Origin of the sequence: Cupriavidus mimosae (assembly GCF_023952485.1) — a bacterium.
Taxonomy (GTDB): domain Bacteria; phylum Pseudomonadota; class Gammaproteobacteria; order Burkholderiales; family Burkholderiaceae; genus Cupriavidus; species Cupriavidus taiwanensis_C.
In genome coordinates, this window is the sequence record NZ_JALHRY010000022.1 from 1 (window position 1) to 57671 (window position 57671).

Below are 57671 nucleotides of genomic sequence, written 5' to 3' on the forward strand. Positions count from 1 at the left end.
TGCGCCGAGCGCGTCGGCGGCGCTGCCGATGGTGGCGCCGACCGCCTCATACGCGCCGTCGGGCTGGCTGGCGCCCAGGCCGGCGCCGGCCTGAATCACCACCTTGTGGCCCTGGGCGACGTATTTCTTGACGGTCTCCGGAGTGGCGGCGACGCGAGTCTCGCCGTGGAGTGTTTCCCGTGGAATACCAATTTGCATATTCGATTCCCTTGTGTCAGGCCAGCGTCAGCCCGCCGTCGACAAGCAGCGTCTCACCAACCATATAGGAGGCCAACGGCGAGGCCAGGAAAACGGCGACTCCGGCGATCTCGTGTGGCAAGCCCATGCGGCCCAGGGGCACGCGCGAAAGCGTTGCATCGAGCCGCGCCGGCGAAGCCGTGGTGACCTTGGTGAGCTTGGTATCGACCAGTCCCGGGGCAATGCCGTTGACGCGAATACCTTCGGCTGCCCAGGCTTCGCCCAGCGTGCGGGTCAGACCCACCACGCCTGACTTGGATGCGGCGTAGGCCGGGTTTCCGCGCACGGACCGGAAGCCCGCGATCGAGCTCAGCGTAACCAGGGAACCCTGGCTCTCGCGGAGCATTGGCCGGAACTTTACCGCGCACGCCATCACGCTGGACAGGTTAACGCTCAGGACCCGGTCAAAGGCTTCCATTTCGAACTCGGCCCGCTTGTACAGGATGGTGCCCTGTGACAGCACCAGCGCATCCAGGCGCTGGAAGGCAGGCTGCACAGCGTGGATGGCGGCCTGGTCGGAGACATCTACCTGCGCATAATGCAAACCGGAGAGATCAGAGCCGTCGTCGGCGCTGTAGTCCGCCGCGCGGGCACGCGTGCCCCAGGCGTGGACCTCTGCGCCGAGTTGCCGGAATGCCTGGGCAATGCCGTTGCCGATGCCGCTGGAGCCTCCCACCACCAGCACCGTCTTGCCGGTGAAGTCCAGGAATCCGGCAAGGCCGGGCTGCGCGATAGGGGTCGGTGTTGAATTCGCCATGATGCTGTGATGTTGGAAGAAGTGCCGGTCAGCGCGAATGCATTTGCAGATGCTTCCAGGCCATTGCCGCGACCGGCCTGGCCAGCTTCCCGGTTTCGAGCGCACGCGTGGAAGTCGCGGTGCCATCCGACGCCCGCTTCATGATGCCTTGCAGGATGCCCGCGGTGCGAAACATGCTAAAGGCGAGGTAGAAGTGCCAGCCCTGCGCAATCTTGCGTCCGGTACGTTGCTCATAGGCACGCCGATAGGCCGCCTCGTCCGGGATACCCAGGCTGGCGGCGTGGACGCCTGCCATGCCCCGGAGCGGGCCCGGTTCGATATGCCAGCTCATGCAGTGATAGCTGAAGTCCGCCATCGGATGGCCGAGGGTCGAGAGTTCCCAGTCGAGCAGCGCAAGGACACGAGGCTCGGTCGGATGGAAGATGAGGTTGTCGAGCCGGTAATCACCGTGAACGATGCAGACCTGCTCCTCCGCTTCGTGCGGGATGTGCTGGGGCAGGCATGACATCAGCGCATCCATCGCCGGGATGGATTCGGTCTGGGAAGACTTGTACTGCCTGCTCCACCGCTCGATCTGTCGCGAAAAATAGTTGCCTTGCTTGCCGTAGTCGCCAAGGCCGACAGCGTTGTAGTCGACGCTGTGCAGCGCAGCGATGACCCGGTTCATCTCGTCGTAGATGGCCGCGCGCTCGTGCGGGGCCATGCCGGGCAGCGACGGGTCCCACAGCACGCGTCCTTCGACATGCTCCATGATGTAGAAGGCGCGGCCGATCACGGTCTCGTCCTCGCACATGGCATAAGTCCTCGCCACCGGCACATCGGTGCCGGCAAGGGCGGCCATGACACGGAACTCACGCTCGATGGCATGCGCCGACGGCAGCAGCCTTGCCCGCGGCCCGGGCTTGGCGCGCATGACGTAGGCCTGGCCCGGCGTGACCAGCTTGAAGGTGGGATTGGACTGGCCGCCGTTGAACTGCTCGATGGTCAGCGGGCCGGCGAAGCCCTCCACCTGCCGGGCCATCCACGCCTGTAGCGCAGCGGGATCGAACCCGATGGCTTCCGTCACCGGCCGCGTGCCGGCGAACGCGGAAAAGTCCATGCTCATTTGGGCCGTCTTGTTCATCGGGCCGCCAGCATCGCCGACAGCGATGCCTCCTTCTTCTGCGCGCGCTCCAGCGCACCATAGGCGTAATACATCACGACGCACATAAGCGACCACGTGAGGCACGCGAGAATATAGAAAATGGCGTGTTCGTCGTCGCCGGGAATCTTGTAGAAGTCGTAGATGGTGGCGATGGCCTGCGATGTCAGCAGGACCACCAGTACGCCGAATGCATGCAGGCCCTCGCCGGCGCTCAGCAATCTCCAGGTGAAATAGGCCAGATACACCGAGAATGCGGACCACATCGCTACGTAGAAGTACGGCCTGGGCTGCGCCATGAAGTCGGCCGACACCAGCACCGCCGTTGCCGCCATGGCGGCGGCAAAGAACAGGACATCCGACAGGATCGACGGCTTGTAGCGATGCGTGACGGCCATCAGGCCGGCGGTGGCGATCACCGGGATACCGAAGCCCCGTGAGAACGCATCCAGGAAGAACGAAATGCGATAGGAGATCTGCACACCGCCCAGAAAATAGAGCAGGGCGTTCGATGCCGAGAACGTCACGACCAGCCACTCGAAACCGAGAAGGTAGTTGCGTTTGCCAAGGAACTTCAGGCCAAAGATCGACGATGTCGCCATCAGTGTGGCCAGCGAGAAACAGAGAATGAACAAGCTTAGTTCCATCACGACTCCAGAAATACGTTATCCAGCGGGAAATCCATCACTTCTTCTGCGGAGCAAGGCTCGCGAGGTAGGTCGCCATCGCCTTGCGGTCCTGCGCTGACGCTGCCGTGGCTATGCGCTTCATCATTCCCGTGGGATCGCTGCGAGCGCCATTGGCAAACGCGTCGAACTGCGCAAGCAGGTAGTCATAGCCTTGCCCGGCGAGGCGCGGGAATTGCTCGCGTCCCATCAGTTGCCCACCGTGGCAAGCGGCGCAATTGCCCTGTGCCACCAGTTGCCTGCCCTTTTCCCGCAAGACGGCATCCGGCGTGAAGGTCCGGTTGTCGACGGCAGGTTGCCGGGCAAAGTGATCGGCCAGGTTGTTGATCTCGGTCTCGCTCATGGTCATGGCCAGCGGCCCCATGATCGGCTCAGGCCGCTCGCCGCTGGCGAACTTGTGGAGCTGGGCCGCCAGGTATGGCGCCGGTTGCCCTGCCAGGCTTGGATAGCCCTGATGCGCAGAATTGCCCCTGACGCCGTGGCACGCGATGCAGGCGTCGGTCACGTGTGGCCAAGGTCCGTTATTGGTCTCGTAGGCCGCCGCGGACGCCGAGATGTAGCGATCAAGCCGATAGAGTCCGAGCAGGTCGGGCCCGAACCAGGCCAGCAACCCGGCAACGATGGCGCCGGCGGCGCCCAGCAATATCCGTTTCTTCATCTCTGCCTCCTAAGCGCGACGCAGCGCGTTGAGCGCCTGGAGCGCGGCCTGGTGACCCGATCGCACGGCGCCGTCCATGTAGCCGGCCCAGATCTCGGCCGTCTCGGTGCCGGACCAGATCAGCTTCCCGCACGGTGGGCGCAAGGCCGCGCCGTGGGCGCTCCAGAAGCCCGGCGGGATCGCGGAGACGCAGGTGATCGTCCATGGATCGGCGCGGCCCCAGTCGTGATCGTGGTAAGACACCGGGGACAGGGCTTCGCGGCCAAAGGCACGGGCGTACAGCGCCGTCAGGAATTGCTGCGCGGCCTTGTGTTCCGACGGGACCTGCGCGTTCGAGATAAAGGCGTTGATGACGCCGATCTCTCCCTCGGGCGGCGAGTTGTCGAAAGCCCACAGGATGGGCCCGTTCACCTGGAAGATGTGTCCGTTCAAACCCTTGTCGCGCCAGAACGGCCGGGAATAGACCATGGCCGTCTTCCGCGCCGGCGAGTGCGCGGGCCAGGCCCGTTGCAGCGCGGCACGCGTTGCCGGCAGCGGCGGATCGAACTGAATCTGCTGGCACAAGGGTGGGCTCAGGGCCATGATGACCTGCCGGGCGCGCACCTCGCCATGGTCCGTGTGCAGCGTGACGACGTCGCGGTCCCAGCCCGAAATCCGTCGGACCGGGCTCGACATGCGCACCTTCCTGCCCAATGCCTGTGCCATCCTGGTGCTAAGGATTTGCGAGCCGCCGACGAAGCGCGTTTCCTGCGCGCTATGCTTGATGCTGTCGAGCTGCATGTAATCGCAGGCGGCCGAATTGATCATCGAGAGGAAATGCAGCATTCCCATCTTGGCCGGCATCACGCCGCCGGAGAGCGCGATGCTCGCATTCCATCCAGTGCGATCCTCCGGCTTGATGTTCTGCTTGGCCAGCCACTCGCCGACCGAGAGCTGGTCCAGCTCGGCCGCCTTCGGTGACTTCCACGGCGCGCCGGCGGGGACTTCGCGCGAGAGCTTGCTAAGCTTGTTCCCGATCGCCTCGTCGCTGCCGAACGTGCCCTTGAGGTCCATCTCCAGGCGGCCGTCGCCACCGAGGATGACGGTGTTGCCCTTGTAGTAGCTCGGAAATGTGCCGACATCCAGTTCACGCGCAAGATCGGCCACGGCGGTCTGGCCGGGGCCGATCCACTGGCCGCCAACCTCGGACACCTGGCCCGAACCCACGTCGTAGTTTAGGGTGCGCCCGCCAACACGGCTGCGCGCCTCGAGCACGACGAACGACTCGCAGCCGGCATGGCCAAGGTCCCGCGCTGCCGTCAGTCCCGCCAGGCCCGCGCCGACAATGGCCACATCGACGACGTCTCCCGGCTTGCCGGCATGTGCCAGCCCTGGGCTCAGTCCGATACTGCCTGCGGCAGTCGAAACACCTGCCAGCTTGAGCAGTTGCCTGCGCTGCGTATTGATTGAATGCTTCACCATGGTGTTTCGCTGTTTCCAGTGCCTCATTGCGGGTCGAGCGTGAACCTGCGCGCGTCCTTCCCGCCTCTCATGCTTCTGTGCCTGACAGCCCAGACCAGCCCGCGCAGTGCCTGTTGATCAGCCTTTTTCACGGCGGCCGTGCATTGCTCCAGGACTTCCGCTTCCGGGAACAACATGAGCTCTGCCGCGCTCCCGAGGACCAGCGCGATCTCGAATGGCGAGCCCGCCGCGAGCGCGTGCCGCAGCAGGCTCGACAGCCGGCGTTAGATGCCGGCGCCGTTGGCGCCATCCATGCGAATGCGTGCGACCGAGGCGCGGATCCGGTGGAGCAGTTCGCTGGAGCCGGGCTGCCGCCCCCATGCGGCTGCGCTTGCGCTGGAACATGTGGTCATGATTGCTTCTCACTGCAAAGAGCTGCTTGGTCTGGTGCGCCCGGGCCGACCGTGGTGACGGCCGGCGTGCGGCGCCTGCCCGGACGCTTACTCGTGCGCCCAGCCGTTCTGGTAAAGCCTTCCAGCCAGCACGCCCAGGCGCGAGGCGAGGACGTAGTTCTCGCCATCCTCGATCAGCGCGGAGCGCACATCGCGGAAGAGCTTCTCGATCGGGAACTCGCGCGTGGTGCCGTTGGCGCCGAAGAGCTGGAAGGCCTCGTGCGTGATCTTCATCGCCTCTTCGGTCACGCTGACCTTGGCCTGCGCGGTCGCGTATGGATGGCTCTGCGGCGACAGGCGCGCGAACGCCAGGCTGCGGCGCGCGATGGCCCGCGCCATCTCCAGCCGGCGCAGCATCTCGCCCACGCGCAGATGCGTCATCTGGTGGTCCATCAGCAGCGCCCCACCCTGCTTGCGCTCGTGGCAATAGGCCAGCGCCAGTTCGAAGGCCGCGCGCGCCACGCCGACGAAGACCTGGCACATATGGGTGCCCGCGAACGACCAGGTCGAGGCCAGGTTGCCAAGGTAGTCTTCCTGCAGCGCAATGGCGAAGCGCTTCGGCACCCTGACGTTGTCGAAATAGATCTCGCCTTGCGGCAGCGAACGCTGGCCGATCTTGTCCAGCGGCTTGCCGCGCGAAATTCCCGGCAGGTCGAGCGGCAGGATCAGGCCGATGCCGTTGGTGAACCCGCCCTGCTCCCCAGTGCCATGGAAGCCGTCGCCGTAGTCTGCCGCCATGTAGGCCAGCGCGACCTGCGCCACCGATCCGTTCGACACCCAGGCCGAGCTCTGGCCGTTGATGATGATCTCATCGGCACCGACCTTTGCGGTGACGTTGCCCACCGGCTGCTTGCCGCCGGCGCTCAGTTCCTCGCGGTACAGGATCGCGGCATCGGAACCGCGGTCGGGCTGTGTATTCATCCAGCAGCCGATCTTGCCCGCACACATCTCGACCAGTTCCTGGTTGCCGAGCGATTGCGCCATCGTCAGCGGCATGGTCGCGGCGCCCAGCGAGACGGCCAGGCCGGCATCGCCCCACCCGAGCTCCTCACCGATCAGCGATTCGATGCGAACGGCAACCTCAGGCGGAAACTGCGCGATCAGCCGCGGGTCGAGCCCCAGCTTCGCGCTTTCCATCATTGCCGCCCAGTATGGCGATCCGGGAGCGATGACCTCCTCCGGCGTCATGCGGTCAAGCTCCTTGCCAACCGGCCGCAGGACATCGCGCGCAAAGCGATGGACGGTCTGCTGGATCGCGTTTTCCTCTTCGCTCAACGGCGTCTCGAAACCGGTCAGGCCGACTGCCGGCAACGCCGCGGTCTTGTTCAGTCGAATCATCTCTGTCTCCTTTCTTCGTGGACACAAGCGACCCGCATGATTTCCGGACCGGCCGCTCATCTTTTAGAACATGATACAAAACATAGGTCATGTTGCCAAACATGAGGACATAAAAAAAGGCAGGGTAATCCCTGTCTTCTCCGCATCCTGCAACGATGGAGTGATCGCTAGCTGGCCTCTTCGGTCGATCTCTCCCCCAGCACGATATGATTGACCGTCGCACGAAATACCTCATCGAGCCCGCCCGGGTAGGCGCGCTTGCGGCGCCCGGCGCCAAGCTGCAACGCGAGACCATCGGCCAGCGCGATCAGCAGCGAGGCTGCGTGCAGGCTATCGGCGGTCTTTAGCTGTGGATTCACGGCACGCACCAGTTCCGCAATGCCGCGGGTAAGCGTGTCATACCACTCGTCGAACATGCGCGCGCACTCGGGATCGGTGGAGGCGAGCGAAACGAAATGCCACCACAACGCCGAATCCTTGACGTTCCTCGCGTCGGCAAGTGCCTTTTCCAGCAGCGCGTCGAGCGCCTCGCGCGGCGACAGGCGGCTGTCCAGCGCGCGCTTCAGGTCTTCGAGATAGGCGTCGATGATCGGCGCCATGATGGCGCGCAGCACCGCCTGCCTGGTCGGAAAGTAGTACTGGAGATTGCTGATGCTGATACCCGCGCCAAGGGCCACGGCGCGCAGCGAGAATTCCAGGCTGCCGCCTTCCAGCAAAAGCTTCCTGGCCACGCGGAGGATGGCATTGCGCGTGCGCAGGCCCTGGGCCCGCAGCCCTTCGGGATCTGCTCCGGCGGACGCTGCCGTCGCTGTGCGCCGCTTCCTGGTGGTGCGCTGTTCCGTAGGCACTGTCATCTCTTCTGCCTTGAATCAGGGCCTTTCGGCACTGGGAAAGGATCGCGCCAGCGGGTCGCTGGGCGGGCGTCATTATAGCTGACGCCCGTCGGGGCGCATGGCGCCAGAGGCTCTTCGGCGGCGCTTCCCTCCCTTGAAGATAGCAGTGAAATGGCATGCCGCCGCACCCTACCGGAGCGCGGCTTCCCTCACCTTGCGGTTCACCCGGTCGTCCAGCATATTGGCTACGCCCAGCGCGGAATTGACAGCGCACCACTGCAGCGGTTCGGGCAGCGTTGACGGCGTCTTGTGGCGCAGCGCCGCAAGCAGCGTATTCTCCGTGCCGCAAATCCGCTCGGCCAGCAGCAGTCCCATCAGCGACTGGGTGCCGACGCCGTGCCCTGAACAGCCGGCGGCATAGAGAATGTTGCGCTGTTCGCCGGCTTCGCCGACCACGGGCAGCGCGTCGTAGGCGAAACTGATATAGCCGCTCCAGCATGACCGGATGGCAAGGTCTCCCAGCATCGGAAGCCGCTGGTGCAGCCCGTTCGCCAGCGCCCGATAGGCTGCCTCGTCCGGCACATTCGGCGTCTGCCTGCCGTAGACGTAGTGCAGCCGCTTCGTCGTTGTCACAAGCGTGTTGCGCGCGGTCAGGCGATGGCTTTCCATGGTCCAGTGCGCCGTCACGATACCCTCGCGCCGTGGCCAGCCGAGCGACGCCAGTTGTGCCGCGGACAGCGGCTCGGTCTCGAGCGCCGACACCCGCAGCGGCATCACCTTGTTGCCCAGCAGGCCCAGCTGCGGCGTATAGGCATTGGTGGCAAGAACCAGGAATGGCGCAAGCGCGCGGCCCCGTTCGGTCTGCACCGTGACGGTGGGGCCGTCGGCCCAGGACAGCACCTTCGTGTTCTCGCAGATCCTCACCCCGGCACGCAGCGCCGCGCGGCGCAGTCCCATCACGTACTTGCCCGGATCGAGCGTGCCACCGCCTGGCAGGTAGCAACCGAACAGGAATGCCGGCGGTATGCCGCGCGCGCGCATCGCGGCGTAGTCAAGGAACTCCCCAGGCGAGCCGAGTGCCACGCCGGTCCGCAGGCTCTTGCGCAGCTTCTTCTCCTGCGAAGGATGAACCCCCGCACGGATGATGCCCGAGGCGTTGTAGTCGCAATCGATCCCGAGTTCGGCAAGCCTTCGCTCCACGTAATCCACGCCGTCATCGTAGAAGCGGACGATCTGCTTCGCCTGCGCGTGTCCCATGCGCCTGAGGAACAGATCGTACTCAAGCCCTTGCCCGCCCGCGAGATAGCCGGCGTTGCGACCACTCGCGCCAAAGCCGGCAAAGTCGCGCTCAAGGACGATCACCTTTGCGCCGCGCGCAGCCAGCTCCAGCGCGGTGGACAGCCCGGCAAAGCCGGCGCCGACAACGATCACGTCCGCGGCCGCCTCGCCCTCCAGTTCCGGCTGCAGGTCATCCGGCGCCTCCACCCAGCCGCCGAGCGGGCGATACACCGGCCGGCCCTGCCTGTCGAACCCAGTCATGCCTGTCTCCTTCAATCCTTGCTCAGGATATGGACGGCGAGCGCCGCTTCTTCGACGCCCTGCAAGCCCCCGCCGTTCTCCTGGATCGCGTGACGCGCGCCCTGCACCTGCCGCACGCCGGCTTCCCCGCGCAACTGGGTGACCAGTTCATAGAGCTGGCCAATGCCGGTCGCGCCCAAGGGATGGCCCTTGGATTCGAGCCCGCCCGAGGTGTTGATGGGGATCCGTCCGCCCAGCGTGAACTCGCCGCGCTCGGCAGCCGGCCCGCCCTCGCCGATTGGCACCAGGCCGAGGTTCTCGGCCTGGATGATTTCACCCATCGCCGAGGCGTCGTGGACTTCCGCGACGTGCATGTCCTGCGGGCCCAGGCCGGCCTGTTCATACGCCTGGCGCGCGGCCAGGTAGCCGATGTTGCGTTCCGGCGCATCGATGGGCCGGTGCGTGAAGCTGCGAATCACGCTCGCCGCGACCCGGATGCATCGGCCGCGGTCCGCGCCGATGCGCCGCAGGCCTGCCTCGGTGCAAACAATGGCGGCCGCCGCGCCGTCCGAGACCGGCGCGCACATCGGCAGCGTGATCGGATACGTGATCGGAGGCGCGGCAAGCACCTCGTCGATCGTGAACGGCCGGCGGAACTGCGAGTGCGGGTTATGCACCGAATGCCCGTGGTTCTTCGCCGACACAGCCGCGATCTGGCGCTGTGTGGTGCCGTAGGTCTTCATGTGATACCGGCACAGCGCGGCATAGATCTTCATGAAACGGCTGTAGGGCTTGTCGGACTCCGATCCGGGCGGTGGCTCGATCCCTTCGCCCAGCGTTGCCAGCGTCGCGAAGTTCTCTTCGACGCGTGACACGTCCCACCCCCCTTCGAACAGCGCAAATGACCTGGCCTTGTCCGGAACGTTCATCTTCTCGGCGCCGATGGCCAGCGCCACGTCGCACGCCCCGGCCCTGAGGTGCTGCACCGCCAGGTGAACGGCGGTGCTGCCCGAGGCGCAGGCGTTCTCGACGTTGAACACCGGAATGCCCTCGATCCCGGTCTTACTGAAGACGACTTGTCCAGGAACCGACAACTGGCCCTGCAGCGCGCCGTTGGTGATGCCGGAGTAGAACGCCGCGCCGATGGCGCCGGCGGTGCAGCCGGCGTCCGCCAGCGCGCCGCGCAGCGCCTCGCCGGCAAGGTCCTCGATGCTGCGCTCGGGATGCCGGCCGAATACGGTCATGGCGATGCCGGCGATGTAGATATTGCTCATAGCTTGTCGTTCCCCGAAAACCCGATCAGATCTTGCGTTGCAGGCCTTGCCAGTATTGCTCGCGCAGGTCTTTCTTCAGGACTTTGCCGACCGGGCTGCGCGGCAGCGCGGCGACGAAGTCCACGCTCTTGGGCGCCTTCACCGAGCCTAGCTTCTGCTTGCACAGGCCGACCAGTTCGTCCGCACTGACGTTGTGGCCCGCGTTCAGCTCCACCACCGCCTTCACCGCCTCGCCCCAGGTGTCGTCGGGCACGCCGATCACCGCGCAGTCCTGCACCGCCGGATGCGCCCAGATGACCTGCTCGACTTCGCTCGGATAGACATTGAAGCCGCCGCTGATGATCATGTCCTTCTTGCGGTCGGTGATATGCAGATAGCCGTCCGCGTCGAGATGGCCGATGTCGCCGGTGTGCAGCCAGCCGTGGACAATGGTCTCGGCCGTCTTGTCGGGCGCCTTGTAGTAACCCTTCATGACGAGGTCCCCGCGCACGCAGATCTCGCCGCTCTCGCCCTGGGGCAGCACCTCGCCACGGTCGTTCAGGATCTCGACGCGAATCAGCGGGTTCGGCCGGCCAACCGAGGACAGCCGCTCGTCCGATGCCAGCCGTCCGCCGACGAAATGCTCGGCCGGCGTCAGGTAGGAGATCGACGCCGGCGCCTCGGTCTGGCCATAGCCGCCCGCCATGACCGGGCCAAACACTTCGATCGCGCGCTTCAGCTTCTCGACCGACATCGGCGCGGCGCCATAAAGGAAGCACTTGAGCGAGGAGAAGTCCTGCTTCGAGATGCCGGGGATGTCGAGCAGACGATAGATGACAGTGGGCGGCAGGAAGAACTCCGTCACCCGGTGCCGCGCAATCGCGCCCAGCACGGCCGCGGGATCGGGCTTGGGCAGGACCACCACGGTGCCGCCCCGCGCGGTGCAAGGCAGCGACAGCATCCCGGCCGTATGCGTCATCGGCGCCGCGGCGAGGTTCACGGGGCGCTCCTCGCCCTGGTAGGGGAACGCCGTCATGAACTGCGCGAAATAGGTCTGGTAGGCGCGGTGCGTGTTCATCACGCCCTTGGGCCGGCCCGTGGTGCCGCCCGTGGCCGACAGGGTCACGACATCGTCCATGTCGTAGTCGACCACCGGTGCGCTCGACGGCTGGCCCGCGCTCCACGTCGCAAGCGACGGCGCCCAAGGCAGGTCGGCGTCGATGCACACCCAGAGCTTCACCTTCGGCAGCCCGCCACGCAACGCATCGATCACCGGTGCGAACGCCTGCTGGAAGAACAGCACCTCGCAGTCGAAGGCATCGAGGATGAACTGGTTCTCGTCGGGCGCATTGCGCCCGTTGACGGGGATATACGCCATCCCCGCGCGCCATAGCCCCAGCGCACAGCCCCAGGCCGTGACATCGTTGTCCGCCCAGACCGCGCCCTTGGTCTCCCTGGCGAGCCCTTCAGCGAGCAGCCCGTTGGCGATGCGGCACGACAGGTCGCCGATCTCCCGGAACGTAAAGCTGCGCTCGTCCTGGATATAGGCGATGCCGTGCGGATTGATGCGCAGGCCGCGGTCAAAAAAATCAATGATTGCCATCTCAGGCTTTCCTCACTCTCTGCGTGTTCTGACGAATTCTGTGAAGTTTTTTTTTAAGCCATTCCCTGCCCTGAGGCGGGCAAGGAATAGCGCCGAACCGGCAAGTTACAGGTTGGACACCGTCGCGCGGGCCAGCCCACGCTGCTCGAGGAAACCGAGCAGGTAGCGATGGCCGAAGGCCTTCGAGCCCGACGCAAAGCCGACGCGTGCCGTGTCGCCGTCAAGCAGCTTGATGACCTCGGCAGCCTGGATCGCGCCCGTGGCGATGTAGGGCGTGATGCCGTGCACGGTCGCGCGCACCGAGGCGAGCTGCCCGCGACCGATGGCAAAGTCCACCGTGCGCTGCAGCGTGGTGCGTTCGCGCGGCGGCATGGCCGGCGTGGTTGAATCGACCAGTTGCTTGAGCACCGCATCCTGCTGCTCGGGCGGCAGGTGCTTGTATTCGGACTCCCACTTCTGGCCGATCGCATGCACCATGCGCATGGCGTTGTTGTCGTAGAAGCCCACGCACGAGGTACAGCTACGCACGCGCGGATCGTTCTCGAAATAGACCGGCAGCGAGGTGCCGCCCCACGGCAGGCAGAACACCGGCTGCATGAACGCCGGGTCGACGATGTTGAACGACGCGTCAGGCGCATGGCGCTCCAGCTTCTTTTCCCACAGGAAGCACGCTTCCTGTCGGTAGCCTTCGAAGATGGTCGCGGTCGAGCCGACGCTGACCCCGGCGCCGCCGCGCGGGCCGCGGCACAGCGCGGCGGTCTCGAGCGCGTCAACGCCCGGCGTCTCCAACGCGAGCTCGGCCGCGATTTCCGAGAACGTGTACATGTAGGCGTTCGACGGGGACACCAGCAGCCCGGCCTGGCGATACTGCTCGCCGAACTCGTCGCGGACCTGGCGGATGTAGTGCTGCTCGCCGGCCGGGTCCAGGTAGTGGCATCCGGCCTTGAGCGCCGCCTCGACCGCTACCATGCCGAAGCGGAAGAACGGTCCGACCGTGCTGCACACCACCTTGGCGCCACGGAAGGCCTTGACGAGCGAGTCGACGTCGTGCTCCGCCTCGATGATCTCGTACTCCGCCGCTTCGAGGCGGACGACACGCTGCGCCATCATTTCCCTGGTCCGGCCCGCATTGCGCGCGACGGCGGTGAAGGGAATGTTCTGATCGATCAGCCAGTCCATGATCAGCATGCCGGTGTAGCCGCTTGCGCCATAGATGACGACGGGGTGTTTTGCCATGATTGTCTCCTTGAGAGGATGGGCAGGTTGGTTCTGCTCGGTGAATGAAGGTGTTGCAGTGCCGCCTGTGCGCGAAGGTCTATCGCTGCGCCGGGCCGGACGCCGGTAAGGGGCCGGTCATCGACACCACCAGCGCGCGCGCGCCGTCAGCAAGCACCGCTGTCAGCGCCTCTTGCCCGGCGCGCTCCGTGCGCGCAAAGGTCTTGCCGTGGTCCGTGCTCGCGAGCACGGTGCCGCCCATGCCGACGATGGTCACGCTGCCGTCGGCGAGCTCCGCGACCCCCGTCAGCGACTGGGTTGTATGCGCGTCGACGGCTTGCCACGTCTTGCCGTCATCGCTGCTGCGATAGAGGTGACCGCGCATGCCACAGACGAGCAGCGTGCCGTCCGAGAGCGCAAGGCCGTGCCAGAGCGAGCCCTTGCCTGCGGTGGTCGTGGCTTCCCATGACTTGCCCCGGTCGGTTGAGCGGTAAATCGTCCCGCCCTCGCCGACGACGAACAGCGAGCCGCGGGCGGTAGCGAACATGTGCAGCAGATGCCGGTCGGCGCTTTCGCCTGACGCGATCGCCAGGTCGGTCCAGGTCCGGCCTGCGTCGTGTGTCTCGATCGCCCAACCGTACAGGCCTACGGCGATGCCATGCTTGAGGCTGTCGAAGTGCATCGCCAGAATCGGCTGCTCGACGCCGGGCGTGGCGCGCAGCAAGGTCCAGGTCTCGCCGCCGTCCTGCGTGGCCAGCACCACGCCATCGTGGCCCGCCGCGTAGCCGTGGCGGGCGTCGATGAACTGGACCGTGGTCAGCAGCGTACGGACCGGAACGGTTTTCGCCTGCCGGAAGCTGACGCCGTCATCGGACAGCAGGACCACGCCGTGGTCGCCGACCGCGACGACGCGCTTCCCGGCGCGCGCGGCTGCCAGCAGCGGCGCAGTGGCCGCGTTCGAAACCTGCCGGGCCCGTTCCATGGCCGGCCAGGGCGCGGGTGCCGTGGCCCCGGCGGCTGCTGCCGGCAACGACAGGCATGCCATGAGCGCGGCAAAGGGCAAGTATCGGAGCGGGCTCATCAAAAGGTGGCTCATCGTTGTGTCCTAGTGCTTCAGAATTTCCGGCATGTACACCGGTCCCCGCCGCGGGAAGAATTTCTCGAGCATCGCCGCGAAGGCGGGCAGCAGCGTGATGGCCATCACCATGTTCACGATGAACATGAAGGTCAGCAGCGCGCCCATGTCGGCCTGGAACTTGAGGCTCGAGAACGTCCACGTGGCCACGCCGACCGACAGCGTGATGGCGGTGAACACGGTGGCAAGCCCGGTCTCCTTCATCGCCAGCTCGAGTGCCCGGGTGAACTCCAGGCCGTGCGCAAGCTGCACCTGCAGGCGGTTGTAGATGTAGAAGGCGTAGTCCACGCCGACGCCGACCGCGAGCACCATCACCGGCAGCGTCGCGACGGTCAGGCCGATCTCCAGCTGCTTCATGAACCAGTAGCCGATCCACGTCGCGACGGTCAGCGGCAAGCAGCAGGCGATCATCGCGCGCCAGTCGCGATAGACCAGGAACACCAGGATCAGGATGGCGGCGTAGACGTAGAGCATCATCGGCAGCTCGCTTGCCTCCAGCACCTCGTTGGTGGCGGCCTGCACGCCCGCGTTGCCGCTCGCCAGGCGCACGTGCACGCCGTCGATCCAGTTGGCGTCGCGGAAATCCTTCACCGCCTCCACCACGCTCTTGATCGTCGTGGCGCGGTGGTCCGGCAGGTAGAGGTTGACGCCCTGCACGCGGCAGTCGATCGACGACAGGCCGGCGATGCGGTTGTTCACGCCCTGGAACTGCGAGCCGAGGCCGCGCGGGTCGCGCGTCACGGTCGCCATCTTGGGGCTGCCCTCGTTCATGCCGACGTTGTAGAGCTTGAGCTGCGCGGCCAGCGAGTCGGTCGACACGACCCCGGGCACGCTGCCCATGCGCCAGGCAAAGTCGTCGATGAACAGCAGCTCGTCGGCGCGCGAACAGACTTCACCCTTGTGCTCCGGTCTCGCCTCGAACACGACGGTCAGCCAGTCCAGGCCCACGTCGAAGCGGTCGACGATCGCCGCCACGTCGAGGTTGTAGCGCGAGTCCGCGCTCAGTTCCGGCGCGCCCGCCTGCAGGCTGCCGATGTGGCGCCCCTGGCTCTGCCATACCGCCAGGCCGAAGACCACCGCACCGGCAAGCGTCACCATCGCGGCGTTGCGCGGCCGCGCGATGCGGGCGATGGCTTCCAGCCACACGTTATGGCGCTCACGCCGGGCCAGGGACCGGCGCGCGAACTCCGGTGAAAAGCGGAAGTACGACGCGGCCACCGGCAGCATCATGAGGTTGGTGACGATCTTGTAGCCCACCCCGATCGCCGCGGTCAGCGCCAGCTCGCGGATCATCGGAATCGGGATCAGGAGCAGCGTGACGAAGCTGACCAATGCGGTGATCAGCGCAAGCGAGCCGGGAATCAGCAGGCCCGTGAAGCTGCGCCGCGCGGCCATGGCGGAATCGGTTCCCTGCGCAACTTCACGCACGATGAAGTTGATCTGCTGGATACCGTGCGAGACGCCGATGGCGAACACCAGGAACGGCACCAGGATCGCCAGCGGGTCAAGCCCGTATCCGAGCAGGCGCAGCGTGCCGAACTGCCAGACCAGCGACACCAGCGAGCACGCGAGCGGCAGCAGCGTCAGACGGATCGAGCGGCAGTACCAGTACACGGCAAGCCCGGTGAGCAGGAAGGCGATGGCGAAGAAGCGTGCCACGTCCGCCGCGCGGTCGGCGATGTCGCCGGTCTGCTTGGCAAACCCGATGATCTGGATCTCGAGCTTGTCATTCTCGAACGGTCGCCGGATCTTCTCCTCCAGCAAGCGGTTGAACTGGATATAGTCGAGCTTCCTGCCGGTGGACGGGTCGACATCACCAAGCTCGGCTGTGATCAGCGCGCTGGTCTGGTCGCGCGCGACCAGCGTGCCGATATGGCCGCCGGCGGTAGTACGCTGGCGGACCATGCCGATCACCTCGGCGGACAGCTTCTCCGGCACGACGTCTCCGCCGGTCACCGCCTCGGCGCGGAAACCGTCCTCGGTGATCTCGGTGAAGAAGACGTTCGGCGTCCACAGCGAAGTCACGCTCGCCCGGTCCACGCCGGGCAGGTAGGTGACGGCTTCGGTTACCTTGAGCGCCTGGGTCAGCGCCTGCGCGTTCCAGATGTCGCCGTCGCGGGCATGGACGGCGATGGTCAGCCGGTTGGCGCCAAACAGCTGGTGGCGGTACTGCTCGAAGGTCTTGATGTACTCATGGCCCTGCGGCAGCTGCTTTTCGAAGCCGGCTTCGAGCTCGAGCTTCGCCCCCAGCACGCCCATGACGGCCGTGAAGCCCGCCAGCAGCAGCAGGAAGGGAAGGCGATGCCCGAACAGGGCACCTTCTAGACGGGTTAACAGGCGTGCAAGCATCAGAAGGCGGTGGTCATGCTGAGGGAAAAGAAGTCGCGGTCGCGCAGCAGGTTGCTGCCGCTACCGCCCCAGTTGTGGGTGTAGTCCAGGCGCAGCCTGGTTTCCGGCTTGGTCTTGAAGTCGATGGTCGCGCCGATCACCGCGGCGCCCGCGCCCTGGATGAAGCCCGGCAGCGCCGTTGCCGAATAGCCACCGATGCCCTGCATCACGGCGATATCCGGCGACAGCGACGCACGCGTGCCGAAGATGTTGGGATAGGTCACCGACGCCGCCAGCACCATGCCCGCCGAAAGCTTCGTCGGCAGCTTGTAGTCGGCGGTGACCGCATACGGGATGCCGGCGTTGAGTTTCAGCTTCGGGTAGTACGCCAGCGCACCCTCAGCGGTGAGCGTGCCCTCGCTGGCGCCCAGCGCGCGCAGCAGCCAGCCGAACGATCCCGATGGCGACATGATGTGGATGCCGGTCAGGTGCAGCTGGTAGTGCTGCGTGTCGACCCAGCCCTTGCAGCTGCTGCCGACCGGCTTCACGGTGAAATCGGCCAGCGCATTGCAGTAGTACGGGTTGCCCGGATCGATCACCGCGGTGGGATCGATCGCGACGCCATCGCTTGGCCGATAGGAAAGCTCCGTGCCGATCACCCATTCGCCCGCCTGGAAGTTGTACGACAGGCCGAACAGGTCGCGGTTCTTGCCGTAGTCGAGCGACGCCTGCCAGCCGAAGGGATTGGCCGTGGTGGTGCCCACCTGGTAGCTGACGAACGGCACCTTGTCGCTGTAGTGCTGGTAGTAGAAGCCGAGTTCGTTGCCGCTATCAGGGAACTTGTAGCGCAGCGCGAGCCCGCCCTGCCCGGCATTGGTCGGCTTGTTGTCCGGGCCGCGCGGGATGAACGTGCCGGCGCCAAGCAGCGGCCCCACCGGGTTGGCGCCGGGGTCAGCCAGCTCGCCCGCGCTCAGGCGGCGGTTGTAGGGCAAGCCGGTGGCGGGATTGATGCCAACGATCCGGGTGCCGTTGTCGCCGATGGTGGCGCGCGGAAACGGCGGCAAGCCCGCGGCGCCCAGCGCCGCATTGACCGTCGAGGTCGGGATATAGAGGCCGCGCCCACCACTGCCGACGAAGTCGCTGGTCGAGAAGAACGTCCCGGGTGCATCGAACACGAAGCTGTTCCACCTCCACTGGTAGAAGGCTTCGATGCCCAGGTCCGGACCCAGCGACGAACTGGCCGAAACCATCGGCGACGGGATGAACAGGTTCTTCAGCGGCGTGCCGGGCTGGTGCGCCGACGGCAGGTAGATCGGGTTGATCGAGTTCACGCCGCCCGGGATGTATAGGTTCTCACCCCAGCTCAGCACCTGGTTGCCGACGCGCACGCGTGCCTGCTGGTCGCCGACCTCGAACTCCTTGGTCACGTAGGCGTCGAGCAGGCGCGGGTTGCTGGTGGCAAAGTTGCGCGCCGACGGGTCGAGGTCGCTGCGCCGGGTATGGTCGACCGCGAAGTCGTAATTGATGACACCGCGCAGCAGCCCGCTCCAGCCGTCTGAAGCCTTGACGTACAGGTCGCTGGTCCACTGCGCATTGGCGGAGACCGGCTGCCAGCGCTTGTAGTTCAGGTTGCCGTCGTCCTGGTTCACGCGCAGCACGTCCAGGCTCGACGAGAACGCAGCCGGGTTGCTTTGCTGCAGCGGCGTCGGCGCGTCGCCGACGCAACCGCCGTTGTCATTGCCGACGAAGCTGCAGTTCGTCTTCGACGTGCGCACCGCCACGCCGAACGACACCGTCGAATCGAAGGCGACCTGCCAGCCGTTGTCGAGCGTCCATTGCGCGGCGTGGACCGCTCCTGCATTGGCCCCGGCCAGCACACCGGCGATCGCGGTGCAGACCAGCTTCCGGTCCAGTTTCCTTGCACTTGCACACCTGCTTGCATTCGCACTCGCCCTGCCGATCGCCCCGACAACCGGTCCCGCGTGATCACGCAGTTTCATGATGGCCTCCCCGTGTTCCCGTTTGATCGCTTAGCGCGTGGTGAAGCGGCGCAGCCCGTCCGGCTCGAAGGTCTTCTCCTTCAGGCGTCCTTCGCGCGCGGCCAGCCAGTCCGGCTCCTTGCGGCCCGCGACCACGCGGTCGAGCACCGCGCGCCGGGTCTGGTGGTCATAGCTGGTGTTGGCTGCCCATACGCAGGCCGGGATTTCCCAGGCCATGTACGGGCCCATCTCGGTCGTGCGCCAGACCTTGCCCTGCGCGTCGTACATGTCTTCCACCAGGATGGTCCAGGTGTCCTCGTCGAGATAGAACACGCGCTTGGGGAAGGTATGGCGCATGCCGGACTTGAGCGTGGCCTCCACCACCCACATGCGGTGCAGCTCGTAGCGCGCGTGGTCGCGGCTGAGGAACTTTGGCTTGACGACATCCTCGACCTTGTTCGCGGAGGAGTTGACGCGGTAGGTGTTGTACGGGACGTACATCTCCTTCTTGCCGGCCAGCTTCCAGTCGTAGCGGTCCAGCGGGCCGTTGAACTGCATGTACTGGTCGACCGTCAGCAGGTTCTCCGTATTGAGCTGCGGCGCGTCGTACTGGTACGTCGGCGCGCGGCGCACGCGGCGCTGGCTGGCGAAGTACAGCCAGACGTCGTTGGCCTCGGCGAACTTGTACTGCGTGAGCGTGGCATCCCCGGCGATCGACGGCGGGCTAGTGAAGGTGTTGAGGTAAAGGCTCTCGATGCCGCGCGCATCGGCGACGCCCTTGTTCGACGGCGACCACATCGGCGACATCTGCCATTCCTCCTGGCCGAGCGGCTCGCCGATGCCGTCGCTGCCTTTGGGCGGGATATAGCCGGCGTAGCTCATCTGGAAGCCCTCGCCCTTCCAGTGCAGCTTGTGGTTCCACATCGCTTCGACCCCGCTCTGCGGGATCGGGAACGGCACGCCCGCACCGAGGGCCTCGGCCAGGTTCTGGCCGTTGTCGGCGAGCCTGGCGCTCGCCGCATTCTTCTTCGTGCGCTCGTAGTAGAAGTCGGGGAAGCCGCAGGATCGGCGCGTCGTGTAGACGTCCATGCGGTAGCCCGGGATCGTCTTCACCATCTCGACCTGCCCGGGGGCGAGCTTGTCCTTGTATCGGTCGACATTGGACGCGTCGATCGACAGCAGGCGCTTGTCGTTCGCATAGGGGTCGGGGCGCGGCGTGCCGGGCTTCCAGCCGCCTGGCGCCTTCATGTCGCCACCGGTCCATTCCGGAATCGACCCATCCTTGTTGCCGGCGCGCTCGGCACCCACCGGAGTGAGGTCCTTGCCGAGCCGCGCCATCTCCTGCTCGGGAGCGGCGGCGTAAGCTGTGCCGCCGAGCGCAACGGTCGCGCTGATCAACCACGTCGTGTATTTCATCTGTGTCTCCTACCACCAGGTTCAACCGGTAACTGTCCCGGCTTCTTGTTTTTTTAAACAGAGTGCCCAACATAGGACACTATGACAAAGATAGGGTGCAAAAAAACGGCAGGACGCTGCCCGCCGGGACCGGCTCAGGCTGCGCCGCAGCCCACCACCGCAACCGCCTGGATCTCGATGCAAAGCCCGGGCAGTGCCAGCTCCGTCACGCCGACCGCAGTCCAGGACGGATAGCGGTTGGGGATGTACTCGTCCTTCACCCTGGTGAACTCGGCGAGCTCGCTGCGAAAACTGGTGTGGTAGGTCGTCAGCTCGACCACGTCGGCCAGGCTCGCGCCGGCGGCCGACAGCACCGCTTTCAGCGATTCGAAGGCGATCCGTGCCTGTGCCTCCATCCCTGCGGCCGGGGTCATGGTGGCGTCGACGCCGACCTGACCGGAGACCCAGACGGTGTCGCCAACGCGGGTCGCGGGTGAAAAATGGAGGGCGTTGTACAGCGCCTCGGTGCCGGGCGGAATGATGGACTGTCGGTTCATGGTGGGAGTCGTCATGTCAGGGGGCCCTGGCTTAGAAGATTTGACGGAAGCAGGACGCTCGGAACGGATCGCCCGCCTTCAGCGATGCCAGTTCTTCAACAAACAGCACGCCCGCCGGCGTGAAGCCCGCATCGCTGTGCTCGGGCAGCGGACTGAAGACCGCATCATCGCCAAAGAAGCGCATCACCAGCGTGTGGCGATCGGGGAAGTCGGGGTCGACGGCGCCGCCCCCGTGCAGCACGCCGGGATGCAGCAGCAGCACGTCACCGGGCCGGGTCGCCCAGGAGACGATGTCGTAGGCATCGGGATTGGCACGGCGCTCGGCCTCGATATTCGGCAGCCGCGGCCAGGCGCCACCACCGTGCAAGGGTTCGGTGGGATCGTCCGGGTTCTGGAAGGTGCTGCCGTCGTGGCGCGTGCCGAGATGCGAGCCGCGGACGATCTCCAGCGCGTTGCGCTTGGGTACCGCTTCGAAGCTGATCCAGGCGTTGGCAAAGTGCTTGCCGGCCCAGGGCAGGTAGGAGGTGTCCTGGTGCCAGGGCGAGCGCCCCGCGTTGCCCCCCGCCTTCAGGAACAGTTCCTCGGCGAAATACCAGACGTGCTCGGAGCCCCACAGGTCGGCAAACAGCCTGCCGAAGGGCAGCGCGGCGGCCAGTTCATCCAGCCTGCCCTTGGCAAAGGGATTTGCGTTGTCGACATGCGACTTCTGCACCGAGCCGTCGAACAGGCTGTGCGCGTTGGGACCGGGATTTTCGATGCCCCAGTCGAACACCTGCCGACACAGTGCCAACTGTTCCGCATTGAGACAGCCTTCGATAAGGACGGCCCCGTCCTCCGCGAAAGCCGTGCGCTTGGATTGATCCATGGGTGAACTCCTGTCGTTCCGTGGCCGATTCGTTAATAGGCCAACACACCAAAGTTAGGTAACTATGACAAAGATAGAAAGAAGAAAAAAGACAGGGTATTCCCTGCCCGAACGGGCGATTTCACACACGGAGCGATGCCGGAATCACCTCATGTCAATGGCCTTTTGACTTGTTTGTCTTTTCGTCCTATATTTCGCTTCATATCCTATTTTTTGCTTGCACCAAACAATGAACCAGCAAACAAGGCGTCGGGATGGCGCGGCCCAGGCCGAGGCGATACGGAAAAGATCACCAGCCTCCAGGCCGGACTCACACACGCGGCGACGGCTGCTCGGCCTTGCGGCAGCGGCGGGCGCGGCATCGCTGGCGGTTGCCGTCGCACCGCATGCCGCCAACGCCGCGCCACTGCGCCCGGGTGCCGCACGCGCGCAGCGCGACGTGCTGGACGTCGCCATCCTCGGCGCCGGCCTGGCCGGACTGACCGCCGCGCGCGACCTGCACCGCGCCGGCTGCCAGTCCTTCGTGGTGCTGGAGGCGCGCAACCGCGTCGGCGGCCGCACCTATAACCACGACCTCGGCAACAGCGTGGTCTCCGAAGCGGGCGGCCAGTGGATCGGCCCCGGCCAGACCGCCATTGCCGACCTGGCGCGCGAGCTTGGCGTCGAGACCTTCGGCACCTACTACGCGGGCAAGACCGTGTTCCTTGCCGACAACATCCGCGTGACCCAGGACCTGCATGGGGGCATCGGTGCCCAGGGACAGGTTGCCGCCAGGCTCAGCGAGATGGCGCGCGGCGTGCCCAGCGGCGCGCCATGGAAGGCGTCGAAAGCGGCGGAATACGACAAGCTGACGCTTGGCGACTGGCTGGCGCGACAAGGCCTGAGCAACGAAGAGAAATTCTCCTTCGGCATGGCCGCCACGCTTTCGCTCGGCGCGCCACCCGCACAACTCGGGCTGTTGCACTACCTGTCGGTGATTAACAGCGCGAACAGTGACTACGACACGCTCGAGAAGATCAAGGACGGCGCGCAGGAAACACGCTTCGTAGGCGGCTCGCAGGAGCTCAGCATCCGGATGGCGCAGGAACTCGGCGACAAGGTCCGGCTGTCCTCCCCGGTGCGCAGGATCGTCGGCTGGGACCGCGACATCGTCGAACTGCACACCGACCACGGCGTGGTGCGGGCCCGTCACGTGATTGCCGCGCTGAACCCGGCGCTGTGCCAGCAGATTGTGTTCGATCCCCCGCTGCCCCCCGGCCGGGCGGAGTTGCACCGGGCCTGGCCTGCCCATGCGCCCATGCGCAAGGCGGCACATGTCTACTCACGGCCGTTCTGGCGGGACAAGGGCTTCAACGGCCAGGTGGTGCCGCTCGACGGCCCGCTGATCTGGTCGGTCGACAACTCGCCGCCGGACGGCTCGGTCGGCGTGCTCAGCGCCTTCGTCAAGCCCGGCTACCTGCCGGCCGAGCCGAAAGCCGCCGAGCCCATCCTGTCCGCCATCTATGCCAGGGCATTCGGAGACCAGGCGCTGAAGCCCACGCAATACCACGACCTTGACTGGGGCAAGGTCGACCCGTGGTCGATGAGCTGCATCAACCCGATGCCCGCCGGCTTTTGGACCAAGCTGGGCAAGCACCTGCATCCGCCACTGGGCCGGCTGATCTGGTCGGGGACCGAGACCGCCGACATCTGGGCCGGCGCCATGGACGGCGCCGTGCGCTCGGGGCACCGTGCCGCCCTGCAGGCACTCGGCGCGCTGCATGGGCCGCTGCACTCCAATGTCTCGGAGGCATAAATGAAGATGAAGCGCATGATGTTCGCGACTGCTGCGGTAGTGGCGGCAGCGGCCGCATTCCTCGTTCCCGACCTGGTGGACTACCACCGGTTCGGCACGGCACTGGACAGCCAGGCCCAGGCAAGCCAGGCCGATGGCGGCCCCTGGCCGCAGTTCGCCGAGACCTGCTTCGCCTGCCACGGCCCGCACGGGCAATCCCGGAACGCGGAGTACCCCGCCCTGGCCGGGCAGCCGGCAGCGTATCTTGCGGCGCAGTTGCGCGCGTTCGCCAGCGGGCAGCGCGACAACCCGACCATGGGACCGCTTGCCAGGAACCTGACGGACGAGCAGATCCGGTCACTGGCAGCCTACTATGCCAGGCAGGCGTCTGCCGCCAGGCCGGATGCGATGGAGAGCGCCGCGCTCGAGGCGCGCGGCAAGGCGCTGGTCCAGGCGCGCAGCTGCCAGGCCTGCCATGGGGAAGCATTGACGGGCAAGGAGCTGGCGCCGCGCCTCGCCGGCCAGGGAGAGCATTACCTCGCGCACCAGCTTGCGGCGTTCAAGAGCGGCAAGCGCCATGACGCGACCGGCGCGATGGACGCCATTGCCGCCACCTTGCCGGACGAAGACATCCCGGCCGTGGCCCGCTATCTGGCCAGGATGTAGTGCCATCCCGCCTCGGTTGAGCTGGTGGAAGTGGTGCACTATCGACTTGCGAGCTGACCCGCGGCTTCACCGCGCATGCCGGTTTGCACCGGCATTGGCCGCGCGTATCCTTTCCCTGAGACGCGGATTCCGGCCGGCCTGCCATGCCGCTTGCACACAGGCGCCTGACCGCCGCTGCGGGGCCAGATCATGCGCAGGCAGACTCACGACGGAGCGGGAAAGTATCGCCCTTCCGCCCTCGACTTCAGGCAGCTCGAGCCGCACTTCAGGCTGCTCGCCGACGGCATTCCTCACATGATCATGACCGGCGACGCGCATGGCCATATCGATTACTGCAACCGACGCTGGACTAGCTACACCGGCCTCAGTCTTGAGCAAACTCAGGCCGGCGACTGGAAATCGGCCGTCCACCCCGAGGACTTCGCACGCAATATCGGCCACTGGGCAGACGCTGTGGCGAAAGGCTGCGAATACGAAATCGAATATCGCCTGAAACGGGCATCCGATGGCGCCTACCGGTGGCACCTCGAGCGCGGCTCACCATTGAAGGATGCCGACGGCAAGATCGTGAAGTGGCTGGCATCCAGCACCGACATCGAAGCACTGAAGCAGGCCCAGGCCTCCGCTGAAAGCGCCAACCATGCGAAGTCGGAGTTCCTGTCGAGCATGAGCCACGAGTTGCGCAATCCGCTGAACGCCATCCTTGGCTTCGCGCAGCTGTTGGCGTCGGAGTCTCCGCCTCCGACTGCGTCGCAGCAGGCCAGCATCGAACAGATCCTGAAAGCGGGCTGGCACTTGCTCGAGCTCATCAACGAAGTCCTTGACCTGGCCAGGATAGAGGCCGGTCAGGCGTCGCTGTCCCCCGAGCCGGTATCGGTCGTCGACACCTTGCACGAGTGTCAGGCAATGCTCGAGCAGCAGGCACTGAAACGCGCGGTCCGCATGCGGTTTCCCGCCGTCGAACCACCCTGCTTCGTTCGTGCCGACCGGACCCGGCTGAAGCAGATCCTCCTCAACCTGCTGTCCAATGCCATCAAGTACAACCGGGAGCAAGGCTCAGTCGAGGTGCAGGTGACGACGGCGGAACATCGCGTCAGCGTCAGCGTCCGTGACACGGGCGCAGGCCTGACACCGGAACGGCTCGAACAACTATTTCAGCCGTTCAATCGACTGGGACATGAGGCGGGACCCGTGGAAGGCACAGGCATCGGCCTGGTGGTGGCCAGGCGGTTGGCCGAACTGATGGGAGGAACCATCGACGTCGAAAGCACGCCTGGCGTGGGCAGCGTGTTCCGGATGGAACTGCCCGCTGCCGCCCCGCCGGCAATGGCTGGCGAACACGCGGAGACCGCCGCACCCGCCTGGTCGTCCACCGCGGCCCCGTCCACGATGCACACCCTGCTTTACGTGGAAGACAATCCGGCCAACCTCAAGCTGCTTGAGCAACTTGTCGCGCGCCGCGCGGATGTGCATTTGTTGTCCGCGGCCACGGGGACACTCGGCGTCGAGCTCGCTCGCACTGTCCTGCCCGAGGTTATCGTGATGGATATCCATCTGCCCGACATCAACGGCATCGAAGCACTGCGACGTCTGCGCGACGACCCGACAACGATGAATATCCCGGTTATCGCCCTCAGCGCCAACGCGATGCCGCGCGACATCGAACGGGGCATGAAGGCCGGATTCTTCCGGTACCTGACCAAGCCGATCCGGATCCAGGAGTTCATGGACGCATTGAACGCCGCGCTGGAACGGCCGGGAACAGACCTGCCATGATCAACGCGGAGAACATCCTGGCAGCAAGAATCCTCGTCGTTGACGATCTGGAGGCGAACGTCCTGCTGCTCAAGGGGATGCTGCATGGGGCGGGCTACACCTGTATAGAGTCAACCACCGATCCACGCACGGTCGGCGAGCTTCACGGCAGGAATCACTATGACCTGATCGTGCTGGATCTCCAGATGCCTGGCATGGACGGGTTCGCGGTCATGGAACACCTCAAGGCGGTCCAGCCGGACAGCTACCTTCCGGTAATCGTCATCACCGCCCAGCCCGATCACAAGGTGCGCGCACTGCGGGCCGGTGCCAAAGACTTCGTCAGCAAGCCGTTCGATCTCGGCGAGGTGCTGATGCGGGTGCGAAACATGCTGGAAGTGCGCCTGCTGCACAGCGAGTCCTTGCAATACGGCAAGGAACTCGAGCGCAAGGTATGTGAGCTGGAAGCGAGCAGGGAAACGATCGTTCACCAAAGCGATGAACTCAGGCAGCTCTACGAGAAGCTTGTTCGCGAGCAACAGGTCACCGAACGGCTGCTCCTCAACGTACTGCCGTCGCCCATTGCCGAACGATTGAAGCAGCGATCCGGTCTCATCGCCGCTGGCCCACCGGAAATCATCGCCGACAGGTTCGACGAAGTCTCGGTGCTGTTTGCCGACCTCGTCCAGTTCACCCGCTTCTCTCCCGCCCGGAGCCCCGAAGGACTGGTGGCCGTACTCAACGAGATTTTCGCTGAGTTTGACGATATCGCCGAAAACCGCGGGCTGGAGAAAATCAAGACGATCGGCGACGCCTATATGGCAGCGGCCGGCCTGCCCGTCCCTGCTGCCGACCACGCAGCCCGGGCCGCTCATATGGCACTGGACATGATGGATTTCCTGGCCCGCTTTAACGGGCAAAGCGGCTTCGGCTTGCAACTGCGGATTGGCATCCACAGCGGCACGGTCGTTGCCGGGGTGATCGGCCGACGAAAGTTCATCTATGACTTGTGGGGCGAAGCCGTCAATATTGCCAGCCGGATGGAGTCCCACGGTATGGCCGGCCGTGTTCAGATAAGCGATGCCACCCGGCAACGGCTTGGGAATCCCTTTCTGCTGGAAGCGCGCGGGCCGATCAACGCGAAGGGCATCGGCGAACTACGGACGTGGTTTGTCGCGGGTCGAACTACTGACGCCTTGCGGTACGACTGACGGGGGTGTGAAGCAAGCTCGCAGTCGGCATGCGCTTGGACCTCCTTCCTTACCGCCGAACATTGCCGGCGACTCCCGCCTTTCCATTCTCTGTCTCATCCGCAACCAGGTTGCGGTCGGCGACCAGCCTGCTCCAGCGTGCCAGCTCCTGTCGGATAAATGCCTGGAAGTCTGCAGGGCCCGCGTGCACGACCTTGAAACCGTAACCTGAAAGTACCTCGTTCTTCGTCAAATCGGAAAGGACATGCCTCACCGCCAGATCGAGTTTCTCGATTCTCTCGCGCGCGGTGCCCCTGGGGGCCAGAACGCCATACCACCCGGTGACCAGCATGTTCCGCAACCCGGCCTCCGCAAAGGTGGGCGTCTCGGGCGCGATCGGCAGACGCGTGTCGTTCGCAATCGCCAGTGCCCGTAACTTCCCGGATTTGACGTACCGGAGACTATCGGCGCCCGCGAACACCGCGTCCACGTCACCGCTGATCGCTGCCGTGACCGCCTGGACGCCGCCGTGGTAAGGCACATGGGTCACTTGAATCGCGGCGGATTGCGAGAGCAATTCGATGGCGAGATGGCTGGTATTTCCGTATCCGGACGAAGCCAGGGTCACCGGGCGGGACTTCGCGCGCACGATCAGGTCGGACACAGAAGTGATTTCCGAAGTGGCGCCCACATACAGGACCAATGGTTGCTTTGCCAGCAGGGAAACCGGCTGGAAATCACTGACGGGGTCGTAGCCGGCCGACCGGCTCACGAGTGGCCCGATCGCGTAGGCAGCCAGGGCGAGCACGAGGGTATAGCCATCGTTCCTGGCGCGTTGTACGTGGCGCAAGGCGATCTGTCCGCCAGCGCCTGGCTTGTATTGAAGCACCACAGGCACGCCCAGCGCGGTCTGCAGTCCGTCACCGAGCGGGCGCGCCATCAGATCCGCCGGCCCTCCCGGCGGATAAGGCACGACGATCGTGATGGGTTGATCCGGGTAGGCGGCCCACGCTGGCTGAACCGACGCGATCGTTCCTGCCACCACCAACCATCCGCCGGATCGCATTATTGCTGCGAGTCTTTGCACAATCAAAAAAGGTGAAAAATCAAGCCATTGTCGCAAGGCGAGGGGGCCGGCATGTATTTAAGGATTTACTGGGCTGATCACGGCAGGCTGACACGCGATCAGTCCAACACCGCAGGCGCATCCACGGCTGTCGATTATGTGTCGACATGGGCGATTTGGTAAGATGCGGCCTCCCGGCTGCGCCTGCAAGCTAGCCGTTTTTTTGCACATTGGTCTCGATAACGGTGCTTTCCATGTTTTTCCCGCAGGCGGGAGTACGCTTAGGCTTTGATTCCACATGGGAGGCTGGCGACCGGCTGTTCGGCCGCGGCTGGCTGATGCAGGACGATGGTTGCAAGGTGTCCGTGCTCGGTGTCTGGCCTGCCAACGATCCCTCCGCCGCGGCCGCGCTTGACCGGCTCGGTCACGAATATGCGCTTCGTGACACCATCGATGCGACCTGGGCCGCCCGCCCGCTAAGGCTGCTGCGCGAGCGCGATACGGCAATGCTGCTGCTCGACGATCCCGGCGGTGAGCCACTCGCCCACCTGGTGGGTGGGCCGATGGACCCAGCGATGTTTCTCGACATTGCCGTGGCGGTAACCATGGCTGTCAGCCATCTCCATCAGCGCGGCCTGATCCACAAGGATTTGAAGCCCGCCCATGTTCTGGTGGCGCCGGACCGGCGCCGGGTCTGGCTGACGGGCTTCGGCATCGCGTCGCGAGGGCCGCGCGGCGCCCAGGCATGTGCGGACATCAGTGACATCTCCGGTACGTTGCCCTATATGTCGCCAGAACAGACGGGCCGGATGAATCGCGCCATCGACGCACGCAGCGACCTGTATGCCTTAGGTGTTACCTTCTACCAGATGCTGACTGGTGTGCTGCCCTTCGTCGCCAGTGAACCCCTGGACTGGGTCCACGCACACCTGGCGCGCTCGCCGTGGCCGCCGGCCGAGCGCAACCCAGCCGTGCCTGCAATGCTTTCGGCGCTTGTCATGAAGCTCCTGGCGAAGGCTCCCGAGGAACGCTACCAGACGGCCGCAGGCCTGGTGCGCGACCTGCAGCACTGCCGCCGGGCGTTGTCGGCGCAGGGGCAGATTGCAGCGTTCGAACTGGGGCAGCGCGACCTTTCAGAGGCCTGGGCCATCCCCGACCGCCTCTATGGTCGCGAGCAAGCCATGGCTACGCTGGTGGAAGCGTACGAGCGCGTGGCCTCCACCGGGCGCAGCGAAATCGTGATGGTTTCCGGCCATTCTGGGGTAGGCAAGACGTCGCTCATGCGGTCGTTCGCGCGCGCGGTTGCCGGGCGCGGCGGGATCCATGCCGCCGGCAAGGCCGACGCGCCGGCTGACTTGGCGGCCGAGGCGCCCGTCGATGCGGGCGTACGGCTGCCCTATGCAACGCTCGCGCGAGCGCTCAGTGGCCTGTTGCGCATTGGACTGGCAGATCACGCGGCCGGCATGGCTTCCTGGCGCACCGTCATCGCGCAGGCGCTGGGGCCGAACGCCGGTGCGCTTGTGCCCTTGCTGCCCGAACTGAAGACGCTGCTCGGTCCGGTACCGTGGATGGGGGAAACGCCATCGCGCGAAACCGGGCCGCAAGTGCGGCTTGCGCTGCGCAACCTCGTGGCCGCCCTTGCGCGAAGCGCGCGGCCGCTGACGCTGTGCCTCGACGACATCCAGTGGCTCGACGACGAAAGTGTCACGCTGCTGCACCAGATGCTGACTGATGCGGGCACGGCAGACCTGCTGGTGGTCTGCACCTGTCGCAGCCACGAAGTCGCAGACGACCAGAGCGCGATCCACGGTGTCGATGCGTTACGCGCGGACGGCGCCGCCGTGGTCCATGTCGAGCTGGGTTGTCTCGGCGAATCCGAACTGCGGCAGCTCGTCGCCGACGCGCTCCATTGCAATACCGACTCGAGTGCGCCGCTTGCGCGACTGGTGATGGAGAAGACGGCAGGCAATGCGTTCTTCGCCACGCAGTTCATCAGCGAGCTGTTCCACGAGGGGCTGCTGCACTTCGACCACGGCGCGGCACGCTGGACCTGGGACCTCGACCAGCTCGCAGCCAAGGCGCTGACTGACAACGTGGTAGCGCTGATGGTGGGACGGATCGACCGGCTGGCGGCCAGTACGCGATCGGCACTGGCCCTGCTTGCCTGCCTTGGCAACGACACCACGGTCGACACGCTGGCGCGCGGGTGGAGCGGCGACGCCCGCGAACTGGAGCCCGCGGTCCAGGAAGCCGTGCGCGCGGGGCTGGTCTCGTGCAGGGAGAACGTGCTGCGCTTCTCCCACGACCGAGTCCTCGAAGCGGCCTATTCGCGCATCGCCGAGCCAACGCGGCAGGCGTTCCATTTGCGTGTCGGCCGGCTGCTGCTCGAGCGCACGCCGTCCGACGAGATCGAAGCGAACGTCTTTACCATCGTCGGACAGCTGAACCGCGCGACCGAGAACATCGAGGTACAGGAAGAGCGCGACCGGCTTGCAGAACTCAACCTGGCTGCCGCGCTGCGCGCCAAGTCCGCATGCGCCAACACCGCGGCGCTGCACTATCTGTCGATCGGACTCGCGCTGCTTGGCGATCACGGCTTCGCGCGGCACCAGGCCCTCGCCTTCGCCTTGACGCTGCACATGGCCGAATGCGAGTTTCTCACCGGGGATGCGGCGCGCGCCGAGCATCGGCTGGAGTCACTGGCCGCGCGGACCTCGTCGATCACCGCGCTGGCAGTTCTCACGCAACTCCAGCTGGGCCTGCTGATGACCGGCGGGCGCCGTGCCGAAGCGGTCACGGTCGGGCTTGCCTACCTGCAGCGTGCCGGAGTGGAATGGGCATCGCATCCGACTGCAACGGCATTGGCGCACGAGGAGGCGCTGTTCGCCCGCCACCTCGGCGAGCGCGAAATCGCCGAACTGGCTGCGCTGCCCCCGATGACGGACCCCGGTGCGCTCGCGACGATGCGCGTGCTGATTGCGCTGGTGCAGCCGGCCTGGTACACCGACGATCAGTTGCGCAGGCTTGTGCTGCTACGCATGGTCAACCTGAGCCTGTCGCATGGCAACAGCGACGAATCGGCCCTGGCCTATGCATGGATGGCCATGCTGCACGTGGCCGCCTCCACCGATGAGCCGGCCGGCGTCGCATTCGAGCGGCTGTCGATAGAGGTTGCGGAACGGCGGGGCATCGATCGGATACGCGCACGCGTATATCAAGTCGTCGGCGGGAATCTGCTGCACTGGTCCAAGCCGCTGCGCGTCGCGCGCGGCCTGCTGCGCCAGGCGCTGGCATTGACGCAGCAGATCGGCGACCTCACCTATGCCGCCTACATCCGCAGCAACCTGATGACGCACGGGCTGGCGATCGGTGATCCGCTCGCCAGCGTGCAACGCGATGCCGACTCGGGCAGCGTGTTTGCCTGGGGGCCGCGCTTCACGTTGGTGGCGGACCGCCTTGCGCCTCAGCGCCAGCTCGTGCGTACGCTGCGCGGGGTGACGCCGGTGTTCGGGCGCTTCGACGCCAAGGATTTCAGCGAAGCCGCGTTCGAAGCCCGCTTGCGCGGTGACGTGGGCCTGCTGCTGGTGTCATGCTGGTACTGGATCCGCAAGCTTCAGGCTCGCTATCTGGCTGGCGCCGCGGCCGAGGCACTGGATGCGGCCGAGCAGGCACGCCCGCTTCTGTGGACCTCGCCGGCCTACTTCGAGCAGGCCGAGTATCATTTTTACGCGGCGCTGGCACGCGCGGCGTGCTGCAATCCGGCCGTCGAGGGTGAACTCGCAGCGCATCTTCCCGACCTGGCGGGGCACCATTGGCAGTTGGCGCAATGGGCACGGCGCTGTCCGGCGACGTTTGCGCACCGGGCCACGCTGGTCCAGGCGGAGATTGCCCGGCTCGAAGGACGCGACATCGACGCGATGCGCGGGTACGAGTCGGCTATCGCCTCGGCCCGCGAAAGCGACCTGATCCACATTCAGGCGCTGGCAAACGAACTGGCGGCGCGCTTTTATCTGGATCGCCGGCTCGATAACGTGGCGATGGTGTACTTGCGCCAGGCGCGTCACGGTTACATGCGCTGGGGTGCAGACGCCAAGGTCTGGCAGCTCGATATGCAATATCCCGCGCTGGCGGTCGATGCGGGAGCCGCCCTTGCCTCAACCCCGTCGATGGGTACGATTGGCGCGCCGCTCCAGCATCTGGACCTGGCCACGGTCATCGCGATCTCGGAGGCGATTTCCGGCGAGACCGGGCTGGAACGGCTGCTGGCGACGCTGATCCGGACCGCTATCGAGCAGGCCGGCGCGACGCGGGGGCTGCTCATCTTACCCGAAGGCGTCGAACATCACGTTGCAGCCGAGGCTGCCGTGCGGGAGGAAACGGTCATGGTGACATTGTCCGTGCGACCGCTCGATGCAGCCGATATGCCGTTGGCGATGATCGAGCACGTGCTGGATTCTCGCGAGCACGTGGTCATGAACGATGGATCCGCCAGCGGGGCCTTTTCCGCCGACCCCTTTGTTCGCCAGCGCCGGGCACGTTCGATGCTGTGCCTGCCGCTGCTGAATCAAGGCAGGCTGATCGGAGTACTTTATCTTGAAAACGCACTTGCGCCAGGTGTGTTCGTTCCGGCACGGATCGAGGTGATCAAGCTGCTGGCGTTCCAGGCGGCCAGTGCCATTGAGAACAGCCGGCTTTCCGAGCACCGCCGGCGCGCAGATGAATCCCTGCGTCAGGCCCATGCAGAGTTGGCGCACGCAAGCCGCGTCACGACACTCAACGCGCTGACAGCGTCAATCGCCCATGAGGTGAGCCAGCCAATCGCGGCATTGACCATCGAGGCACGCGCCGCGCTACGGTGGCTCAAGCGCAAGCAACCGGACGTCGAGCAGGCGGTCGCAGCCCTGGACGCCATTGTCGAGCAAGGAGAACGCGCTGGCAGCGTTATCGCTGGCATGCGCGCGATGCTGCGCAAGGCCGGGCCGCAAGCGCAGCGCATCAATCTCAACGAGATGATCGCCGAGACGCTGCCGCTCTTTGCCGGCGAACTGGATCGCACCCAAGTCATTCTGAAAACGGAACTGCTGCCCGCGCTACCCCTGGTGTGGGCTGACAAGATCCAGCTGCAGCAAGTGTTGCTGAATCTGGTGATCAATGCGGTCGAGGCAATGCGCGAGATCCTCGAGCATTCACGCGAACTCACTGTACGCACCGCAGTCAGCCCAGCGCGTGAGGTAGTGGTCACGGTGCACGACGTGGGTGTCGGCCTGCCTGGCGATACGGAGCAGGTGTTCCAGCCCTTCTACACGACCAAAGCCGAAGGCCTGGGCATGGGCCTGTCGATCTGTCGCGCCATCCTCGAAGCGCATGGCGGGCGCCTGCACGCGTGGCCGAACCGGCCACGGGGCGCCGTATTCGAGTTCACATTACAAGCCACTGAAACTGCGCCCGAAGGAAACTGCGGCGCTCCGTCGTAATGGAAGAGAGCGGGTGTGCGCAAGCTGATTTGCATTGGCCACCCTCGCCAGCGCCGTCCTATACTCCGCATCACACCCTTCACCCAAACCCAAACCATGGATTACACCCCCGGCATCAGCCACCTCGCCAGCCTGCTCGCCGACCCCGGCCGGGCTGCCATGCTATGGGCGCTGATGGACGGCAGCGCCCGGCCCGCCGGCGAGCTGGCCTTGATCGCCGGCCTGTCGGCGTCTTCCACCAGCGGGCACCTGGCGCGCTTGTCCGAAGGCGGCCTGCTGGTGGCGGAGACGCGCGGGCGCAATCGCTATTACCGGCTGGCGGCGCCGGAGATCGGCGTGGCGATCGAGGCGCTGGCGTCGGCGTCGCTGGCGAGCCAGCCGCCGCGGCTGCGCGCGGTGCCGGTGTCGCGCACGGCGCCGCCGGCGCTGCGCCAGGCGCGCACCTGCTATGACCACCTGGCGGGCGAGCTGGCGGTGGGCCTGTTCGAGCGCATGACGCAGTCGCGCTGGCTGATGCTGGAGGGGGCGCGCGTCGAGCTCAGCGGCGATGGCGCGCAGGCGCTGGCACGGCTGGGCGTGGACGTGGATGCGGCGCGCCGCAAGCGGCGGCAGTTTGCCTGCACCTGTCCGGACTGGAGCGAGCGCAAGCCGCACCTGGGCGGCGCGCTCGGCGCGGCGCTGCTGGGCAGCCTGCTGGCCCGCGGCTGGATCGAGCCCACGCGCACCTCGCGCGCGCTGCGCGTGACACCGGCGGGCCAACGCGAGATCATCCGCATCGCGGCCTAGCGCGCCGCGGCAACAGGAGAAAAAAGATGGCCACACCGCTGGACGACGACACGCAGGACGCGATCGCGCGTTTGTTCGCCCTGATCAACCTTGGCGACAGCGCCCAGACCTCGGCCCAGATGGCGATATTCGAGGATGCCTTGCTCGATGCCGAGGACGACGACACCGACGGGCCGGAACTGCTGTGGGTAATCCGCGAGGTCATCGACTGGCAGTCCGGCTTCTTTGTCGACTGGAAGGACGCGCAGTCCTTTATCGGCTGCCTGACCCAGCTGTGCGAGCGCATGGACCTGGAGCTCGACTGGGGCACCGACGACCCCGAGGACGAGGCCTTCCTGGAGAGCACCAGCGTGCCGGAACTGATGGAGCTGGCGCACAACCAGCTGCGCGTGGCGGGCTATACGCTCTGGAACTGGGATACCGGCGGCGACGCCTACGCCGGCTGGATCACGCGCAGCGAGGATGACGAAGAGATGCTGGACCTGGCCGAGATCCTGCGCTTCGAGGTGCGGCCGGCGGACCAGCCTTATTGAACACCGGCCGGCGCGCTTGCCGGCCCCGCACCGGCCGCGCTGCGCGCCTAGTCGAACAGGATCACCGAGCGCGCCAGTTCGCCGCGGCGCAGTTCGTCGAAGGCGTCGTTGATGCGTTCCAGCGGCAGCCGCTGCGCGATCAGGTCGTCCAGGTGCAGGCGGCCGGCCATGTAGAAATCAACCATGCGCGGCATGTCCACCGGGAAGCGGTTGGAGCCCATCAGCGAGCCCTGGATGCGCTTCTCGCCGAGGAAATCGCTGCCCTTCAGCTCGATCTTGACCCCCGGCGCAATCATGCCGATGACCGTGGCGGTGCCGCCGCGGCGCAGCATGGCAAAGGCCTGCTCGGTGGTCTCCTTCAGGCCGATGGCCTCGAAGGCATGGTGCACGCCGCCGCCGGTGAGGGCGCGCACCGCGTCCGGCACATTGCCCTCGCTGGCGTCGATCACGTCGGTGGCGCCGAACTTGCGGGCCAGCTCCAGCTTGCCGGGCATGCGGTCGATGGCGATGATGCGGCCCGCGCCGGCGATGGCGGCGCTGTTGACCGTGGCCAGCCCGATGCCGCCGCAGCCGATCACGGCGACGGACTCGCCCGGCTGCACCTTCGCGGTATGGATCACGGCGCCCATGCCGGTGGTCACCGCGCAGCCGATCAGCGCGGCGCGGTCCAGCGGCATGTCGCGCCGGATCGCCACCAGCGCATGCTCATGGATCAGCATCTGCTCGGCGAAGGCCGACAGGTTCAGGAACTGGTGCATGGCGTTGCCATGGGCGGCCCGCAGCCGCGGTTCCTCCTCTTCGCGGCGTCGGGTATCAGGCTCGGTGCATAGCGACAGATGGCCGGTCAGGCAATGCTCGCAATGGCCGCAGTAGGCCGACAGGCAGGTGATCACGTGGTCGCCGGGCTTGACCGTGCGGACTTCAGAGCCGACCTGCTCGACCACGCCCGCGGCCTCGTGGCCAGGGATGGTGGGAACGGGGTGCGGGTAGGCGCCGTCCACGAAATGCAGGTCGGAGTGGCACACGCCGACGGCGGCGGTACGCACCAGCACTTCGCGCGGTCCGGGCTTGCCGATGGCCACGTCTTCGATCACCAGCGGCGTCCTGGGTTGATGCAGCACTGCAGCTTTCATGGAATTCCTCCGGAGGGGAGCTACGGTGCCGGAAAAAATACCCCCAAACCGGGGTTCAGGAAAGCGGTGGGCCACTGGCGGGGCCCGCTTTAAAGCTCTTCCTTGATCGGGAGCACACGCAACACGCCGATCCCCAGATGTTGCAGCGGGCCCATGCCGGGCTCGCTGTCGTAGACCACCAGTTGCCCCTTCTCGCGCGTGGTCCAGGTCAGGCGCGGATTGCCGCCGTCGCCATCGGTCTGCAGCCCGATGCGGTACGCCATGTCGAGCAGGCCGTCTTCGGTCGAGCGGATCATGCGCTCGGCCAGCGCCGGACTGTCGAGCACCACGCCCATCTCGGTATTCAGCTTGGCCGAGCGCGGGTCCATGTTGAGCGAACCGATAAAGACCTGGCGCCGGTCGACGATGTAGTTCTTGGCGTGCAGGCTGGCGCGGCTGGACGACAGCCAGGCGCGCGAGCGCGAACCGCGCGCGGCCTTGCCGCGGTTGGCCAGTTCGGCATAGGCGCTGGGCTTGAGCTCGTACAGTTCGATGCCGGCGGCAACCAGCGCCTGGCGGTGCGGTGCGTAGCCGGCGTGCACCGGGCTGACATCGGTGGCCTCGAACGAGTTGGTCAGGATGCGCACGCGGATGCCGCGCCGCGCCAGCGCGATCAGCCAGGCTTCGCCGTCGTCGTCGGGCACGAAATAGGGCGAGATCAGCAGCACCTCCTTCTGCGCGCCGCTGATCATCTTCTCCAGCCGGGCGGTGGCGTGGCCGGGGTCGTCGTGGGTCTGGTGGGTAATCTTGGCCGCCTTGTCGGACACCACCACGGCCTTGCCGTAGTAGCCGGGCATGTGGCCGCTCTCGATCCCCTTGGCCAGGCCCGAATCCAGCAGCTCCTGCACGTAGGGGCTGGCCACGGCCTGGTCGCCGCGCGCCTCCAGCCGCTTGCGCAGGCTGCGCATTTCCACCGGCGCTTCCTTGCCTGCCGGGATCAGCGCCACCACGGGATAGGAAGACGCGTCGTTCCAGTATTCGTCGAACACCGCGGACACCTGCGGTACCGCCGGCCCGGCCACCAGCACGTCGAGGTCGCTGAAATCCATGTCGGTGCGCGCCGAGAAATACGCGTCGCCGACATTGCGCCCGCCCAGCAGCGTGATCTGGTTGTCCACGGTCATCGACTTGTTGTGCATGCGCCGGTCGAGGCGGTTGAAGCCCACGAGCATTTCCAGCCAGCGCACGCTGCGGTTGGCGAACGGATTAAACAGGCGCACTTCGACATTGGGATGCGAGTCGATTGCCGACAGGACCTGGTCGAGTCCGCCGGTATGCAGGTCGTCGAGCAGCATGCGCACGCGCACGCCGCGGTCGGCCGCGTCCAGGATGTCGCCGAGCACGGCCGCGCCGGTGCCGGTGGGCTCGAAGATATAGGTCTGCAGGTCCAGGCTGCGCTGCGCCGCGCGCGCCATCGCCAGCCGCGCGGCGAGCGCGTCGGGACCGGACTGCAGCGGGTAGAACAGCGACTCGCCCGGGCGCTTGTCCAGGCGCGGCGCCAGCACCTTGCCCAGCGGCGTGTCGCTGGTATTGGCCGGGGCGGTCGACGGGGTGCGCTCCGCCTGTGCCGGCAGGCTGGCGCAGCCGCCCAGCACCGCGGTGCCGATCAGGCCGGCCAGCGCGATCGCGGCCAGCCGGGTCGCACGCCGGCACCAGCCGACGCCGGCACGCGCAGCGGCGATCGGCCGCCGGGCGTCGAACGGAACCTCGCTGTGCGTCTGGAACATCCGTCAGTCTCCCTGCGCCGGTGAATGAAGGAACGGGGATGGGCCGGTGGCCGGGTCCTTGCACCGGCCGGCGTGCAGCGCCTGCTACCTCGCAAGATATACCCCGCGCGCCAGCCCCGGCAGCGGTGCCATTCCTGTCCGCGCCGGGAGTTTGTCCTACAGCGCAACATGGCCGAAGGACGGACCGGCAGGCTGGCCGGCATCCGGCGGCGAGTGCGGCACTTGGCCAAGGGCACCCTTGCCGGGCAGGCGGCAGCGGCTTTCCCTGCACAGCGATTTCTCTTATGATGCCGCCCAATATACCGGCCGGTAGCACCGGGAGGAGGCCCTGCGGCATGTGTCGCCGCCCGCGCGGCTGGCGGCCTGGCGCAGCTTGCGGCCGCCCGGCGATGCCGGCATAGTTGCGCGCCTTCGCGCCCCTTTGCGTCCCTTCGTGGCTTGTACCGCACGGCGCGCCCAGACCGGATTCCGATGTCGACACAACCCTCCCAGCCTTCCTCCGCCGGCGCACCCGCGCCCACGCTGCGCCGCACCCTGCGCGCCCGCCATCTCACCATGATCGCCATCGGCGGCTCGATCGGCACCGGACTATTCGTGGCCTCGGGCGCCACCATCGCGCAGGCCGGGCCCGGCGGCGCGCTGGCCGCCTACATCCTGATCGGCGCGATGGTCTATTTCCTGATGACCAGCCTGGGCGAGCTGGCGGCCTATATGCCGGTGTCGGGCTCGTTCGCCACCTATGGCGCGCGCTATGTCGACGAGGGCTTCGGCTTCGCGCTGGGCTGGAACTACTGGTACAACTGGGCGGTGACCATCGCGGTGGAACTGGCCGCGGCGCAGCTGGTGATGCAGTACTGGTTCCCCGACACGCCCGGCGTGCTGTGGAGCGCGCTGTTCCTGGGCCTGATGTTCGCGCTCAATGCGATCTCGGTGCGCGGCTTCGGCGAGGCCGAATACTGGTGCGCGCTGGTCAAGGTGGTGACGGTGGTGGCCTTTATCGGCATCGGCACGCTGATGATCTTCGGCATCCTGCGCGGCGACATGGCGGCCAGCCACGGTCTGGCCAACCTGACCACCGGCGATGCCCCCTTCGTCGGCGGGCTGCCCGCGCTGATCGGCGTGGCCATGATCGCCGGCTTCTCGTTCCAGGGCACCGAGCTGATCGGCGTTGCCGCCGGCGAATCGGCCGATCCGGCCAGGAACATCCCGCGCGCCGTGCGCCAGGTGTTCTGGCGCATCCTGCTGTTCTATGTGCTGGCGATCCTGATCATCGGCATCCTGATTCCCTACACCGACCCCAGCCTGCTCAAGAGCGACGTGCAGACCGTGGGCGTAAGCCCGTTCACGCTGGTGTTCCGCCATGCGGGCCTGGCCTTTGCCGCCGGCGTGATGAACGCGGTGATCCTGACCGCGGTGCTGTCGGCGGGCAACTCCGGCATGTATGCGTCGACCCGCATGCTGTACAACCTGGCCACCGAAGGCCGCGCGCCGCGCGTGTTTGCCCGGCTGACGCGCAACGGCGTGCCGCTGGTGGCGCTGCTGGCCACCACCGCGGTCGGCGCGCTGTGTTTCCTGACCTCGCTGTTCGAAAGCAAGTCGGTGTACTTGTGGCTGCTGAACCTGTCGGGCATGACGGGGTTCATCGCCTGGCTCGGCATCGCCGTCAGCCATTACCGCTTCCGCAAGGGCTTTGTCGCCCAGGGGCATGACCTGGACCGCCTGCCCTATCGCTCGCCGTTCTTCCCCTACGGGCCGATCTTTGCCTTCGGGCTGTGCCTGGTCGTGACGCTGGGCCAGAACTACCAGGCCTTTACCAGCGGCAAGATCGACTGGGTCAGCGTGACCGCCACCTATATCGGCATTCCGATCTTCCTGCTGATCTGGCTGGGCTACCGCATCGCGCGCAAGACGCGCTTCGTGCCCTATGCCGAGATGGAATTCCCCGCGCTGCCGGCCCGCGAAGCCGCCGTAACGCGCACCGTCGTGCCCGCGGCCGGTGAATAGGCGCCGTTCCCGGGCGCCTGGCAATCCGCAGTAACAAGCACAAAAGCACAAAAGCACAACAACAAGGAGCATCGCTTTGAAGAAAGCAATCCGCATCAGCCTGCTGGCGCTTGGCGCCGGCATGGCCCTGGGCCTGCCCGCGCACGCCGCGCCCACGCTGGTGGAATCGGTGCAGGGCTATACCCTGCAGCAGGACAAGGTCACCGTCACCCGCTTCAGCGGGCTGGTATTCGACCAGGGCAAGGTGCTGGCCACCGGCGACGCCGCCGCCCTGCGCGCGCAGTATCCGGGCGCGCAGCGCATCGACGGCCAGGGCAAGACCCTGCTGCCGGGCCTGATCGATGCCCACGGCCACGTGTTCCGCCTGGGCTTCAAGACCACCGAGATCTCGCTGTCGGGCACGCGCACGCTGGCCGAGGCGCAGGGCATGATCCGCGCCTATGGCGACAAGAACCCGCAGCGCAAGTGGCTGCTGGGCTATGGCTGGAACCAGGTGAACTGGAAGCTGGGCCGCTTCCCGACCGCCGCCGAGCTCGACGCCGCGGTGTCGGACCGCCCGGTGCGGCTGGTGCGCGTCGACGGCCACGCCGCGTGGCTGAACACCAGGGCGCTGCAGGCCGCCGGCATCACGCGCGACACCAAGGATCCGGCCGGCGGGCGCATCGAGCGCGATGCCAGCGGCAACCCCACCGGCGTGCTGGTCGACAAGGCCATGGCGCTGGTCAACAACGTGATCCCGCCGTACAGCGACGACGACCGCCGCGCCGCGCTGGCCGCCGCGCTGGCGCATATGAACGCGCTCGGCCTGACCGCCGCGGGCGACGCCGGCGTGACCGTCGCCGAAGACCGCATCTACCGCGAGTTCGCCGACCAGGGCAAGCTGACCACCCGCATCTACGGCATGATCCGCGACACCGGCGACGACTTCAAGGCGCTGTCGGCCAAGGGCCCGCTGTCGGGCTACGGCAACGACCGCTACTACCTGCGCGCGGTCAAGCTGTACGGCGACGGCGCGCTCGGCAGCCGCGGCGCCGCGCTGATGGCACCATACTCGGACGACCACGTGCACAGCGGCCTGCTGTTCATGAGCGATGCCGCGATGCAGGCCGCGGTCAAGACCGCGATCCAGGCCGGCTACCAGGTCAACATCCACGCCATCGGCGACGCCACCAACCACCAGGTGCTGGACGCCATGGAAGCGGCGTACAAGGAGGTGGGCGGGCGCGCGCTGCGCAACCGCGTCGAGCACGCACAGGTGATCGCGCTGCCGGACATCCCGCGCTTCAAGGCCCTGGACCTGATCGCGTCGATGCAGCCCACGCACGCGACCAGCGACATGAACATGGCCGAAGACCGCGTCGGCAAGGACCGCATCAAGGGCGCCTACGCCTGGCAGACGCTGCTCAGGCAAGGCACCGTGATCGCGGGCGGTTCGGACTTCCCGGTGGAATCGGCCAATCCCTTCTACGGCCTGCACGCGGCGGTGACCCGCACCGACCATGAAGGCCGCCCGATCAAGGGCTGGCATGCGGAAGAAGCCATGACCCTGCCGCAGGCCTTCCGCGCCTTCACGCTGGACGCGGCCTACGCCCAGCACCAGGAGAAGACGCTGGGCTCGCTCGAGCCGGGCAAGTGGGCGGACTTTATCCTGGTGGACCAGGACCTGTTCAAGGTCAAGCCTGCCGATATCTGGAAGACGCAGGTGCTGCAGACGTGGGTGGCCGGCGAGCGCGTGTACGCGAAGGACGGCAAGCGGTAATCCCGTGACAGCGCGCCGCTGGTCCTGCCCCCCGACGGGCGGGCCGCGGCGCGGCGGCATTACGGCAGCAGCGCCATGGCGTGTTCCAGCCGCTGCACCAGCGCGGCGCTTGCCGGCTGCAACGGCAGCCTGGGTTTTCGCCAAGATATGCGCAGACCCCGCCTGCGTCCAAATCCCATAAAGATCGGGGCGTTCCCGATCTATCCCGCAAACCGGTAGCCCAATCCGATCTCGGTCAGCAGATGGGCCGGTTGCGCCGGGTCGGCTTCCAGCTTGTGCCGCAGGTGCCCCATGTAGACCCGCAGATACTGGCTGCTTTCGGACTGCGCCGGTCCCCAGACTTCGCGCAGCAGCTCGCGGTGCGTCATGACCTTGCCGCGATGCGCGATCAATACCGCCAGCAAGCGATATTCGATGGGAGTCAGATGCACGGCCTGGCCGGAACGCGTCACCGTCCTGTTGGACAGGTCGACGTGCACGTCGCCAAACGTAATCTGGAACGACCCCTGCGGATTGGCCCTGGCATGGCGGCGCAGCAGCACGCGCACGCGCGCGGTCAGCTCCGCGACGCTGAACGGCTTGGTCAGATAATCATCGGCACCGGCATCCAGCGCGCCAACCTTGTCGGCTTCGCCGCTGCGGGCGGACAACACCAGGATCGGTACATGGGTCCAGGTTCGCACCTCGCCGATCAACTGCACGCCATCGCCGTCAGGCAGCCCCAGATCGAGAATGACCAGGTCTGGCTGGCGCGTCCCGGCCTCGATCAAGCCGCGCCTGAGCGTTTCCGCCTCGCATACCGTGCAGCCCTCCGCTTCCAGCGTCGAGCGGACAAAGCGCCGGATATGAGGCTCGTCTTCGACCAGCAGGATGGTGGGGGAAAAATCGAACGGCATGAACTGCTCTCCTTGGGTGTAGCACCATCACGCATCCGCCGGCTCGGGCTCCACCGCCGGTGGATTGCCGCGCGGCAGTGCGATGGTAAAGCGCGCCCCGGCCAGGCCGTGGGGCCCGACCGGCAGAGCGGGGCGCTGCGCGGGCTCGACCCAGATACGACCGCCATGCGCCTGCATGATCGCCTCGCACACGGCAAGGCCCAGGCCGACACCTGCGGTGGCGGATTCGCGTTCGCCGCGCGTGAACTTCTCGAAAATCTGCCTCTCCTTGCCCCTGGGCACGCCCGGGCCGTCGTCCTCCACCGAAATCCGGATGTCATCCTGGACCACCGCGGCCGAGATCCGGATTTCGGTGCCCGCGCGCGTGTACTTGGCCGCGTTCTCCAGCAGGTTGCATAGCACGCGGTCGATCAGGACCGCGTCGCATTCGACCAGCGGCATGGCCGACAGGTCTGCCACCACGACGCGATGGCCGGCCAGCGCCTCGCGCATCGAGGCAAGGCTGGCGCCGACCAGTTCCTCCACCGATTCCCACGCCTTGGTGACGCGGACAGCGGGACCTTGCAGTCTCGCCATATCCAGCAGGTTCACCACCATCGTCCGCATCCGGCGGGCCTGTTCCAGCATGGCCGATACCATCTGATCCACCGCCGGCGCCAGCGGCGGATTGCCGCGCTGCATGGTCTCGGCCATGCCGATCAGGCTGGTCAGGGGCGTGCGCAGGTCGTGCGACACGGCGGCCAGCAGCGAGCTGCGCAGTCGCTCCGATTCCATCGACAGCAGTGCTTGCTGCGCGACCTCGACATAGTGTAGCCGCTCGATCGCGATGGCGATCAGCGTGCAGAACACGTCCACCTGGCGGCGCAGCGCCGGCTGCGCAAACGCGCGCGAAGCCGCGGGCTCGACCGCGAGGACGCCGCGGGTCTGCATCGGCGCCTTCAGCGGCAAGTACAACACGGTGCTGCCCGGCAGCGTGTGCGTGCCGGTGCCCGCCGGCTGCCCATGCACAAAGACCCATTCGGCCAGGATGCGGTCGATCGAATCGGTGCGCGCGCCCGCATCGTGCTGACTGGCGTCCGACACGGGCGGCAACAGCCGTCCCTGCGGCGACACCAGGAAAAAGGCCGAGCCGGCATCGAACGCCGCGCGCAGGAAGCGGCTGCCGATCGAAACGATCTGCTCGGGCACCAGTGCGGCGGATAACTCGCGGGCCAGTTCGTACAGCGTGCGCGCGTCTTCTTCGCGCTGGACCGCCAGGCGGGCCTGTTCGCGCAGGCCCGCGGTCAGCTGCCCAATGACCAGGCCGACAGAAAGCATGACCAGGAAGGTCAGCAGATACTGCACGTCGCTCACGGCAAATGACAGCCGCGGCGGCACAAAGAAGAAATCAAAGGCGGCCACCGCCAGGACGGACGTGAGCGCGGCGGGTCCGCGGCCATGGCGCAGCGCGACTCCCACCACTGCCGCCAGGAACAGCATGGCGATGTTGACGACATCGAACCACGGGAATGCCAGTGCCGACAGCATCGTGGCACAGGCGCACCAGACCGCCGCCCAGGCATAGTCCTTGCGCGTGGCGCCCGGCTCCGGCTCGCCCGGCTGCGTTGGCTCCGTTCCGTGGCGCTGGCGGATGTTGGTGCGCGTGGTGTCGGCGGCGACCCGGATGATGTCGATTTCCGGGCAGCCGAGCGCCAGCGCATCGGCAAAGCTGCGGCGGCCAAACAGCCACGCCGGCGCGCTGACGAAGGGCGACAGCGCCAGCGCCAGCAGCGAACGGGCGCGCTGCGCCAGCGAGGCGCCGCCACGACGCCAGTCCGCCGGCGCCCGTCCGATCACCACCTTGGTCAGGTTGTGGCGGCGCACATAGCCAACCACGGCCTGCACCATGTCGTTGCCCGCCAGCGTCTCCGTACGCGCGCCGAGTTCCTCGGCCAGGCGCATGGCCGCTTGCAGGCGGGCCTTGCCGGCCGCGGACGGCGGCGCCAGCCGCGGCGTGGCGATCGTCACCACATGCCAGTCGCAGTCCAGTTGCCCGGCCAGGCGTCGCGCACTCTTGACCACCTGCCCGGCATCGTCGCCGCTGCCGATGCAGGCCAGCACGGCCTCGCGCGTGCGCCAGACCGCCTGCACGGATTGCGCCTGCCGCCAGGCCCGCACGTCGTCGTCGACGCGGTCGGCGGTACGCCGCAACGCCAGCTCGCGCAGCGCGATCAGGTTGCCCTTGCGAAAGAAATTGCGCGCCGCATGCCGGGCCTGCTCCGGCAGGTAGACCTTGCCTTCCTTCATGCGACGTAGCAGTTCATCGGCTGGCAGGTCGACCAGCACGACCTCATCGGCGCTGTCGAAGACCGTATCCGGAACGGTTTCCCAGACCCGGATGCCGGTGATGCCACCGACCGCTTCGTTGAGGCTGTCGAGATGCTGGACATTGACGGTGGTCCAGACGTCGATGCCGGCGCCCTGCAGTTCCTGGATATCCTGCCAGCGCTTGGGATGGCGGCTGCCTGGCGCATTCGAATGCGCCAGTTCGTCGACCAGGATCAGCGACGGGCGGCGGGCCAGCGCCGCGTCCAGGTCGAACTCCTTGAGCACGCGCTCGCGATACGGCACGTTCCGCATCGGCAGCCGTTCGAGTCCGGAGATCAGCGCTTCGGTTTCCGCGCGGCCATGGGTTTCGACGATGCCGATGACGACATCGGTACCCTGTTGGGCCGCAGCCCGCGCCGCGGTCAGCATGGCGAAGGTCTTGCCGACGCCAGCCGACGCGCCGAAATAGACCCTGAGCTTGCCGCGTGCCGCCCGTTCCCCTTCCGCCTGCACGATTTGCAGCAGCGCGTCCGGATCGGGGCGCGCGCCGGCTACGCGGAATTCTGCATCAGACATGAGAGGGCTCACCCGTGGCCCGTGGCGCCGGTAATGGCCGCACTGTTTCATCCCTGCTATGGTGACCGCGTCAGCGGATCGGTGCAACACCGTCCAGCGCGAGGTTCAGCTTCAGCACGTTCACGCCGGGATCACCCAGGACCGCCAGCAGCGGCGCGTCGGTATTGGCGGCCATCAACTGCCTGACCTGCTCGAGCGGGATCCCCCTGGCGCGGGCGACCCGCGCCGCCTGGTATTCGGCGGCGGCCGGACTGATGTGCGGGTCCAGGCCGCTGCCCGAGGCCGTGACCAGGTGCACCGGCACCGGCGCCGCGTTGTCCGGGTCGGCGGCCCGCAACGCCTCGATGCGGGCGCGGGCGGCACCGGTCAGCGCGGCATTGCCCGGACCCAGGTTCGATCCCGCCGACGCCGACGCGTTGAATGGCATCGGCGCCGTCGCGGACAAGCGGCCCCAGAAATACCCGGGGCCGGAGAACGGCTGACCAATCAGTTCGGATCCCATGGCCCTGCCGTCCTTGACGATCAGCGAGCCTCCCGCCTGGTGCGGGAACACGGCTTTCGCGATGCCGGTGATCACGCCCGGATAGAGCAGGCCCGTCACCAGCGACAAGGCAACAAAGACCACCATCATGGGCCGGACCAGCCCGCCCTGCACCGGCGACATCAGGTACGGCTGCGGAGATTGCGCTTGAGGATTCATGTGTACTCCGGGAAAAATCAGACCCAGCCGAACAGGGCAAGGATCATGTCGATCAGCTTGATGCCGGCGAACGGCACCAGGATGCCGCCCAGGCCGTAGATCAGCAGGTTGCGCCGCAGCAGCACCGCGGCGCCAAGCGGCCGGTAGACCACGCCCTTCAGGGCCAGGGGAATCAGGACGACGATGATCAGCGCATTGAAGATCACCGCCGACATGATCGCCGACGCCGGCGTCGCCAGGCCCATGACATTGAGCACGTTGAGCTGGGGATAGGTGGTGGCGAACGCCGCCGGGATGATCGCAAAATACTTGGCGATGTCGTTGGCCACGCTGAAGGTCGTCAACGAGCCGCGCGTCATCAGCATCTGCTTGCCGATCTCGACGATTTCGATCAGCTTGGTCGGATTGCTGTCCAGGTCGACCATATTGCCGGCCTCCTTGGCAGCCTGCGTGCCGCTGTTCATCGCCACGGCAACGTCGGCCTGCGCCAGCGCCGGTGCGTCGTTGGTGCCGTCTCCGGTCATCGCGACCAGGCGCCCATCCGCCTGATACTGGCGGATCAGGCTGAGCTTGGCCTCGGGCGTGGCTTCGGCCAGGAAGTCATCCACGCCTGCTTCGGCGGCAATCGACGCCGCGGTCAGGCGGTTGTCGCCGGTGATCATTACCGTCCTGATCCCCATCTTGCGCAGTTCGCCGAAGCGTTCGCGAATACCGGTCTTGACGATATCCTTTAATTCGATGACGCCGAGCACGCGCACCGACGTACCGTTGGCATCGGCCACCACCAGCGGGGTGCTGCCGGCGCGCGCCACGTCATCCACGGCTTGCATCACGGCATCCGGAAACTTGCCGGCGTGCTCGGTCACGTAGCGCCGCACCGCATCGGCCGCGCCCTTGCGCACCTGCCGGGCGCCGTGGTCTTGCGCGAGATCGATGCCGCTCATGCGGGTCTGCGCGCTGAATGGCACGAAGACCGGCATTGCCGTGCTCTGCGGCGCGACCAGCCCGGGTTGCTGCCGCGCCAGCGTCACGATGCTGCGGCCTTCCGGCGTTTCATCGGCCAGCGACGACAGCCAGGCCGCTTGCGCAAGCTGCAGCGGCGACACGCCCGGCGCCGGGATGAAGCGCGCGGCCTGGCGGTTGCCATGGGTAATGGTGCCGGTCTTGTCGAGCAGCAGCACGTCCACGTCCCCGGCGGCCTCGACCGCGCGGCCCGAGGTAGCGATCACGTTCGCCTCCATCATCCGGCTCATGCCGGCGACGCCGATGGCGGACAGCAGGCCGCCGATGGTCGTGGGTATGAGACACACCAGCAATGCCACCAGTACGGTGATCGTCACGGGGACACCCGCGCTGGTCACCAGCACGGCATAGAGCGAGAACGGCTGCAGCGTGGCCGTGGCCAGCAGCAGCACCAGGGTCAGGCCGACCAGCAGGATGGTCAGGGCCAGTTCGTTCGGCGTCTTCTGACGCTTGGCGCCTTCCACCATGGTGATCATGCGGTCGATAAAGCTTTCGCCGGGATTGGTGGTGATACGCACCACGATCCAGTCCGACAGCACACGCGTGCCGCCCGTCACCGACGAGAAATCGCCACCGGATTCGCGGATCACCGGTGCCGATTCGCCGGTGATGGCGCTCTCGTCAACCGAAGCCACGCCGTCGATGACCTCGCCGTCGCCGGGGATCATGTCGCCGGCTTCCACCAGGACGACGTCGCCGCGCCGCAGTGCGGTAGCGGCCCGCGCCTCGGTGGCGCCGCCGCGCTTGCCGTCCCTAAGCACGCGCGCGGTCACGGTGGTCTTCAGGCCGCGCAGTGCCTGCGCCTGTTGCTTGCTGCGCCCCTCCGCCAGCGCCTCGGCAAAGTTGGCGAACAGCACCGTAAACCACAGCCAGATCGCCACCGCCAGGATAAAGCCCGCGCTCTCGCTGCCTGCGGCGGGCGCGAACAGCGCCTGCAGGAACAGGATCGTCGTCAGGATGCTGCCGACGTAGACCACGAACATCACCGGGTTGCGCAACTGGTCGCGCGGCGACAGCTTCCTGAAGGCCGCCACCAGCGCTGGCCTGAGCAGCGCTGGCGCGAACATCCCGCGCGGACTCGGCCGGCGTGGATGACGAGGCGGGTGAAGTGCAGCGTGCTGCGTGCCGGCGGCCGCCGCTCCCTGCGCTTGCGCAGCTCTGGAAGCGGCCGTGCCGGGTGCCGTGCCATTGCCTTCGGCCGTCTGGGCCATCGAATCGTGTTGCATGGTTTCTCCGCAATCCTCCCAAACGCCGGCACGTCGCCGATCCGGCTGTACTGGTGCCAGGCGCGCAGGAATGCCTGATATCACTGGGTCAGTGGGTCGCCTGTTCCGTTGCGGCCACGGCGCCCTGGAGTTGCTCGGCAATCGGCCCGAGTGCCAGCGCCGGCACATAGGTCAGCGCTCCCACCAGCAGTACCGTGCCAACCAACAGCGCCACGAACAGCGGGCCGTGCGTGGGCATGGTGCCGCCGCTCACCGGGACGCGCCGCTTTGCCGCGAGCGAACCTGCCAGGGCCAGCACCGGGATGATGATCCAGAAGCGACCGAGCCACATCGCGGCGGCAAGCAGCGTGTTGTAGAACGGCGTGTTGGCCGACAGGCCCGCGAAGGCGCTGCCGTTGTTATTGGCCGCGGACGACAACGCATACAGGATCTCGGAGAATCCGTGCGTGCCGGGATTGAACACGCCGGCGCGGCCGGCTTCGGTCATGACGGCGGCCGCGGTGCCGAGCAGCACCAGCAGCGGCGTGACCAGGATTGCCACCGCGGTCATCTTCATCTCGTAAGTCTCGATCTTCTTGCCGAGGTACTCGGGGGTGCGGCCGATCATCAGCCCGGCGATGAACACCGCCAGCAGCGCATACACGAGCATGCCGTACAGTCCCGAGCCCACGCCGCCGAACACCACCTCGCCCAGCTGCATCAGCAGCATGGGGACCAGGCCGCCAATGGCGGTGAAGGAATCGTGCATGGCGTTGACCGCGCCGCACGACGCAGCCGTGGTGATGGTGGCGAACAACGCCGAAGCGGAGATGCCGAAACGCGTTTCCTTGCCTTCCATATTCCCGCCCGCCTGCAGCAGCGAGCCGGCATGGTCGACCGGCAGCCCGACCAGGGCGGGATTGGCCATTTGCTCGGAGATGCCTGCCACACTGGCCATGGCGACGAAGATCACCGCCATCGCCGCGAGCACCGCTAGCCCCTGCCGCCTGTCCCCGACCATCTCGCCAAAGGTGAAGCACAGCGCAGCCGGGATCAGGAAAATCGCCAGCATCTCGATCAGGTTGGCCAGCCCGTTCGGGTTCTCAAAAGGATGCGCGGAGTTGGCGTTGAAGAAGCCGCCGCCGTTGGTGCCGAGCATCTTGATGGCCTCTTGCGAAGCCACCGGGCCCATCGCCAGCGTTTGCCTGTCGGTCGTCACCGCCTCGGTCACCGGCTGGTGCCCGGCATCGAGCACCGGTTGCCCGGCAGCGTCGACCTTGGGCTGGCTGTACTCCACCGGGGCAACCAGGCCGACTTCCCGATAGGCGTCGAAGTTCTGGATCACGCCCTGGCTGACCAGGGCCAGCGCAATCACCGTGGCGAGCGGCGCCAGCACGTACAGCGTGATCCGGGTCAGATCCACCCAGAAGTTGCCGATGGTGACCGTGCTCTGCCGCGCAAAGCCGCGGATCAGCGCGAACACCACGGCAATGCCGGTCGCCGCGGACAGGAAATTCTGCACGGTCAGCGCGAGCATCTGGGTCAGGTAAGCCATGGTGGACTCACCCGCATAGCCCTGCCAGTTGGTATTGGATACGAAGCTGATGGCCGTATTGAACGCGGAGTCCGGCGACACCGCGCCGAAGCCTTGCGGATTGAGCGGCAGCATCCCTTGCAGCCGCTGGAGCGCGTAGACCGCAACCACGCCAAGCAGGTTGAAGGCAACAACCGCGATGGCGTACTGTTTCCATCCCATCCCGGCGTCCGCACGCACGCCGCCCAGGCGATACAGCAGCCGCTCGAGCGGGCGCCCCCACCCGGTCAGGGCATAGCGGTCGTCCTCCACCGCACGCCGCATATAGCGTCCGAGGAACGGCGCGCATGCCAGCAGGATGGCGAGATACAGGGCCAGCAGGCCCAGGAATTGCGATGACATCAGAAGTTCTCCGGCCGGAACAGCGCAACGAGGAGGTAGACGAATATGGCAACGGCCAGCGCGCCGCCGAGCAGCTCGGTCCAGGCCATCACGGCTCCCTGTCGGACGCGCCGTCCATGGCCGGCAACTGGTTGGACGCACCACCTGTTGCGGCAGCCGCCGTTGCGTTCGGAGCAAGCCTGACGCAAAGCCCCAGCAACGCCGCGCTCAGGGCAGCGAACCCGAGCAATACGATCAGATAGATCCAGTCCATGACAAAACACCTCAGAGCAATTCAGGCTTGGAGCTTAGCGAGGGCGTCGTAAAAACTGGGTATAAAGGCGGCGCAAACGTATAAAGAACGTATAAAGAGCGCGCTTGGCATGAACGGACGCGCCTCGCGGTCAGTCCCCTGCACCGAGGCAGCAACAGGCGTGCCACGGTTTTCCCGCTGTCTTTATCGGATCTTTACGTGCGGCATCCATTTATTGATGCGCGGTAAACGCGGCCTTGCCTACGCTGTCAGTACAGCCAGGCGGCCCGCACCGGGGCGCAGGCAAACCCATCCTTCCCGACCGCCATGATCAGGCTACTCGTTGTTGCCGATGACTCGGACAGTGCGTTATGGGCCGTGCGGCACGCGGCCTTCCTCTACCGGGAAGGCAGTGCGGCGGAGGTGGTGCTGCTCAACGTGCAGCGTCCGCTCGAGCATGGGCGCGCCAGCGCCTATCATTCGCTTGCCAAGCTGCGCGAGCGGGAACGGCGAGCCGGTGAAGCGCGACTGGCCAGGGCGGCCGAGATCCTCTGCGATTCGGGCGTCAGGCATGTGGCGCAGATCGGCGTCGGCGCGCCTGTGACGACCATCATCCGCGCGGCCAGGGCCTGCGCGTGCGATGGCATCCTGCTGGGCGTGTCGGCCTGGTCGCGGATCCTGGCGCTTGCCGGCGCCGGCACTCCCGCCAGGATCATGCGGCGCTCGCCCATTCCCGTCACGCTGGTCAATGCGCCGCCGACCTTCCACGTGCCCGACGCGCCGCGATCCCATTGGCCCGCGCCGGCCCGGACCCCGCCGGTGCTTGTGGTCTATTCGGCGAGCGTTGCCTGCTGAACCGCAGTCCCGGCTGAGACCTCTTCAGGCTTTGATGCAGAGCGGGATCGACGGGCAGGTCGCAGGCGCTCCTGCACCGCACCCGATGATCGTGCCGCAGCGCGGACCCCGTCCGAAAGTACCGCCCTCACGGCAGCGGCGGCTTGGGCAGGCGCGTCTCTCCCGGCTCCAGCTTCAGCTCGACATCGAGGCGGAAGCCCCCGTTGCCGTCCGGCTCGAAATCGCGCAGCAGCGAGCCGACCGCACCGAACGCGGCGTCGCTGAAGCCATAAGGATCGAGCGCATCGAAGATCTGCGTGGTCAGCACCTTGTGCCCCGGCGCGATGGCGATGAAGTGCAGGTGCGCCGGGCGCATGTGGTCGCGGCTCTGCAGCTTCAGCAGTTCGCCGCAGGGGCCGTCGATCGGCACGCCATAGCCCGACGGCCGCACGCTGTCGAACCAGAAACGCCCTTCGGCATCGGTCTCGAACACGGCACGCAGGTTCATGTCTTCCTGGTGTTCGTCCTGGTTTTCGTACAGGCCGCTCGGCGCCGCCTGCCAGGTCTCGATACGCGCGCCGGCGATGGGCGTCCCGTCGATCGACACCACGCGGCCCCGCACCGTCAGCGGGTCGCCGGTGGTGTCAGGCGTGGCGATATGCGCGCCGTTGGGGCGCACCGGCTGGTTGGCGCGCCAGAACGGGCCGATCAGCGCGGGCTCGGTGCCGCCGGCGGCCAGCACGGCCTTGGCGTCCATCAGCAGCACCAGCGTGGCAAGCCCGAGGATATCTGCCAGCAGGATGCCCTCGTGCTTCTTCGGGCCGGTGGCCTGGCCGATGCGGACCATGAAGTCCAGGCCGGCGTGGAGTTCTTCATAGGTCAGCTGCACCTCTGACGCGAACGCGTGCGCATGCCGGATCAGGGCATCGAGAATGGTGCGGGTGCGCGCGTCGGCGGTGCCGGCATTGGCCTTGAGCACGGCTTCCAGCAGCGCCTCGGGGGTGGCGGGAATTGATTGAGAAGCCGCCGCGGAAGCGGCGCTTGCGCGGGCTACGGAAGCAGAAGTCATAGTGTGGTCAGCTCCTGTGGGAAGTGGGGATGGAATCTGGCGCGGAGCGGGGCGTCGATGTGACGCCCCGCTGCATGCCGCAGGCGCCTGCTCGTTGACCACCCGTCCGCGGCGCCGCGGACGTCGTCAGCCTTCGGTGCGCGGCTGCGCCGTGTCCGCTCCGCCTTCCTTGATGTAGCCGTCGTCGCCGTAGACCAGGCCGGTGCATTCGGCCGCCTTGACCACGTCCGGGTGCCAGGCGATGCGGCCGCATTCTTCGTCGGTGCCGCCCACCACGGAGTAGACCACCAGCGCGTGGTCGTTGGGGTTGCGGAAGCCACGCATCACGCCGATCGGGCAGGAGATCACGTCCCACTGGTTCAGCATCAGCGAATACTGGCCCTTTTCGCCCCAGATCACTTCCATCTGGCCGTTCAGCGGGCAGAACACTTCCTCGGTCTTGTGCGCGTGCAGGCTGGCGCCTTGTCCGACCGGGATTTCGATGAAGGTCACGCCGAAGCGGTGGTTGCCGGGGATCGCGGGCTCGACGCCTTTGTTCTCGAGCACGCCGCGATTCATGATCTTGTAGATGTTCTTCTTCATCCCGGGCAGACGGCTTTCGATGAAGGTCTCGCCGTAAGGCTTGACCTTGCCCCAGCGCGCGATGCGGGTGGCTTCCATTTCCTGTGGGGTGGGATCCATATGGCTTCCTCGGTGTCATGAAGTTGGGAAAACGAGAGGGCGTGCGCCTCTGTTCGTGCAACTCTATGAACCGCCAACAGGCAAGTCCAACATCATTTTTCGCCGGGCGCCATAACAATCCGGTATCGGGTTTTTGCGCCGGGCGGCGGCCTGCGCCGGACCGGAATTCCGGTCTTCCAACGGATGATGGTTGCCCCTGGAGCAGCACCCTGCGCCGTTGCTTTCACCACGAAGCCCAACCTTGCGCCTTGACGCCGCAGCCACGGGATAGGCATCATTCGGTCTTCTCGTAAATGCGAATTATTCGCATTTGTATTGACATTTACATACAGGCCTGCCTGTCTTCCTGCTGTTCCATCATGAGCCGCCAAGTCCTTCGCGCCGCGCGAGCGCGCGCACCCCAACCTCGCCATCTCGCCGTGCTGGCGCAACTTGCCGTGCTCGCCGGTTTTCCGGCGACGGCCGCGCTGGCGCAGCAGGCCGCGGCGCCGGCCGATGCGGCGTCGCTGCCGGCGGTGACCGTGAGCGCCTCGGCGGCGGACGATTCCGGCCTGCAGCTCGAGAAAAAGGCCAGCGCCGGCGCGCTGGGCTCGCGCACGCAACTGGACACGCCCTACTCCACCACCATCGTCACCGGCGAGGACCTGGCCGAGCGCCAGGTGGCCAAGCTAGGCGACGTGTTCACCATGGACGCGTCGGTCAGCGACAACGGCAACGGCTACAACAGCTGGTCCAGCTACCTGAGCGTGCGCGGCCTGCAGATCGACTGGCAGAACGGCTTCAAGATCAACGGCCTGCCGTTCGTGGCCTACGGCATCACGCTGCCGTACGAGCACATGGAACAGGTGGAGCTGCTCAAGGGCCTGCCGGGCTTCATGTATGGCTTCGCCACGCCGGGCGGCATCGTCAACTACGTCACCAAGAAGCCGACCGACACCTTCACGGCATCGTTCGAGCTTGGCTACCGTGCCGCCAATGTCTGGAGCGAGCACATCGACCTGGGCGGCCGCGCCGGCCCGGACAATATGTTCGGCTACCGCCTGAACGCGACGCACGAAGAAGGCACCCCGTACAACGCGCGCAATATCCGGCGCGACAGCGTGTCGCTGGGGCTGGACGCGCGCCTGACCAGGGACCTGACCTGGACCTTCGACTCGATCTACCAGGACCGCCGCGCCACGGGCCAGATGCCGTCGTTCAGCCTGTGGAGCTATGGCGATACGGCGCTGCCGGGCGCGGTGTCGGGGCGCATCCGCAACTTCGCCGGCGCCGACCAGCACCTGAACACCAACCTGCAGCTGTACAGCACCGGCCTGCGCTACCAGATCAACCCGGACTGGGCGGTCAGCACCAGCTACAGCTTTACCAAGGTCAACCGCAGCCGCAACGAAAGCACCTACAACCTGCTGAACCAGGCCGGCAACTACATCGACCAGCGCTACGACACCGCGCAGAACCAGCAGGTGGGGCAATGGCAGGCTATGCTGGAGGGCAAGTTCCGCACCGGCCCGTTCGGCCACCAGCTGGTGGCGGGCCTGTCGTGGCAGAAGCAGATCGACCGCTACGACAACAACGGCTTCGGCGCGGTCATCGGCACCGGCAATATCTTTGCGCCGAACACCAACACGTATTACAGCTCGACCGCATTCAACAAGGTGCGCAACAGCGACATCACGCAGAAGTCGGTGTTCGCCAGCGACACCGTGCAGCTGACCGAGCGCTGGTCGGTGCTGGCCGGCCTGCGCGTGACCAACTTCGAGCAGAACGGCTATGTGCCGGTCACCTCCAGCTACAGCAAGAACGGCGTGGTCACGCCGACGCTGGCGCTGATGTTCAAGCCGGTGCCCACGGCCACGGTCTATGCCAGCTATGTCGAAGCGCTGGAGCCCGGCTCGATCGTGCCGGACGGCTACACCAACGCGCGCCAGCTGCTCAGCCCGATCCGCAGCAAGCAGTATGAAATCGGCGTCAAGGCCGACCAGGCCGCGTGGAGCGCGACCGCCGCGGCCTTCCGCATCGAGCGCGGCGCCGAGTACGACAGCATCAGCGGCGGCGTGCCGACGCGCCAGCAGGACGGCACTTCGATCTACCAGGGCCTGGAGCTGGCGGGCGTGTACCGCCTGGGCTCGCAATGGGAGTTCGGCGCCAGCGCGATGTATCTCGATTCGTACTACGACAAGGGCGTCGCCAACAGCGGCAACCGCGTGGCCGGCGCGCCCGGCTTCATCATGGCCGGCCGCGTCAGCTACCGCGTGCCGTTTGTGCCGGGATTGCGTGTTGGCGTCGATGGGAAATACACCGGCAATACCAAGCTTAATGCGGGGAATACGCTCGAGGCCGGCGGCTATACGGTGTTCAATCTCGGGGCCAGCTACAGCACGCGGGTCGCGGGCAAGGACCTGACGTTGCGGGCGGCTCTGAACAACGTGACCAACAAGCGGTACTGGGGCTTCCAGTATGAAAACTATATCCAGCCGGCGGATCCGCGGAGTATCAGTTTGACGGCTAAGATTGCGTATTGAAGTTTTGCCGCACGCGCGATGACACCCGCTCTCTGGAGCGGGTTTTTTGTTGGTTCTTGCTGCGCTTGGGGTGTGGAAGTTGGTTGGGTTGTCGTGCTTGGCGGGCGTGGCTGTTTCGCCGGCGCAGCCGGCGACCTACTTCTTGGCCGAGCGCCAAGAAGTAGGCAAGAAACGCGTCGCCTATGCGGCTGGCAATCAATTCCGCGGCGTTGGTGGTTCGGGGGGTGGTGATTTCCGTTTAGCGTGGGTGCCAGTTCGAACCTGCTAACGCTATGTGAGTCAGGGGCGGTGCCTTCGACCACTGACTTTTGAACGATCCCAACAGGGTGTAGGCAGCCTGCTGCTGGCGCTATCGGTGGGACGCCTTCGGCTGCGCTGCGCGCGCTCCCTATCTCAGGTGTGCTGCTCGGGCACGGAGTGCGTCGCTGCGCTCGCACGCGCTATCGCTGGCGAGCCCAAAGGACTTTTCCCTTCCGCCTGCTCGCTCCCCTCTCCCGCCTGCGGGAGAGGGGCCGGGGGTGAGGGCCGGAGCATCCACGAAGTCACCCGCATCAATCCCCACCCCCTCACATCCACCGTCTCCCACCTTCAGGGAAAACGAATGTTGACAATCACGAAGCCGTGATCTACAACATCGTCTACACACTTCATCGATTTTGTAGACAATTTAGTAGACACATAAACACCCGCCCCTGGCGCACCGCACAGAGCCCCGAAGGGCCGCGCGTCGCCTATCGTCAAGACACACATCTGCCAGGAGACTCAGATGATGCAAACCACCGCAACACCCGCCGACGCAGCGCAGGCGCAGGGCGGGCATGCCGCACACGGCAATGCGCTGATCAAGCCCAGCTATGACGAACGCCTGACCAACGAGGACCTGGCCCCGTTGCGCAAGCAGACCTGGGGCACCTACAACATCTTTGCGTTCTGGATGTCCGACGTGCACAGCGTCGGTGGCTATATCACCGCCGGCAGCCTGTTCGCGCTGGGGCTGACCAGCTGGCAGGTGCTGGTGTCGCTGCTGGTGGGCATTGTCATCGTGCAATATTTCTGCAACCTGGTGGCCAAGCCCAGCCAGGTGACCGGCACGCCTTATCCAGTGATCTGCCGGGCCTCGTTCGGCGTGCTCGGCGCCAATATCCCGGCCATCATCCGCGGCCTGATCGCGGTGGCGTGGTACGGCATCCAGACCTATCTCGCGTCGAGCGCCTTCCTGGTGCTGGCGCTGCACTTCTTCCCGGCGCTGGCGCCATACGCCGACCTCAAGCTGCATGGCTTCGCCGGCTTGTCGACGCTCGGCTGGGCCGCCTTCATGGTGCTGTGGGTGCTGCAGGCGCTGGTGTTCTGGACCGGCATGGAGACCATCCGCAAGTTCATCGACTGGGCCGGCCCGGCGGTGTACGTGGTGATGATCGCGCTGGCGATCTGGCTGGTGAACAAGGCCGGCTGGGAGAACGTCAACTTCACGCTGAGCTTCGTCAAGTACACCGGCTGGGAAGCGGTGCCGGTGATGCTGAGCGCGATCGCGCTGGTGGTGTCGTACTTCTCCGGCCCGATGCTGAATTTCGGCGACTTCTCGCGCTATGCCAAGGATTTCAAGGCGGTCAGGCGCGGCAACTTCTGGGGCCTGCCGGTCAACTTCCTGGGCTTCTCGCTGCTGACCGTGATCACCACCTCGGCCACGCTGCCGGTGTTCGGCAAGCTGATCACCGACCCGGTTGAGACGGTGAGCCATATCGACAGCACCTTCGCCATGCTGCTGGGCGCCTTCACCTTCATGACCGCGACCATCGGCATCAATATCGTCGCCAACTTCGTGTCGCCGGCGTTCGACTTCTCCAACGTGTCGCCCAAGCACATCAGCTGGCGCACCGGCGGCATGATCGCCGCGGTGGCCTCGATCTTCATCACGCCGTGGAACCTGTACAACAACCCCCAGGTGATCCACTACACCCTGGACGTGCTGGGCGCCTTCATCGGCCCGCTGTTCGGCATCCTGATTGCCGACTACTACCTGGTGCGGCGCCAGCATGTCGAGGTGGATGACCTGTACACGCTGAACCCGCGCGGCCGCTACTGGTACCGCAATGGCTTCAACCCGGCGGCGGTGGCCACCATGGTTCCCGCGGCCATCATCCCGATCCTGTGCGTGGTGGTGCCGGCCTGGCAGGCGGCAGCCAACTACAGCTGGTTCATCGGCATGGGCATCGCGCTGGTGCTGTACCGCCAGCTGGCGCCGCGCATGATGCCGGACCATCTTGCCGCCCCGGCCGCGCCAGCCTCCAGCCGGGCTTGAACGACATCCCCTTCGACCGCATCCACCCCAGAGCCGTGTCCATGAAGCTGAAGATCATCAACCCCAATACCACCCAGAGCATGACCGACAAGATC

Annotated in this window: 43 protein-coding genes and 1 pseudogene (1 of these 44 running past the window's edge); 13 read left to right on the top strand and 31 right to left on the bottom strand. The window is 66.3% G+C overall.

The genetic code is table 11. From position 1 onward, the window contains the following. From MKD50_RS27520 to MKD50_RS27605, 19 genes and pseudogenes are all read right to left on the bottom strand, one after another. Positions 1-198: pseudogene (locus MKD50_RS27520) on the bottom strand (NAD(P)(+) transhydrogenase (Re/Si-specific) subunit alpha); the annotation flags it as partial. 16 nt (positions 199-214) lie between these two features. Further along, a complete protein-coding gene (locus MKD50_RS27525) occupies positions 215-994 on the bottom strand; it encodes an SDR family NAD(P)-dependent oxidoreductase (protein ID WP_115699197.1) in 780 nt (259 codons plus the stop codon). A 28-nt stretch (positions 995-1022) separates the two neighbouring features. Then, on the bottom strand, positions 1023-2099 hold the full coding sequence (locus MKD50_RS27530; RefSeq protein WP_115702359.1) for a phosphotransferase: 1077 nt from the start codon (positions 2097-2099) through the stop codon (positions 1023-1025). Between the two features lie 14 nt (positions 2100-2113). After that, complete coding sequence (locus MKD50_RS27535; protein ID WP_115699198.1) at positions 2114-2782, bottom strand: hypothetical protein; 669 nt, start codon at positions 2780-2782, stop codon at positions 2114-2116. Positions 2783-2819: 37 nt separating this feature from the next. Continuing rightward, positions 2820-3479: a c-type cytochrome gene (locus MKD50_RS27540; RefSeq protein ID WP_115699199.1), complete on the bottom strand. Its 660-nt coding sequence runs from the start codon at positions 3477-3479 to the stop codon at positions 2820-2822. A gap of 9 nt (positions 3480-3488) precedes the next feature. Beyond that, positions 3489-4940, bottom strand: coding sequence for a flavin monoamine oxidase family protein (locus MKD50_RS27545; RefSeq protein WP_252669555.1), 1452 nt, complete (start codon positions 4938-4940; stop codon positions 3489-3491). A 263-nt stretch (positions 4941-5203) separates the two neighbouring features. After that, positions 5204-5332: a hypothetical protein gene (locus tag MKD50_RS30680; protein WP_256503905.1), complete on the bottom strand. Its 129-nt coding sequence runs from the start codon at positions 5330-5332 to the stop codon at positions 5204-5206. An 87-nt stretch (positions 5333-5419) separates the two neighbouring features. Next, positions 5420-6709: an acyl-CoA dehydrogenase family protein gene (locus tag MKD50_RS27550; RefSeq protein ID WP_252669557.1), complete on the bottom strand. Its 1290-nt coding sequence runs from the start codon at positions 6707-6709 to the stop codon at positions 5420-5422. Between the two features lie 167 nt (positions 6710-6876). Then, positions 6877-7563, bottom strand: coding sequence for a TetR/AcrR family transcriptional regulator (locus MKD50_RS27555; protein ID WP_115699203.1), 687 nt, complete (start codon positions 7561-7563; stop codon positions 6877-6879). Between the two features lie 168 nt (positions 7564-7731). Further along, positions 7732-9081, bottom strand: coding sequence for an NAD(P)/FAD-dependent oxidoreductase (locus tag MKD50_RS27560; protein WP_115699204.1), 1350 nt, complete (start codon positions 9079-9081; stop codon positions 7732-7734). An 11-nt stretch (positions 9082-9092) separates the two neighbouring features. Further along, positions 9093-10334: a thiolase family protein gene (locus MKD50_RS27565; protein WP_115699205.1), complete on the bottom strand. Its 1242-nt coding sequence runs from the start codon at positions 10332-10334 to the stop codon at positions 9093-9095. 25 nt (positions 10335-10359) lie between these two features. After that, entirely contained in the window at positions 10360-11916 is a 1557-nt protein-coding gene (locus tag MKD50_RS27570) for an AMP-binding protein (protein ID WP_115699206.1), read from the bottom strand. A gap of 105 nt (positions 11917-12021) precedes the next feature. Then, positions 12022-13152 carry a saccharopine dehydrogenase family protein gene (locus MKD50_RS27575; protein WP_115699207.1) on the bottom strand — a complete coding sequence of 377 codons (1131 nt, stop codon included), beginning with the start codon at positions 13150-13152 and terminating at the stop codon, positions 12022-12024. Between the two features lie 79 nt (positions 13153-13231). Further along, entirely contained in the window at positions 13232-14227 is a 996-nt protein-coding gene (locus tag MKD50_RS27580) for a WD40/YVTN/BNR-like repeat-containing protein (RefSeq protein ID WP_240987416.1), read from the bottom strand. Between the two features lie 9 nt (positions 14228-14236). Beyond that, positions 14237-16615 carry an efflux RND transporter permease subunit gene (locus MKD50_RS27585; RefSeq protein WP_252669559.1) on the bottom strand — a complete coding sequence of 793 codons (2379 nt, stop codon included), beginning with the start codon at positions 16613-16615 and terminating at the stop codon, positions 14237-14239. Beyond that, positions 16615-18594: a DUF1302 domain-containing protein gene (locus MKD50_RS27590; RefSeq protein WP_252669561.1), complete on the bottom strand. Its 1980-nt coding sequence runs from the start codon at positions 18592-18594 to the stop codon at positions 16615-16617. The genes MKD50_RS27585 and MKD50_RS27590 overlap by 1 nt, the downstream gene beginning before the upstream one ends. Before the next feature lie 30 nt (positions 18595-18624). Beyond that, on the bottom strand, positions 18625-19989 hold the full coding sequence (locus MKD50_RS27595) for a DUF1329 domain-containing protein (protein WP_115699210.1): 1365 nt from the start codon (positions 19987-19989) through the stop codon (positions 18625-18627). A 134-nt stretch (positions 19990-20123) separates the two neighbouring features. Continuing rightward, positions 20124-20525: a RidA family protein gene (locus MKD50_RS27600; RefSeq protein ID WP_252669563.1), complete on the bottom strand. Its 402-nt coding sequence runs from the start codon at positions 20523-20525 to the stop codon at positions 20124-20126. A gap of 31 nt (positions 20526-20556) precedes the next feature. Beyond that, complete coding sequence (locus tag MKD50_RS27605; protein ID WP_115699212.1) at positions 20557-21390, bottom strand: phytanoyl-CoA dioxygenase family protein; 834 nt, start codon at positions 21388-21390, stop codon at positions 20557-20559. Between the two features lie 439 nt (positions 21391-21829). On the opposite strand from MKD50_RS27605, the gene MKD50_RS27610 reads away from it, so the two are divergent. The 4 genes from MKD50_RS27610 to MKD50_RS27625 all read left to right on the top strand — a co-directional run bounded on the left by MKD50_RS27610 (position 21830) and on the right by MKD50_RS27625 (position 26796). After that, complete coding sequence (locus MKD50_RS27610; protein WP_371925398.1) at positions 21830-23185, top strand: flavin monoamine oxidase family protein; 1356 nt, start codon at positions 21830-21832, stop codon at positions 23183-23185. 6 nt (positions 23186-23191) lie between these two features. After that, positions 23192-23830, top strand: coding sequence for a c-type cytochrome (locus MKD50_RS27615; protein ID WP_252669586.1), 639 nt, complete (start codon positions 23192-23194; stop codon positions 23828-23830). A 189-nt stretch (positions 23831-24019) separates the two neighbouring features. After that, positions 24020-25606 (top strand): hybrid sensor histidine kinase/response regulator, encoded by a 1587-nt coding sequence (locus MKD50_RS27620; protein ID WP_115699215.1) that lies wholly within the window; start codon positions 24020-24022, stop codon positions 25604-25606. After that, a complete protein-coding gene (locus tag MKD50_RS27625) occupies positions 25603-26796 on the top strand; it encodes an adenylate/guanylate cyclase domain-containing protein (protein ID WP_252669565.1) in 1194 nt (397 codons plus the stop codon). The genes MKD50_RS27620 and MKD50_RS27625 overlap by 4 nt, the downstream gene beginning before the upstream one ends. A gap of 49 nt (positions 26797-26845) precedes the next feature. On the opposite strand, the gene MKD50_RS27630 is transcribed toward MKD50_RS27625, so the two are convergent. After that, the gene (locus MKD50_RS27630) at positions 26846-27817 is read right to left on the bottom strand and encodes a Bug family tripartite tricarboxylate transporter substrate binding protein (protein ID WP_240987418.1); all 972 of its coding nucleotides are present in this window, start codon (positions 27815-27817) and stop codon (positions 26846-26848) included. Between the two features lie 278 nt (positions 27818-28095). Here MKD50_RS27630 and MKD50_RS27635 point away from each other — a divergent pair, with 278 nt between their 5' ends. The 3 genes from MKD50_RS27635 to MKD50_RS27645 all read left to right on the top strand — a co-directional run bounded on the left by MKD50_RS27635 (position 28096) and on the right by MKD50_RS27645 (position 34634). Next, complete coding sequence (locus MKD50_RS27635) at positions 28096-33315, top strand: trifunctional serine/threonine-protein kinase/ATP-binding protein/sensor histidine kinase (RefSeq protein ID WP_252669567.1); 5220 nt, start codon at positions 28096-28098, stop codon at positions 33313-33315. 96 nt (positions 33316-33411) lie between these two features. Continuing rightward, a complete protein-coding gene (locus tag MKD50_RS27640; protein WP_115699219.1) occupies positions 33412-34101 on the top strand; it encodes an ArsR/SmtB family transcription factor in 690 nt (229 codons plus the stop codon). Between the two features lie 26 nt (positions 34102-34127). Next, positions 34128-34634, top strand: a complete 507-nt coding sequence (locus MKD50_RS27645) for a DUF6630 family protein (protein WP_252669570.1) — start codon at positions 34128-34130, stop codon at positions 34632-34634. Positions 34635-34681: 47 nt separating this feature from the next. On the opposite strand, the gene MKD50_RS27650 is transcribed toward MKD50_RS27645, so the two are convergent. Both MKD50_RS27650 and MKD50_RS27655 read right to left on the bottom strand, forming a co-directional pair. Then, on the bottom strand, positions 34682-35767 hold the full coding sequence (locus tag MKD50_RS27650; RefSeq protein ID WP_252669571.1) for a Zn-dependent alcohol dehydrogenase: 1086 nt from the start codon (positions 35765-35767) through the stop codon (positions 34682-34684). A gap of 89 nt (positions 35768-35856) precedes the next feature. Then, a complete protein-coding gene (locus tag MKD50_RS27655; protein WP_252669572.1) occupies positions 35857-37533 on the bottom strand; it encodes a phospholipase D family protein in 1677 nt (558 codons plus the stop codon). A 471-nt stretch (positions 37534-38004) separates the two neighbouring features. Here MKD50_RS27655 and MKD50_RS27660 point away from each other — a divergent pair, with 471 nt between their 5' ends. Both MKD50_RS27660 and MKD50_RS27665 read left to right on the top strand, forming a co-directional pair. Next, entirely contained in the window at positions 38005-39537 is a 1533-nt protein-coding gene (locus MKD50_RS27660; RefSeq protein WP_115699223.1) for an amino acid permease, read from the top strand. Between the two features lie 76 nt (positions 39538-39613). Continuing rightward, positions 39614-41296, top strand: a complete 1683-nt coding sequence (locus tag MKD50_RS27665) for an amidohydrolase (RefSeq protein WP_252669573.1) — start codon at positions 39614-39616, stop codon at positions 41294-41296. 200 nt (positions 41297-41496) lie between these two features. Here the strand turns inward: MKD50_RS27665 and kdpE are convergent, their stop codons facing one another. From kdpE to MKD50_RS27700, 7 genes are all read right to left on the bottom strand, one after another. Continuing rightward, positions 41497-42192: a two-component system response regulator KdpE gene (kdpE, locus tag MKD50_RS27670; protein WP_115699225.1), complete on the bottom strand. Its 696-nt coding sequence runs from the start codon at positions 42190-42192 to the stop codon at positions 41497-41499. Positions 42193-42219: 27 nt separating this feature from the next. Beyond that, complete coding sequence (locus MKD50_RS27675; protein WP_252669574.1) at positions 42220-45075, bottom strand: DUF4118 domain-containing protein; 2856 nt, start codon at positions 45073-45075, stop codon at positions 42220-42222. Between the two features lie 70 nt (positions 45076-45145). Beyond that, a complete protein-coding gene (gene kdpC / locus MKD50_RS27680; RefSeq protein ID WP_305882098.1) occupies positions 45146-45775 on the bottom strand; it encodes a potassium-transporting ATPase subunit KdpC in 630 nt (209 codons plus the stop codon). Between the two features lie 17 nt (positions 45776-45792). Next, positions 45793-48024, bottom strand: a complete 2232-nt coding sequence (kdpB, locus tag MKD50_RS27685) for a potassium-transporting ATPase subunit KdpB (RefSeq protein ID WP_371925399.1) — start codon at positions 48022-48024, stop codon at positions 45793-45795. Between the two features lie 88 nt (positions 48025-48112). After that, entirely contained in the window at positions 48113-49939 is a 1827-nt protein-coding gene (kdpA, locus tag MKD50_RS27690; RefSeq protein ID WP_252669576.1) for a potassium-transporting ATPase subunit KdpA, read from the bottom strand. Continuing rightward, complete coding sequence (gene kdpF / locus MKD50_RS27695) at positions 49939-50028, bottom strand: K(+)-transporting ATPase subunit F (RefSeq protein ID WP_115699230.1); 90 nt, start codon at positions 50026-50028, stop codon at positions 49939-49941. Before kdpF ends, kdpA begins: the two co-directional genes overlap by 1 nt. After that, positions 50028-50192, bottom strand: a complete 165-nt coding sequence (locus tag MKD50_RS27700) for a hypothetical protein (RefSeq protein ID WP_252669578.1) — start codon at positions 50190-50192, stop codon at positions 50028-50030. Before MKD50_RS27700 ends, kdpF begins: the two co-directional genes overlap by 1 nt. 306 nt (positions 50193-50498) lie before the next feature. Here MKD50_RS27700 and MKD50_RS27705 point away from each other — a divergent pair, with 306 nt between their 5' ends. Continuing rightward, entirely contained in the window at positions 50499-51026 is a 528-nt protein-coding gene (locus tag MKD50_RS27705; protein WP_252669580.1) for a universal stress protein, read from the top strand. Positions 51027-51153: 127 nt separating this feature from the next. Here MKD50_RS27705 and MKD50_RS27710 read toward each other — a convergent pair whose 3' ends face one another. Then, positions 51154-52074, bottom strand: coding sequence for a dioxygenase family protein (locus MKD50_RS27710; RefSeq protein WP_252669581.1), 921 nt, complete (start codon positions 52072-52074; stop codon positions 51154-51156). Positions 52075-52200: 126 nt separating this feature from the next. Then, positions 52201-52755 (bottom strand): cupin domain-containing protein, encoded by a 555-nt coding sequence (locus MKD50_RS27715; RefSeq protein ID WP_252669582.1) that lies wholly within the window; start codon positions 52753-52755, stop codon positions 52201-52203. Positions 52756-53114: 359 nt separating this feature from the next. Here MKD50_RS27715 and MKD50_RS27720 point away from each other — a divergent pair, with 359 nt between their 5' ends. The 3 genes from MKD50_RS27720 to MKD50_RS27730 form a co-directional block, all read left to right on the top strand. After that, on the top strand, positions 53115-55277 hold the full coding sequence (locus tag MKD50_RS27720; RefSeq protein WP_252669583.1) for a TonB-dependent siderophore receptor: 2163 nt from the start codon (positions 53115-53117) through the stop codon (positions 55275-55277). A gap of 766 nt (positions 55278-56043) precedes the next feature. Then, positions 56044-57576: an NCS1 family nucleobase:cation symporter-1 gene (locus MKD50_RS27725; RefSeq protein ID WP_252669584.1), complete on the top strand. Its 1533-nt coding sequence runs from the start codon at positions 56044-56046 to the stop codon at positions 57574-57576. Positions 57577-57617: 41 nt separating this feature from the next. Then, positions 57618-57671, top strand: the 5' portion of a protein-coding gene (locus MKD50_RS27730) for an aspartate/glutamate racemase family protein (RefSeq protein ID WP_018005616.1). Its footprint extends 681 nt past the window's final position; only the first 54 of its 735 coding nucleotides appear in the window; the start codon lies at positions 57618-57620; its stop codon lies beyond the right edge, outside the window.

Bases quoted from the DNA above. Each gene is read 5' to 3' on its own strand.
- MKD50_RS27550 (WP_252669557.1), bottom strand. From the start codon at position 6,709: ATGATTCGACTGAACAAGACCGCGGCGTTGCCGGCAGTCGGCCTGACC.
- kdpB (WP_371925399.1), bottom strand. From the start codon at position 48,024: ATGCAACACGATTCGATGGCCCAGACGGCCGAAGGCAATGGCACGGCA.
- MKD50_RS27590 (WP_252669561.1), bottom strand. From the start codon at position 18,594: ATGAAACTGCGTGATCACGCGGGACCGGTTGTCGGGGCGATCGGCAGG.
- MKD50_RS30680 (WP_256503905.1), bottom strand. From the start codon at position 5,332: ATGACCACATGTTCCAGCGCAAGCGCAGCCGCATGGGGGCGGCAGCCC.
- MKD50_RS27625 (WP_252669565.1), top strand. From the start codon at position 25,603: ATGATCAACGCGGAGAACATCCTGGCAGCAAGAATCCTCGTCGTTGAC.
- MKD50_RS27535 (WP_115699198.1), bottom strand. From the start codon at position 2,782: ATGGAACTAAGCTTGTTCATTCTCTGTTTCTCGCTGGCCACACTGATG.
- MKD50_RS27605 (WP_115699212.1), bottom strand. From the start codon at position 21,390: ATGGATCAATCCAAGCGCACGGCTTTCGCGGAGGACGGGGCCGTCCTT.
- MKD50_RS27595 (WP_115699210.1), bottom strand. From the start codon at position 19,989: ATGAAATACACGACGTGGTTGATCAGCGCGACCGTTGCGCTCGGCGGC.
- MKD50_RS27620 (WP_115699215.1), top strand. From the start codon at position 24,020: ATGCGCAGGCAGACTCACGACGGAGCGGGAAAGTATCGCCCTTCCGCC.
- MKD50_RS27715 (WP_252669582.1), bottom strand. From the start codon at position 52,755: ATGGATCCCACCCCACAGGAAATGGAAGCCACCCGCATCGCGCGCTGG.
- MKD50_RS27700 (WP_252669578.1), bottom strand. From the start codon at position 50,192: ATGGACTGGATCTATCTGATCGTATTGCTCGGGTTCGCTGCCCTGAGC.
- MKD50_RS27635 (WP_252669567.1), top strand. From the start codon at position 28,096: ATGTTTTTCCCGCAGGCGGGAGTACGCTTAGGCTTTGATTCCACATGG.
- MKD50_RS27720 (WP_252669583.1), top strand. From the start codon at position 53,115: ATGAGCCGCCAAGTCCTTCGCGCCGCGCGAGCGCGCGCACCCCAACCT.
- MKD50_RS27725 (WP_252669584.1), top strand. From the start codon at position 56,044: ATGATGCAAACCACCGCAACACCCGCCGACGCAGCGCAGGCGCAGGGC.
- MKD50_RS27530 (WP_115702359.1), bottom strand. From the start codon at position 2,099: ATGAGCATGGACTTTTCCGCGTTCGCCGGCACGCGGCCGGTGACGGAA.
- MKD50_RS27540 (WP_115699199.1), bottom strand. From the start codon at position 3,479: ATGAAGAAACGGATATTGCTGGGCGCCGCCGGCGCCATCGTTGCCGGG.
- MKD50_RS27545 (WP_252669555.1), bottom strand. From the start codon at position 4,940: ATGGTGAAGCATTCAATCAATACGCAGCGCAGGCAACTGCTCAAGCTG.
- MKD50_RS27645 (WP_252669570.1), top strand. From the start codon at position 34,128: ATGGCCACACCGCTGGACGACGACACGCAGGACGCGATCGCGCGTTTG.
- MKD50_RS27600 (WP_252669563.1), bottom strand. From the start codon at position 20,525: ATGAACCGACAGTCCATCATTCCGCCCGGCACCGAGGCGCTGTACAAC.
- MKD50_RS27640 (WP_115699219.1), top strand. From the start codon at position 33,412: ATGGATTACACCCCCGGCATCAGCCACCTCGCCAGCCTGCTCGCCGAC.
- kdpC (WP_305882098.1), bottom strand. From the start codon at position 45,775: ATGAATCCTCAAGCGCAATCTCCGCAGCCGTACCTGATGTCGCCGGTG.
- MKD50_RS27675 (WP_252669574.1), bottom strand. From the start codon at position 45,075: ATGTCTGATGCAGAATTCCGCGTAGCCGGCGCGCGCCCCGATCCGGAC.
- MKD50_RS27650 (WP_252669571.1), bottom strand. From the start codon at position 35,767: ATGAAAGCTGCAGTGCTGCATCAACCCAGGACGCCGCTGGTGATCGAA.
- MKD50_RS27560 (WP_115699204.1), bottom strand. From the start codon at position 9,081: ATGACTGGGTTCGACAGGCAGGGCCGGCCGGTGTATCGCCCGCTCGGC.
- MKD50_RS27660 (WP_115699223.1), top strand. From the start codon at position 38,005: ATGTCGACACAACCCTCCCAGCCTTCCTCCGCCGGCGCACCCGCGCCC.
- MKD50_RS27655 (WP_252669572.1), bottom strand. From the start codon at position 37,533: ATGTTCCAGACGCACAGCGAGGTTCCGTTCGACGCCCGGCGGCCGATC.
- MKD50_RS27710 (WP_252669581.1), bottom strand. From the start codon at position 52,074: ATGACTTCTGCTTCCGTAGCCCGCGCAAGCGCCGCTTCCGCGGCGGCT.
- MKD50_RS27575 (WP_115699207.1), bottom strand. From the start codon at position 13,152: ATGGCAAAACACCCCGTCGTCATCTATGGCGCAAGCGGCTACACCGGC.
- kdpE (WP_115699225.1), bottom strand. From the start codon at position 42,192: ATGCCGTTCGATTTTTCCCCCACCATCCTGCTGGTCGAAGACGAGCCT.
- MKD50_RS27525 (WP_115699197.1), bottom strand. From the start codon at position 994: ATGGCGAATTCAACACCGACCCCTATCGCGCAGCCCGGCCTTGCCGGA.
- kdpA (WP_252669576.1), bottom strand. From the start codon at position 49,939: ATGTCATCGCAATTCCTGGGCCTGCTGGCCCTGTATCTCGCCATCCTG.
- MKD50_RS27615 (WP_252669586.1), top strand. From the start codon at position 23,192: ATGAAGCGCATGATGTTCGCGACTGCTGCGGTAGTGGCGGCAGCGGCC.
- MKD50_RS27580 (WP_240987416.1), bottom strand. From the start codon at position 14,227: ATGAGCCACCTTTTGATGAGCCCGCTCCGATACTTGCCCTTTGCCGCG.
- kdpF (WP_115699230.1), bottom strand. From the start codon at position 50,028: ATGGCCTGGACCGAGCTGCTCGGCGGCGCGCTGGCCGTTGCCATATTC.
- MKD50_RS27570 (WP_115699206.1), bottom strand. From the start codon at position 11,916: ATGGCAATCATTGATTTTTTTGACCGCGGCCTGCGCATCAATCCGCAC.
- MKD50_RS27565 (WP_115699205.1), bottom strand. From the start codon at position 10,334: ATGAGCAATATCTACATCGCCGGCATCGCCATGACCGTATTCGGCCGG.
- MKD50_RS27585 (WP_252669559.1), bottom strand. From the start codon at position 16,615: ATGCTTGCACGCCTGTTAACCCGTCTAGAAGGTGCCCTGTTCGGGCAT.
- MKD50_RS27555 (WP_115699203.1), bottom strand. From the start codon at position 7,563: ATGACAGTGCCTACGGAACAGCGCACCACCAGGAAGCGGCGCACAGCG.
- MKD50_RS27705 (WP_252669580.1), top strand. From the start codon at position 50,499: ATGATCAGGCTACTCGTTGTTGCCGATGACTCGGACAGTGCGTTATGG.